The following is a 55,147-nucleotide window of genomic DNA, read 5'->3' on the forward strand; positions in this document are numbered from 1 at the left end:
GCGAATTCAAGGCTATCGTTTGCATCACCCGCGGCGGTCTGGTGCCAGCTGCGATCGTTTCTCGCGAACTGAATATCCGACTGATCGAGACCGTCTGCATCGCCTCCTACCATGATTATGCCAACCAGGGCGAAATGAGCCTGCTCAAGGGAATCAATCCGGAGCTTGCCGCCAATGGCGGCGAAGGAATATTGGTGCTGGACGACCTCACCGACACTGGCAAGACGGCGCTCGAAGTTCGCGCCATGCTGCCGAAGGCGCATTTCGCTTGCGTCTATGCCAAGCCGAAAGGCGTGCCGACGATCGACACGTTCATCACCGAGGTCAGCCAGGATACCTGGATCTATTTTCCCTGGGACATGGGTTTCACCTATCAGGAGCCGATCTCCAAGGGTCATCGCGGCTGATTCTGCTTCTGCATCACTTGTTTTTGAAGGGGCACATCAATCGTGTGCCCCTCTTTTGTTACGGGCACTAGATCTTGGTGGCTCACGCTCTTACGGCGACACATTAACATTTTCTAATAAATCTATGGCCACGCGGTGATTCCAGATGGCGACGTGATCGATGCTATCGCGCAAACATTCGAATCGGATGTCGTCCTATGCGGTCACCGTCTTACCGACAAGTAATACCGGCAGATTTGCCATGCATCTCGCCTTTGCAGCCGGAAGCGAACAGAATATCCAATTAGATCATGGAGCTATACGCAAATTCGAGCGAATCGCTGGAAGCGGTGGCACGTTGGCGGTCTCTATGTCCGCGACCTTTTGGCAACACTAAGAATCTTGTCACCTGCACGCTACCTCCAGGTTGCTCGGCGTGAGTATTCAGCTACCTGATGTGGTAAGTTTTTCGCTCAAAGGCTTGAATCTCAGGGGTTCTCGGTGTTTCCCCCATTTTCCACAGCCGGAGCCACCATATGTTGTGGTTAACAATCCGACAAAAACCAGCCCTTGACGGAATCAGGTGTTTCAAACTTAATAGCAAAACGTTGCGGCGGCGACCGGACCAGTGTTGAACACGAGGCCGGTTCTCACTCGAAATCGAATTTGGAAATCAGAGCGATAGACCGGAAACGGCGGCGCTCCGGGGGGATTTCTGTCGGCTTCGATCGCTTTCCAAAAACGGCATTTGGGGACTGGCGGAAAGAAGCTGTTAATACTATATTTAGTGTTTGCAGCCACCATCACCACAAGATACAGGGACACCATCTTCGGATGACACTTCCTGTCGAAGCGGATTGAACACTGGCTGCGCGCTGATACCGCGACGCTGGACGGGGAAACTTGCGCCTTGGTCACGGGGACGGGGCGCACCAAACAGAGGTAAAGAGACCATGCGGATAGAACGTCGTTTCACCAAGGCCGGCCAAGGCGCTTATGCGGACATAGAATTCCGCAAGGCGACGAGCGAGATCAAGAACCCTGATGGGTCGATCGTCTTCCGCCTCGAGAACATCGATGTTCCCGCGCAGTTCTCCCAGGTTGCTGCCGACATTCTGGCGCAGAAGTATTTCCGCAAGGCCGGCGTACCGACCAAGCTGAGACGAGTCGAGGAAAACGATGTTCCTTCCTTCCTGTGGCGCTCGGTTCCCGATGAAGCCGCGATGAAGGGCATGCCGAAGGAAGAGCAGACCGGTTCCGAAACCGATGCTCGCCAAGTCTTCGACCGCCTCGCCGGCACCTGGACCTACTGGGGCTGGAAGGGTGGCTATTTCTCGTCCGAAGAAGATGCGAGCGCCTTCAAGGACGAGCTTGCCTATATGCTCGCCACCCAGCGCGTTGCCCCGAATTCCCCGCAGTGGTTCAACACCGGCATGCATTGGGCCTACGGCATCGATGGCCCCGGCCAGGGCCACTTCTATGTCGACCCCTTCACCGGCAAGATCACCAAGTCGAAGTCGGCCTACGAGCATCCGCAGCCGCATGCCTGCTTCATCCAGTCGGTCGAGGACGATCTCGTCAATGAAGGCGGCATCATGGACCTCTGGGTCCGCGAAGCCCGCCTCTTCAAATACGGCTCCGGCACCGGCTCCAACTTCTCCATGCTGCGCGGCGAAGGCGAGAAGCTTTCGGGCGGCGGCCGTTCTTCCGGCCTGATGAGCTTTCTGAAGATCGGCGACCGCGCTGCCGGCGCCATCAAGTCGGGCGGCACGACCCGCCGCGCGGCCAAGATGGTCGTCGTCGATATTGACCATCCTGACATCGAGGAATACATCAACTGGAAGGTCAAGGAAGAGCAGAAGGTCGCTGCCCTCGTCACCGGCTCCAAGGTCGTCTCCAAGCACCTGAAGTCGATCATGAAGGCTGCCGTCAATTGCGAGGGTGATGGCGAAGATTGCTTCGACCCGAACAAGAACCCTGCCCTGAAGCGCGAAATCCGCGCCGCCAAGAAGGATCAGGTTCCGGAAAACTACATCCAGCGCGTCATCCAGTTCGCCCGTCAGGGCTACAAGGACATGCAGTTCAAGACCTACGACACGGACTGGGATTCGGAAGCCTATCTCACTGTTTCGGGCCAGAACTCCAACAACTCCGTTTCGATCAAGGACGACTTCCTGCGCGCCGTCGAGAACGACCTCGACTGGCAGCTGACCGCCCGCAAGGACGGCCGCGTCATGAAGACGCTCAAGGCTCGCGACCTCTGGGAGCAGATCTCCTACGCCGCATGGGCATCGGCAGACCCGGGCCTGCACTTCAACACCACGATGAACGACTGGCACACGTCACCGGCCGGCGGCCCGATCCGCGGCTCTAACCCGTGCTCGGAATATATGTTCCTCGACGACACCGCCTGCAATCTCGCTTCGCTGAACCTGCTTCAGTTCAAGGACAAGGCGACGAAGCGCATCAACATTGCCGATTACGAACATGCCGTCCGCCTCTGGACCGTCGTGCTCGAAATCTCGGTGATGATGGCGCAGTTCCCGTCGAAGCGCATCGCCGAACTCTCCTACGAATACCGCACGCTCGGCCTCGGCTACGCCAATATCGGCGGTCTCCTGATGTCGTCGGGCATTCCCTATGACAGCGCCGAAGGCCGCGCCATTGCCGGCTCGCTGACGGCGATCATGACCGGCATATGCTATGCAACGTCGGCGGAAATGGCGTCCGAGCTCGGCCCCTTCCCGAGCTTTGCCCCGAACCGCGAAAGCATGCTGCGCGTCATGCGCAACCATCGCCGCGCCGCCTATGGCGAGACCTCGGGCTATGAAGCCCTGTCGGTCAACCCGGTCGCACTGATCCATTCGGAAAACCCGGACCAGGATCTGGCCGCCCATGCCAAGAGCGCCTGGGACAAGGCAATCGAGCTCGGCGAAAAGCATGGCTACCGCAACGCGCAGGTCTCGGTCATCGCACCGACTGGCACGATCGGCCTCGTCATGGATTGCGACACGACCGGCATCGAGCCCGACTTCGCGCTTGTCAAATTCAAGAAGCTCGCCGGCGGCGGCTACTTCAAGATCATCAACCGCGCCGTTCCGGAAGCGCTGCGCACGCTCGGCTATTCGGAAAGCCAGATCGCCGAGATCGAAGCCTATGCAGTCGGCCACGGCAACCTGAACCAGGCACCGGCCGTCAACCCCGGCTCGCTGCGCGCAAAGGGCTTTACCGACGAGAAGGTCGAAGCCGTCAACGGCGCGCTGAAGCAGGCCTTCGATATCAAGTTCGTCTTCAACCAGTGGACGCTCGGCGCCGATTTCCTGAAGGGCACGCTTGGTGTCACCGACGAACAGCTCGGCGACATGAGCTTTAACCTGCTCGACCACATGGGCTTCTCCAAGAAGGAGATCGAGGCTGCAAACATCCATGTCTGCGGTGCGATGACGCTGGAAGGCGCCCCCTTCCTGAAGAACGAGCACCTCGCCGTCTTCGATTGCGCCAACCCCTGCGGCAAGATCGGCAAGCGTTATCTCTCGGTCGAAAGCCACATCCGCATGATGGCGGCTGCTCAGCCCTTCATCTCGGGTGCGATCTCCAAGACGATCAACATGCCGAGCGAAGCCACGGTCGAGGATTGCAAGAGCGCCTACATGCTCTCCTGGAAGCTCGGCCTGAAGGCAAACGCGCTCTATCGTGATGGCTCCAAGCTGTCGCAGCCGCTGAATTCCTCGTTGATCGAAGACGAGGACGACGAGGATGCGCTGGAAGAACTGCTGGCACAGCCGGCAGCGGCCCAGGCCGTTACCGTCACGGAGAAGATCATCGAGCGGGTGATCGAGAAGGTCGTGCGTAGCCAGGAAAAGCTGCCCGGTCGCCGCAAGGGTTACACCCAGAAGGCCAAGATCGGCGGACACACCATCTTCCTGCGCACCGGCGAATATGACGACGGCCGCCTCGGCGAAATCTTCCTCGACATGAACAAGGAAGGTTCCGCACTTCGCGCCTTCATCAACAACTTCGCGATCTCCGTCTCGCTCGGCCTGCAGTATGGCGTGCCGCTCGAGGAATATGTCGACGCCTTCACCTTCACCAAGTTCGAGCCGGCAGGCATCGTGACAGGGAACGACGCGATCAAGAACGCGACGTCGATCCTCGACTACGTCTTCCGCGAACTGGCGATTTCCTACCTCGGCCGTCACGATCTCGCCCATGTCGATACGTCTGATTTCAACAACACGGCCCTTGGCCGTGGCGTATCGGAAGGCAAGGCTGATGTCGTCTCCAAGGGCCTGACCCGCGGATACAAGCCGACGCTGGTGTCCGGCACTGGCGGCGAGCGCCAGGCCTCCGAGGTCAAGGGTTCGGCCTCGGCCACCCCTGCCCGCGCTGCGTCAGGCGCAACGGTCACCGCAATCTTGGGCAACACCGTGCGCAAGCTGGAAACCGTGGCCGTTGCCTCCACATCGGAAGTCGTCGCCTTCAAGCGCGACTACGAGGAGCGCGCCAAGGAACTGGCCGAAGAGATCGCGGAAGAAGTCGTCAGCGAAGGCCTCTTCTCGGACGCTGCCGCGGAAGAGGCTGCAACGGCCAAGTCGGACGCCAAGAAGCTGGAATCCGAACGCCGCGCGCGCTCGATCATGCAGGGCTATACCGGCAACATGTGCACCGAATGCCAGAACTTCACGATGGTCCGCAATGGAACCTGCGAGAAGTGCGACACTTGCGGCGCGACGAGCGGCTGCAGCTAAGTAGATCCATTGAAAATCGAAATGAAAGGGCACCTTTATGGTGCCCTTTTTCTTTTTTGACTTAATAAAAATCCCAAATACAACCGAATACAACTATTAAGTTGCATCATAATATTATTGCAATTGTGGCGATCTTATTCTATCCTGAACACGTTTTGCGGGGTGATTTAATGTTCCTAAGTTGCAAAGATGCCAATGGCGATAAATGGGAAATATATCTAGAAAGAGATGGATGGCGATGGTCCAGAAAAGCCTCCAACGGACGGCTGGTGGGAGCGTCACCCCAAGCCTATGCTGATCGATACAGCTGTATCGAGAATGCACGGCGAAACGGAATGCAGGCAGTTCCAACATAGTATTATTATGTTCTTAGCTGATAACTAATAGCATATTTGGTAATCACGGTGAAATACTAGATCGTGACTTCCCGCCCCAACACAAACGCTACCACCTTCTCGGATGACGTCCCGCATGACTCCAGCGCGTTCCGTCCGTCGTCCAGCCCATAGGGGTTGAAGCTGACGATATCGCTGCCCGAGAGACCCTGGGCGGAGAGCCAGATGCGCTTGCGGTCCGGCGACCGCTTGACGGTCGCGCCCCAGCGGTGACCGTTGAAATTGCCTTCGGAATACTCTGGCAACATGTCCACAGAATGCCAGAACTTCACGATGGTCCAAAATGGAACCTGCGGGAAGTGCGACACTTGCGGTGCGACGAGTGGGTGCAGCTGAGTAGATCCATCGAAAAATCATCTGAACGAAAGGGCGCCTCAACGGTGCCCTTTCTTTTTGGGCGGAGGCAGTGCGTTCAAAAATCGATTGCGCCCGAAAAGCTATCAAGTTACCTTCACAACCGATTGCATAACGCAATCAGTCTAGCGATGCTTTGGGAGGCAGCTGATATGGCGAAATTCGTTTTCGAACTGAATCAATCACTCGATGGCTATGTCGATCATCAGCTCCTGCCGGGCGATCCCGCGCTCTTTTTGCACTTCACGGAGCGGATGCGTGGCATGGCCGGCCTCGTTTATGGTCGCCGCATGTATGAGGACATGCGTTATTGGGATGAGGATCGGCCTGAATGGGGCGCGAAGGAACAAGCCTATGCGACCGCGTGGCGCGCCCAGCCGAAATGGGTCGTCTCGCGTTCCCTGACATCGGTCGGCCCGAACGCCACCCTTGTCAAAGAAGAGATCGAGGCAACGATGCGTGCGCTCAAGGCCCGGGTCGACGGAGAAATTGGGATCGCCGGGCCGGAGTTGGCGGCGAGCCTGACCGAGCTTGGTCTCATTGACGAATATCAGCCCTACATCCATCCCGCAGTGCTCGGTCGCGGCAAACCATATTTCGCTGCTGCCCGGCCGCTGCTGCGCTTGATCGCCAGTGAGAGGATTGGCGAGAACGTCATAAGGCTGACCTACGTTCCGGCGTGATCGCTGGATGGCCGACAAACCCTACGTCGCGATTTGCCATCCCAACACAAACGCCACCACCTTCTCAGATGACATCTCGCATGGCTTCAGCGCGTGCCGCCCGTCTTCCAGCCCATAGAGGTTGAAGCTGACGATATCGCTGCCCGAGAAATCCTCGGCGAAGAGCCAGATGCGCTTTAGATCAGGTGATCGCTTGATGGTCGCACCCCAGCGGCGGCCGTTGAAATCGCCTTCGGAATAGCCCGTGGGGATGGCAGCGAGCGCCTTCAGGAAGGCTTCCTCGTCATGGGCGATCAAAGCGGTCGTATCCTCGGACTTTGTCATGCGAGGCTGCCCCATCGGCCGGTTGGTTGTCATAGTGGAGGGAGATACCGGTAGTACCCTCGCCGGGAGCCGGGTGGCTGGGTACCGCCAGTCTCATTCGTTGGAGCCACGACAATGTCGAAACAACTTCGGCTAGTTGACCGTTTCCAAACGCGCTGTCCGCGTCCTGTAGGCGTGCATCAGCATGATCCCCTGCTCGAGCAGAAGCTCGGCTGCCCTGAGATCGCGCTGTGAAAGATCGTTGGCGCAGCCGCGGATGGTACATGCGATCGCCATTGAATTGGCCGCGAACCGCGCATCTCCGCCTTCCTCGGCCTCTCCGGCGACCGTTTCCAGGGACTCGGCGACGACCATCATCATGTTGGCCCGTTCGTTCAGGCTCATTTCCGTCAGGGTCTTGGACATTCCGTGCATAGCATCTCCTTCGCGCGCAAATCTGTCAGCAGCGAAAAGGCTGCACAAGCGCGGTCATAATGGGTGGAAGAGGTTGGAATATGTCAGAGCACTAATGTGGAAGCATATAACCAGTCTCGCAACCGGCTTTGCATGCAATTGCAGCAGGTCTGCACCGATCGTCTTGCAAGGCTTCGACGGCGATTGCCAGGACCACCTCCGTTCCCTGAAGTCAGCGAATATCCGCACCCCCTGCCTTTCCGGCAGCACAAGGCGCCCCAAATTAACAACAGGGACGCGCCGCCGCGATGACGGTATTCGCGATGCGAAGTTCGCGCTCTCAACCAGGAGGGGACACGTTTATGACCGCGCCGCATCCATCGAAAACCCATCTCGGCACTCACGCCCTTCATCCCGAGACGCAGATGCTGAACTACGGATATGATCCCGAACTCTCCGAGGGTGCGGTCAAGCCGCCGGTCTTTCTGACGTCGACCTTCGTCTTCAAGTCGGCCGAGGACGGCCGCGACTTCTTCGACTATGTCTCCGGCCGCAAAGAGCCGCCCCAGGGCAAGGGCGCAGGCCTCGTCTATTCGCGCTTCAACCATCCAAACAGCGAGATCGTCGAGGACCGCCTGGCGGTCTACGAGCGTACGGAAAGCTGCGTCCTGTTCTCGTCAGGCATGTCGGCGATCGCGACGACGCTTCTGGCCTTTGTCAGGCCGGGGGATGCGGTGCTGCATTCGCAGCCGCTCTATGGCGGCACTGAAACGCTGCTGGCAAAGACCTTTCTTAATCTCGGCGTCTCTGCGGTTGGTTTTGCGGATGGCGTCAGCGAGACATCGGTGAAGGCGGCCGCGGAGGAAGCCATGGGCAAGGGCCGTGTCTCGGTCATCCTGGTCGAAACGCCGGCGAACCCGACCAACAGCCTCGTCGATGTCGCGATGATCCGCCGGATTGCGGACCTGATCGCAGAACGGCAGGGCCATATGCCCATCATCGCATGTGACAACACGCTGCTTGGGCCGGTGTTCCAACGGCCGATCGAGCATGGCGCCGATATCTCGCTCTACTCCTTGACGAAGTATGTCGGCGGCCACTCGGATCTGATCGCCGGGGCAGCCCTTGGCCGCAAGGCCGTCATGAAGCAGGTCAAGGCGCTCAGAGGCGCGATCGGCACGCAGCTCGATCCGCATTCCTGCTGGATGCTTGGACGATCGCTGGAAACGCTGCAGATACGCATGGAACGCGCAAACAGCAATGCCAAGGCCGTGGCGGATTTCCTGCGCGCGCATCCCAAGGTCGAAAAGATCCATTACCTTTCTTACAGCGACCCGGAATCTCCGACGGGACGCACCTTTGCGGCCCAGTGCAGCGGCGCTGGCTCGACGTTCTCCTTCGACATCAGGGGTGGCCAGGCCGCCTCATTCAAGTTCCTCAATGCGCTCAAAATCTTCAAGCTCGCCGTCAGCCTGGGAGGAACGGAATCGCTCGCCTCCCATCCGGCGACAACGACGCATTCGGGCGTGCCGGTCGAGGTGAGAGAACGCATCGGAGTACTCGAATCGACGATCCGCCTATCGATCGGCATCGAGCATCCCGACGACCTGATTGCCGATCTGAAACTGTCATTGGACGAAGCATAGAAACCGGTTGCACTGGCCGCTGAACGGCGGAACGGTGACCACTTGTATTACATTTTGCTAAGAACCACATGATGCTCCTGCTCACCTCCTAGGGCGAGCTCATCAGGAGCAAAGCTATGGGATACATTGATAAGGAAATTCCGCGTCCCTCCGACGCGGTCTTGATAGACACCTATTCTCAGACGATCGCGGACGTGGTCGATCTGGTGGGACCGAGCGTCAGCCGCATCGAGCGGATCGACGGTCGTCCGGGGCACGGATCAGGATTTGCGATCTCTCCGGACGGACTGATAATAACCAACAACCACGTCGTGGAAGACTCCAAGGCAGTTCGCATCCGCACCGCCAACGGCAGCGTCGGAGATGGCGTCGTCCTTGGCCGGGATCCGGACACCGACATCGCGCTCATCCGCGCGAACATGGATGTCCAAGCCTGGGCGCGTCTCGGGGATTCGAAGGGTCTGCGCCGCGGCCACATCGCTGTCGCCATCGGCAACCCGCTCGGCTTCGACTGGTCCGTCACGACGGGCGTCGTCTCTGCGTTGGGCCGATCCATGCGCGCATCGAACGGCCGGCTGATCGATGACGTGATCCAGACGGATGCCGCGCTTAACCCTGGCAATTCCGGTGGCCCCCTCGTCTCGTCGCGAGGCGAGGTCGTCGGTGTCAATACGGCCGTTATCATGGGTGCCCAGGGCATCGCATTTGCCGTGGCGTCGAACACGGCCAACTTCGTGGTGTCCGAAATCCTGCGGTTCGGCCAGGTCAGGCGTGCGTTCATCGGAATTGCCGGCGATACCGTCGCCCTGCCCCGTCGCGTCGCGCTGCTGGCCGGGGTCGTTCAGTCGGCGACAGTCCGGATCCGGCGCGTCGATCCCGGAAGCCCGGCGGCGAACGGCGGCTTGAAGGAAGGCGACTTTGTCATCGCCGTGGACAAGCTTCCGGTCGCAGGCGTGGACGACCTGATCCGGCATCTCGACGCGTCACGCATCGGCCGGATGGTCGCCCTTACCGTCTATGACGTCGAAGGCAATCTGGTCACCCGATACATCGAGCCGGTCTCAAGACCGGCCTGATTAGGGTCTGCGCGTGCGCTCTCCCACCCAAATCTGACCGGGTTAGATGTCGATCACTATGTCGACCTGAGGCTGGGAACAGCAAATCAGCAGGTTCCCGGCCGCGGGGGGATCTAGTGGATCGGGCGCGTAGTTCACCGTGCCCGAGATCAGCCCGCTCTCGCAATTGTGGCAAACGCCGCTGCGGCAGGACCAGCGCACCGGCACATCACAAGCTTCCGCCAATTCCAGAATGCTTTGATACACCGAGCCATTCCAGTGCGCGGCGATCCCGCTGCGCGCGAAGGAGATGAGTGGGCCGGTATTGGCGTCGTTATCGGGAAGATGGGGCAGTCGCGTCGCGGCTGCAGCGATGCCCGGCGTCATTGCTTCGTTTCCGTCAAAGATTTCAAGATGAATGCCGGCGGGCGGGACGCCGAGATCTGTTAGCGCCGCCTTCATCTCTGACATGAAACGTGTCGGTCCACACAGGTAGAAATCCCCGTTTCGAGGCACGTCGAGCTCTTTCAGGACCGAGAGCGACAGGTGACCCACGGCATCGAAATCCTCGCCGGCTTTCTCGTCCGCTCCGGGCTTGCTGTAATAGATGACGCTGCGGCTATGTGGCAGGTCTTGGATGAGCCGGCGGACCTCCCCGGCAAAGGGATGATGCTGTCGATCACGAGCTCCATGGACCCACACAACCCGCCTTGTTGATTTCGCGCTCGCCAGCTCATGCAGCATTGCAAGAACGGGCGTTGCTCCGATACCCGCGCTGACCAGGACTACCGGCCCCTCGCCGGGCTGCAAAAAGAAGCTGCCGCGCGGCATGCTGACGTCGAGACCATCGCCTACCCCGACATGATCCTTCACATAGGTTCCGGCTGCTCCATCAGGCTCGATCTTCACGCTGATGCGATACTGCTTTGCGGAAGGGGAGGCAGAGAGAGAATAACTGCGATAGAGCAACGATCCGCCGCCCACCCCCTGAAGACGCAGGACGACATACTGGCCCGGCAGCGCCATCTGCAAAGGTTCGTCATTCGCGCTCGTCATCGTCAGCGAAAGCACATCTGCAGATTCCTGATTGACTGCCGTCACCGTCAGTCGCCGAAATCCGGATTTGACGGGACGTGCCGCAACCGCCGGCACAAGGCCGGCATTGCCCCCTTCCGAAGGAGAGGATTCGCTCTGCAACAATGCCTCGAACGAGCCACGCCAGCCCGGCGAAAGCGCCTCAAGCGCCATTGCCCGCTCCAGCTGGTCGCGCGGGTGATTGGGCGAATAGAGCAGCGCGTTTATCTGCTCCACGGTCATTCCGTCTTTCGCCTGTCCCACCTTTACGATTTCGTCGCCGGCGCCGACCGTTCCTTCCTGCAGCACTCGAAAGTAAAAGCCGGGTCGTCCGCTGCCTGTCAGCAACGCCGGCATTCTGGGTTCGTCCGTGCGTATGCCGACACGATAACAGGTGACGCGAGGCTGGGTGACTTCGAAGAGCGCGCTTCCGATCTGATAGCGATCTCCAATGCAGACTTCGCTATCGGGCAATCCTTCGATGGTGAAGTTCTCGCCAAACTGCCCATGCACGAAGTCGGTTCGCTTCAGCTGCTCCTGCCAATGCCGATAGGATTCGATCTGGTAGACGAAAACGGCGCGATAGATGCCTCCATGACCGCCGAGGTCGCCCTGCCCGTCTCCATCAAGGTTCAGCTTGGCCACCCGGCAGCGGCCGGTGACGGGCGTTTTCCATATTCCCGTGTGGACCGTGCGGCCCTTCCACTGGATGTCACGCGGGAGTCCAACGTTCACCGATAGTAGTCGAGCCATGGTACCTTGCCCTTTTGCTGGCAATATCACCGCCGCCGAAAAAGACGTTCGACGTATAGCAATCTTTTCAGCAGCGGTTCTGGAAGAAGAAAACGGCCAATTGCTCCAGGAGATAGCGGACCCTGTTGCCAGGACAGTCCCACTGCTCGAACTCCGCCATGATCAACCAGTCGAAATCATGCGCTGTCGTTCAACAGGCCATCGCCCGACTATGGCATCCAGGTGGATGCTACTACGGGCGAGACCCTTGTCAATGCGCCCTTGGGATGACCAGCAGACCGAAGTGCCATTGAGTAGCCTCGGTTTGGTCTTGCGCACGTCGTGGCATCCATTCCATGGTGGAATGACACTTCCGAAGGGAGATCGCGACTTGGATAGAATGGCGGCAATGGAGACTTTTGTCCGGGTCGTTGAAACCGGCTCCTTTTCTGAAGCGGCGCGGCAATTGCGTGTCGGCCAGCCGGCAATATCGAAAACCATTGCTCAGCTGGAGGAACGGCTCGGTATAAAGCTGCTACTCCGCTCGACGCGTGGTCTCACACCGACCGAGGCAGGAGAGAGCTTTTACGAGCGCGCCAAGCGCTCGATCGAAGAGGCCGACGAAGCCGATTATGCTGCCCGAGGCGCAGGTGCCAGCCTTTCGGGACGCCTTCGCGTCAGCGCAGCTCCGACATTCGCGAGCCTGCACGTCATTCCGCATCTCCCAAAGTTTCAGGCACAACATCCAAACCTCGATATGGAAATCGTCCTGGATGACGGTCATATCGACCTGATCGAGGAAGGCATCGACATCAGCCTGCGGATGGGAGCCTTGTCTGATTCCAATCTTACAGCTCGAGAGATCGGTGAATCGCCGCGTCTGGTCGTCACAGCTCCCTCCTATCTCGAAAGAGCGGGCGAGCCACGCATTCCCGGTGAGCTGATTTCTCATGAAAGCATCATCTATGCAAAGGGCAGCGGCCGCGATGTGTGGATGTTTCGCAAAGACTCATCGGAAGTTTCCGTAACACTCAGAGGGCGGGTCCGGATCTCAGCCGCGGAAGGTGTTCGCGCAGCCGTGCTTGCCGGCATGGGGCTTGCGGTTGCCTCAGAATGGATGTTTGCGCCGGAGCTCGCCTCAGGCCACGTGAAGGCTGTGCTTGACGACTGGGCGCTCGCTCCAATCGACTTGTGGGCTGTCTTTCCGGCCGGTCGCAGCGTCAGCGCCAAGGCGCGTGCCTTTGCTGCCTTTGTCGAAGAGCAATTGGCCAATCTCGACCTCTCCAAACCGTCCTGAACCTCAAACTTCTTCCACGAAATGCCATTAACATTGCCATTCCTGTCAGGAATAGGTCTTAGTCGCCGCCGCTTTCTACCGCGGCTTCCCTCCAATCCGTACCTTCAGTCGCATGGTCCAGCGGATCACGAAGCACAACACAGCGTCGAGCGAACAGCCGACGCACATCAGAAGGAATGGAACGATGGCAAGGAAGCTCGAAGGCAAGATCGCGGTTATCACCGGCGGGAGCGCCGGCATCGGCCTTGGTGCGGCAAAGCACTTTGTCGAGGAGGGGGCGCAGGTATTCATCACCGGCCGGCGTCAATCGGAACTCGACAAGGCGGTCGCAGAGATTGGCAGAAACGTCACGGCGATCCAGGCCGATGCAGCAAAAATCGATGACATCGATCGGATCTATGAAGTCGTGAAGGCAAAGGCCGGCCGCATCGACATTCTCTTCGCCAATGCCGGCTTTTACGAGTTCGGCACATTCGGCGAAATCACGGAAGAACATTTCGACAAGACGTTCAACACCAACGTGCGCGGTCTTCTCTTTACCGTGCAGAAGGCGCTGCCCCTGCTCTCCAGGGGCTCGTCGGTGATCCTTACCGGGTCTATCGCATCGATAAAGGGATATCCGTCCTTCTCGGTCTATGACGCAACCAAGGCCGCGATCCGTTCGTTCGCCAGAGGCTGGATCGTCGACCTCAAAGGCCGCGACATCCGCATCAACGTGCTGAGCCCAGGCCATACCGAAACGCCCGGCCTTTCGGTTCTCGCCGATGAAAGTGTACGGAATGCGATGAAGGCGAACGTGCCGCTCGGCCGCATGGGCACACCGGAAGATCTTGCCAAGGCTGCCGTCTTCCTCGCCTCCGACGACAGCAGCTATATCACCGGCATCGAACTCTTCGTCGATGGTGGTGTCGCCCAGTTCTAAGCGGAGGGCCATCAGGCCCCTGTTCTGGCTATCGGATGATCCGTGAGGTGTCGGCCGCGATAAAACTCGCCGGCCGACATATGTTTGGAGGCAAGAGAATTCCACGAGGACCTTTGGAGCAAGCCATTCCGCAGTTCGGCGTTGCACCGCAAGACTTTGTAAGTTAGGGATGAGCATCCACAAGGACCCGGTGAAACCCCGGGTGGCTCTTCTGGCCGCCGATCCGCCAGACAACACAGCAACGCAACCTTTCCAAGGACCGAGCCTCTCGGCCCGTTGCATTCAACTGTGAAAAATCTCCAATGCGATCTCTTTCAAACTACCGTCAGGAGTGGTTCTCCAACATCCGTGGCGATCTTCTCTCCGGCATCGTCGTCGCGCTCGCTCTGATCCCGGAAGCCGTCGGTTTCTCGGTCATTGCCGGCGTCGATCCCAAGGTCGGGCTCTTCGCCTCGGTGGCAATCGCCTGCGTCACGGCGATTACAGGCGGCAGGCCCGCCATGGTGTCTGCGGCCACCGCCTCCACTGCAGTCCTCATGGGCCCGCTGGTCCGCGACCACGGCCTGCAATATCTCTTCGCTGCCACGATCCTGATGGGCCTGCTGCAGATCGTTGCCGGTTTCCTGAAGCTCGGGCGGCTGATGCGTTTCGTCTCCCGCTCGGTCATGACCGGTTTCGTCAATTCGCTGGCGATCCTGATCTTCATCGCGCAGCTGCCGCAGCTCATCCATGTGCCTGAGGTGACCTATCTGCTGATCGCCATTGCGCTGGCCGTCATCTATCTGTTCCCCTATATCACCAAGGCGCTCCCCTCGCCGCTGGTGGCGATTGTCGTGGTCACCGTCATCGCGCTTGGCCTCGGTATTCAGGTAAAGACGGTCGCCGATCTCGGCGAGATGCCGACGGCGCTGCCGCCTTTTGTCCTTCCGCAGATACCCTGGACCTGGGAGACGCTGCGGATCATCTTTCCCTATTCGATCGCACTTGCCGCAGTCGGCCTGCTGGAATCGCTGTTGACAGCGCAGATCGTCGATGACCTGACGGATACGCCGAGCAACAAAAGCCGCGAATGCATGGGGCAAGGCGCCGGCAATATCGTCTCGGCGCTATTCGGCGGCATGGGCGGCTGCGCCATGATCGGCCAATCTGTCATCAACGTTACGTCAGGCGGCCGCGGCCGGCTCTCGACCTTCGTCGCCGGGGCCTTCCTGCTGGTGCTGCTTCTGGTGCTCGACGATATCCTGCGCATCGTGCCGGTCGCGGCCCTTGTCGCCGTGATGATCATGGTCTCGATCGGGACTTTCTCCTGGAAGTCGATCGTCGACCTCAAGCGCCATCCCGGCACCTCATCGATCGTCATGCTTGCGACTGTCGCGACCGTGCTTGCCACGCAGGATCTTTCCAAGGGCGTCGTGGTGGGCGTGCTGCTGTCGGGCATCTTCTTCGCCAGCAAGGTCGCAAGACTGTTCACCGTCACACGGAGCGACGATGCAGATTCGGACACGGTGACCTATCGCGTGGAAGGTCAGATCTTCTTCGCCTCCGCCGAGAGCTTCATCGGTGCCTTCGATTTCTCGACTGCGGAAAAGAAGATCATCATAGATGTGAGCCAAGCCCATCTCTGGGATATTACGGCCGTCGGCGCGCTCGACAAGGTCGTTATCAAGTTCCGGCGTGCGGGTGTGGATATCGAGGTGCTCGGCTTCAACAGGGCCAGCGCCGACATGGTCGACAAGTTCGCGCTCCATGACAAGGATGAGCGGCAGGCGGCAAGCGCCTCGTTGCACTAGCAATTTGATAGGGGCGTGCCGCGGCCTCCCGGCGCACCCCACTCCAGTCACAACTGGCACATATATGAACGGACGCTTCACGTTACGTTCACCTATCGCCAGATAGTGTCCGGGGGCAATGTTATGAAGGAAACATTCATGAAGAAGTTTTTGATAATTGCTCTTGCTGCAACTGTAATGGCCGCTCCGATGGCCAGCGCTCAGGATTGGCACAGGAACGACCGGCATCACTCGGAGAAATATCCGAAGGGCTGGGGACCGCACCGTGGACCTGATCGCAAGGGATACTATCACGGTTATCAGGGCTATAGGGACCATCGGCCCGGCTATCGCCGTGGCCACGATGGTCTCTGGTACCCGGCAGCAGCATTCGCTCTCGGCGCAATCATTGGCGGCGCTTTGGCCAACTGATCATTCAAGCCGCCGCCGGTCTCCGGCGGCGGTTTTGCTTTAGGCGATCTCTTCATCACCCGCCGGCGTCCTGTTCAGCTCCTTTCTCTCGATCGATGCGGAACTAAATGACCCCAAAGTCATTTATGGCTTTGCAGCGGGAGGATTTGCCGTGGAAGACGTTCTGGTGGTGGGCGCGGGGCCAACAGGTCTGGTATTGGCGCTATGGCTGGCCCAGCAAGGCATAAAGGTTCGTATCATCGACAAGAGTGTCGGCCCTGGAGAGACTTCACGGGCAATGGCTGTTCAGGCACGCACTTTGGAGCTGTATCGGCAACTCGACATTGCGGAGACAGTTGTCGCGGCGGGGTATCGCAATCCCAGCGTCAATCTCTGGGTCCATGGCAAGCGCAAGGCACAGGTCACGTTGGCTGATGCCGGAAAAGACCTCACGCCCTATCCCTTCGTATTGATCTTCCCGCAGGACCAGCACGAGCGTCTGCTGATCGAGCGGCTTGAGGCCATGGGTGTCCATGTCCAGCGACAGACAGAGTTGCTCGACTTCGAAGATATGGGCGACCACGTCAAAGCACGGCTGCAGGCCGGCGGAGGCGAGCAGATCTGCGAGGCGCGTTACATTGCCGGCTGCGACGGCGCTCACTCGACGGTGCGCCACGAGATCGGCGCGGATTTCGAGGGAGGGACTTACAGACAGACCTTCTATGTTGCCGATGTGGAAGCACGCGGCATGAATCCTCCCAACCAGATACATGCCAGTTTCGAAGGCACCGATTTTGTCGCTCTTTTCGGCTACGGCCATGATGACATGTATCGCCTGATCGGCACCATCGACGAAAGCCGGATGGATGGCGACGCCCTCACTTTTGACGATGTCGGCCATCTGGCGGTCGACGCCCTTGGCGTGCGGATCGACAAGGTGAACTGGTTTTCGACCTACCGCGTCCATCACCGCGTCACCGATCGGTTCAGGCATGAACGCGCTTTCCTGGTCGGGGATGCGGCCCATGTGCATAGCCCGGCCGGTGGCCAGGGCATGAATACCGGCATCGGCGATGCAATCAATCTGGCCTGGAAGCTGGCGACAGTGGTCAAGGGCAAGGCACCGGACAGCCTGCTCGATACCTATCAAGGAGAGCGCATGGCATTTGCTCACAGGCTCGTGGACACGACCGACCGCGTGTTCAGTTTCGTCGCGGCAGAAGGGAGTTTCGCCAATTTCGTGCGCCTGAGGATTGCGCCGCTCTTTATCGGCGTTGCGACCAGTTTCTCGGATGTGCGGGAATATATGTTCCGGCTGATCTCCCAAACGATGCTGAACTATCACGGTAGTCCCTTAAGCGTAGGATTTGCCCACAAGGTTCTGGGCGGCGATCGCCTGCCATGGGTGCGTCTGGCCAACGCGGACAATTATGCGCCCCTCGCTGCCATTACCTGGCAGGTCCATGTCTATGGGACGGCAAAGTCCGATCTGGAAAGCTGGTGCAACCAGCAGGGCATTCCGCTGCATGTCTTCGAATGGCGGCCGGAGCATGAGAAAGCCGGGCTGGCGCGGGATGCCGCTTATCTGCTGCGGCCTGATACCTATGTCGCTGTCGCCGATCCGCAGGCGTCGGCCGAAACGCTTGCGCATTACGCAAAAGCGCACGGCTTCACTCTCGGATGAAGCACAGGTCGCGGGAATTGTCTGAGATCCAACCAAAGTGGAACCGCCGCAAGGAAGCGCGGCCGGCCGAGATCATCGAGGCGGCGATGGACGTGTTCGTCGAAAAGGGCTTCGCGGCCGCCAGGCTTGATGATGTCGCCAAGCGGGCGGGCATCGTCAAAGGCACGCTCTATCGCTACTTCGACACGAAGGAAGACGTGTTCCGCGCCGTCGCCCGGCATGCCATCGCCACCAATCTGGACGCGATCGGGCAGGCGGCGAGTGCATTCGGAGGCTCGCTCGCCGAACTCGTGCCTGCGCTGCTGATCCGGATGGCCGATCACTTGAGCGACAGCCGCGTGCCCGCCATTGTCCGAATGGTGGTTGCCGATAGCCGGACATTTCCCGACCTCGCCCGTATCTGGCACGACGAAGTCGTTACAAAGGTGCTGGCGTTCCTGACCGGCCTTATTGCCCAGGCACAGGCCCGCAACGAGGTTCGGCCGGGCGATCCGAAACTCTATGCGTTTTCGATCATCGGCCCGATGGTCACTGCGCTGCTGTTTCATGAGGTATTCGGAGAATTCAGCGCCTCTCCGCCGAAGCTGAGCGATCTGGCTGCCCAGCATGCACAGGCGGTACTTCGGGGTATGCTTGTCACACCTCTGTAGGGGACGCCCTCCTCCTGAACTATCCTAAGTATTATCGACGCGTAGGGATGCCGCGCTATCTCCAGCATTCAATCCTTGTCCCTGTCCAGAAACCGGGAGATCGTCCTTGCCATCCGAAATCGAACTGAAACTCGAGCTTTCCCTGGAAGCCGTGAAACAGCTTCTCAGTTCCGATATTCTGGGCGAGCCGAATAGCGTTCTGATGCAGACTTCGACCTATTTCGACACCGCGGACCGGACACTGTTCGAACACGGCTTTACGTTGCGTATTCGCCGCACCGGCGAGGCGCGAATGCAGACAGTCAAGGCGACAGGGGAAAGCGCCTCGCTGTTTGCGCGATCGGAATGGGAGACGCCGGTCCAGGAAGATACGCCTGTTCTCGACCACACCAGTCCTCTTCAAAGCGAATTCGGCACCGATCTCGAGGTCGCGCCTCTCTTTGTCGTCGAGATCGCGCGTCGGGTCTGGAATATCGATGAATCCGGCTCGACAATCGAGGTGGCGCTCGACCAGGGCAAGGTCGTCTCCGGCGAGCGTGCGACCTCCATTTGCGAAGCCGAGATCGAGCTGAAGGATGGCGACCGGGATAGCCTCTTCATCTTCGCGCGAAAACTGGAGGCAGTTGCGCCGTTCCGCTTCGGCGCCCGCTCAAAGGCTGAGCGTGGTTTCTCGCTCATCGAAGCGCAACAGAACGCATACAAGGCCGAGCCTCTGCATCTCGACCGCAACATGCGCACGATCTCCGCTTTCCAGACGATCGTCGCCTCCTGCTTCCGGCACTTCCGCCTGAATGAAGATATCCTTCTGCTGCGGAGAAACGCGGAAGCGCTGCATCAGGCCCGCGTCGCCATCCGACGCCTTCGGTCGGCATTCTCGCTGTTCAAACCGCTGCTGCGAGGCAACGAGCCGCAGCGGCTCAAGGATGAATTCCGCTGGCTCGCAGGCGTCCTCGGGGAAGCCCGAAATCTGGATGTCCTGATGACAAAGGCGACGGATCGCGATTTGCGGGCCAAGCTGAAGGATGCACGCGAGGCCGTCTATGACGATGCCGTCATGGCGCTGGGATCATCGAGAGCCAGGGCGTTGATGCTGGATTTCAACGAATGGCTTGAGTGCGGCGACTATCATGCACGCGTCGTGCCCGGAAATGCACCTGCCCACGACTTCGCCGCCAAGGCGCTCGGCAAGATGCGCAGGAAGCTGAAGAAGCATGGCCGAGACCTTGCCGAAGTCGATGACGAAGAACGTCACCAGGCCCGCAAGGATGCGAAGAAACTCAGATATGCCGCCGAGTTCTTCGGATCGCTGTTCGACAACAAGCGCGGCGTCCGTCGGCACAAGCGGTTCATCGCATCCATGGAAGAACTGCAGGATCATCTCGGCGACCTGAACGATCTGGCGACCGGTCCGAGGGTGCTTAGTCAGCACGGCCTCTCCAATCACCCTGCCCGCGACACCGTCATATCGCGTGCCAACAAGGGAGCGCTGATCGACAAGGCGCAGGCGTCGCTGGACGACGTGTTGGATGCCAAGCGGTTCTGGCGGTAAGCGCCTCAGCCCTCACTCCTGCGGCTGATCGGCAAAATGCTTCATCGCAAACTCGGCGATCCTCTGGTTCGAGCGGCGGGCGTCGTCGAGCCAGAAGGGGAAGAGCTGCCATTGATGGATCATGCCGGGCCAGACCTCCGAGGTGACATCGACACCGGCTTCGCGTGCCTTGGCGGCGAAGCGAAGCGTATCATCGAGAAGCGTCTCTCGCGAGCCGACCTGAAGCAGCAGCGGCGGGAAGCCTTTGAGATCGGCATAGAGCGGCGAAGCATCGGGATCGGTCGGCGACATCTTTCCGAGATAGGCCTTGCGGACTGCCTCCAACTGCGGCTTGCCGACCACCGGATCGCTGTTGGCATTCTCCTTCATCGAGTTTCCGGTTTCCGCGAGGTCCGTCAGGGGGCTCATCGCGACCACACCGGCCGGCAAAGGGCGCATGGCCCGCATCTGCCGCAGAGTAGCCTCCAGGGCGATATTTCCCCCGGCAGCGTCGCCGACGATTACGATATTCTCGCTGCGATATCCCGATTGCAGCAGCCATCGAAAAACCGTCAGCGCGTCATCGATCTGCGTCGGATAGACGTAATCAGGCATCAGCCGGTAATCGATGAGAAACACATCGGCCGAGGCTGCCTTGGCGAGCGAGCCGGCGATTGCCCGATGCGTCTCGGGCGATCCGCTGTAGAAGCCGCCGCCGTGAATATAGAGGATAGCCCTAGTGCCGATGGGATAATGAAGGCGAGCGGGCCATAACATCTCCCCCTCCACGCCATCTGCATCGATATGCCTGATTTGGACGCGGCTAGGTTCCGGGGCAGCATCCATCAGCTTGCGGAAGGCGGTACGGCGCTCCGTCAGGCTATGAGCTCCGTCGAAATGCTGATGGAAGAGCCCAACCAGCTTCTCCACCTGTTCCTTGGATTTCGGCGTCTGCTGTGCGTCCTCCGCGGTCGCCGATGACATCGCCAGAACGACATACAGCGCCGAGATGACGCTCGCTCCAACCAGTGATCGCGCCGCGGCGCGTAAGAAACTTGCCGATTTCAACTGTCTCATCCACCTATCCCGCGATGACGTAACAGGCGTCATCGGATGTCCCCGTTGCTCATGCGAACATAGCCGAGATCTCGCGAAATCGTGAGCGGATTTGCGCTGGATCGGCGGTGGAATTATCTCTCATGCGTTTGAAACGCCGATGACCTCCTCCATATAGCCGGATGGGCTGGAGAAGGAGCTGCGAATGAAGTTCTTTACCTATACGCTCTCGACAATCGCACTATCGCTGCTGATGGCGGTGCTCGCCAATCCCGAAGCCGCCATGGCATGCAGCAAGATCATCGGCACGAGCTGACGATGCAAAAACAGCCTGCCGCATCCGGCAGGGTGCGGCAGATGCCTCATGTCCAAGTCCATCGGACGCTTTGCTCCGCCCCTGCTACAATGCATGGCAGCTATACCGAATAAGGCCTGCTGCTCGCAGGTGAAGTCCGTACAAAAGACGGACCATTTCCAGATTCGGTAATATGATCGCCACCCAGTCACACATCCGTGGCGTCCTGCTCGCGTTCCTGGCCTATGCGGTCTACGCCTTCAGCGATGCTTCCGTCAAAATTCTCCACGGTGCAGTTCCCGCCTATCAGGCCGCCTTCATCGGCGCGGTCCTAGGCATCGTTGCCCTGCCTTTCATCAAGGGCCGCGGCGACCGCTGGAGCGACATGGTGGCGACCTCGAACCGTTGGCTGTGGCTGTTGCGCTTCGTCTGTGCGGCCATCGGCTCCATCGCCTCGATCATAGCTTTCACCAAGCTTCCGATGGCGGAAGCCTTCTCCTGCTTTTCCTGCTGCCCTGCTTCGTCACCATTCTGTCGGTGATCTTCCTCAAGGAAGACGTGCGCTGGCAGCGCTGGGCTGCCGTCATCATCGGCTTTCTCGGCGTGCTTGTGGTGCTGCGGCCCGGTTTTCGCGAGCTTTCGATCGGACATCTGGCTGCGGCAACCGGCGGCCTGGTCGCGGCAATCTCCATCGTTGCGGTGCGTGCGCTTGGTCCCGCCGAGAAGCTGTTGTCGCTCTACGGCTCGGCACTCCTCGGTATCCTTTTCATATCGGGCGTGCTGATGGTCTCCGATCTGACGGTTCCGACCGCGCAAGAATGGCTGTTTCTGGCCGGGTATGGCCTCTTCGGTGCGCTTGGAAACGTCTTTGCGATGACTTCCGCGCGAATGGCGCCGGCCAGTCTGGTCGCGCCGCCGCAATATAGCCAGATGATCTGGGCGATAGGCTTTGGCTATTTCATTTTCAACGATAGTGTCGATATGCCGATGGCTTTCGGCATAGCATTGATCATCTGCTCCGGACTGCTGACGCTTGTCCGGGAGCGCAAGCGCGGCACTCCGCTTCCGACGCCTGTACTCTCCACCGACAGCCAGGCTGCCCTTGCGACTACCAAGGCGGCGACATCCGGGAATGAGACCGAAGCCGCCTCGACGTAAGTTGCGACCTCACCTAGGCGCATGGCTCCTTACTGGGGACCACCTGGCTTTATCGTGGTCGTGGCGGAAACAGGGTCACTTGCCGGAAATGTATCTTCCAAGCCTCTGTCGAGTTGCTTGTCAGGGCTTGCCTTGTCCTTCTGCAGCGATTGAACGGCAGGAGAAGGCGCTTCCCTCTTTGATGGGATTGGGCCCTTGGCCAACCGCTCCTGCCGTTCCTTTTCGATATTCTGCATTTCGATATCCTCCGAGATCTACGCGACCTCAACACCGTGGCAGCCGGGTTTGTTCCACCCGACAAAACCGGACGGGCTTGCCTAAAATCCTCCCTAAAATTGCTCGTTGCTCCGTCCATATGTGCTACGTGTTATCTCGATAACCAGGATGGAGACCGACGTATGGCGACGTTGAAAAACATATGCATCTTCGGCGCGGGCGCACTTGGCGGCGCGGTCGCGGGAAAGATCGCGACAGCCCTCAAGAATGAGGCGACCGTCTCCGTCGTAGCGCGCGGCGCGCATCTCGCCGGCATCCGCAAGAATGGTCTGCGCGTGTGGGAAGCCGGGGCGGATGAGCCGCTTGTCACGCATCCGGCAGCGACAGATGATGCTTCGCAACTGCCGAAGCAGGACCTCGTCATCACCGGCCTCAAGGGGCATCAGCTGGGCGGCGCAGCAGCTGATATCGCAAAGCTGATGCACGACGGCACCCGCGTCGTGATGATCCTGAACGGCATTCCCTGGTGGTATTTCCATCGGGATCGCGACAGCCGCTTTGCCGAAAGGCAGATCGAAGAACTCGACCCGAACGGCGACCTCTGGCGCCTGATCGGGCCGGAGCGCGTGATCGGTTGCGTCGCCTATCAAGGTGCCGAGGTGGTCAATCCGGGCGAAATCAGGCTCTCCAACAAGGGCCGCTTCCTGCTCGGCGAACCCTCGGGCGAAGCGACCGCGGATCTCCAGGCGATTTCCTCGCTTTTGACGAATGCGGGGCTTACCGTCACCACATCGCCGCGGATTCGCGACGATATCTGGAGCAAGCTGATGGGCAATGCGGCCTTCAACCCGATCAGCGCGCTCACCAGAGCGCTGATGACCGACATCATGGCCGACCCTGCCCTCTCCGAGACGGTCGCCAAAGTGATGAACGAGGTCAAGTCCGTCGGCGAAGCGCTTGGCGCCCGCTTCAGCGTCTCCATCGAAAGCCGGCTGGAGCAGTCGCGTCATGTCGGTGCTGTGCGCACGTCGATGCTCCAGGATCTCTTGGGCGGCAAGGCTCTGGAAATCACGCCGCTGGTCGGGATGGTCGTGTCGCTGGGCAAGCTTTCGGATGTCCCCACCCCGACCTCGGAAACAATCCTCGCCCTGGTGAGCCAGCTAGATCGGGAGAACCTGAAGGCCGGCTGAGCCTTGATGGCGTGACCGAATGTCGGCCGGAGGAAATGTAACCTCCGGCACTTCAAGCCCTTTTGGCGCGGAGCCAACAGGGCAGCGCTTCCGTAGAAGCGGAGTGAAGTGCCTTTATATTTTTCCTATTTCTTCGCCTTTTCTCACGAATGGATTTCCTATGCGGCGCGGCGTTAACGTGATGGTGGAACGCAAAGGTGAATGCCATGCTCGACTCTCTTTCCCCCGATATGCCTGAAACGATCCGCTATCTCGCCAAGGATCACACCCAAGATCACCGCCTCTCAGGATCCTCTTCCGCCTCGCCCTCCACGCACGGGCGGCGACGCCGAAACCGCCAGATGCGCGAGAAGCGCACGGCCTACATCATGATGGGTTTCGGCCTGCTGCTCGGCGCACTCGAGCTCTACATCGTGCTTTCCTATTTCTGAGCATCGACAGATGAGAACAGTCTATATGGAAACAAACAGGCCGCCGCCGCGCATCAGCGGGGCGATCACGGCGCTCGTCACCCCCTTCGAGAACGGCGCGCTGGATCGCGTCAGTCTGATGGCGCTGGTCGAATGGCAAATCCGAAGCGGCGTCGATGGGCTGGTTGCTTGCGGCCTGACCGGCGAAGGGCCGGTCCTGACAGAGGCGGAACGCGCCGAGATCATTGGAACCTGCGTTGAAATCGCCGAGGGCAAGGTCCCTGTAATCGCCGCAACGGGCACGAATGATACCGCGACGACCATCGAGGAGACGCGGCACGCAAAGGCGCTTGGCGCCACGGCTGCCCTAGTCACCCTGCCCTACTATTCCAAGCCAGGACAGAAGGGTGTCATCCATCATTTCGAAACGCTTTCGGCCGCCGTCGATATCCCGATCATCGTTCACAATCTGCCGTCTCATACGGCGATCGACCTTGCCCCGGCGACCGTTGCCCAGTTGGGCGCGATAACCGGAATTATCGGGATCGCCGATGGGACAGGCAATATCGAAAGAGTCACCGATTGGCGACGTCTATTGCCGTCGGGGTCGGCCCTGTTCTCAACACATGACGCGACCTCTTTGGGCTTCACCCTCGCCGGTGGGCAAGGCGTCATATCGTCAGCCTCCAATGTCGCCCCGCGATTGGTAGCGGCCATGCAGCATGCCGCTGGTGCAGGGAATCTTCCCGCAGCATCGGTCCTGCTGGACCGGCTGCATCCGCTCTTCCGCGCTCTGAGCCGCGAAAGCGAGCCGGCGACGATCAAACATGCGCTGGCAGTCCTTGAAAAAGCGAAGGCCGAGGTTCGTCTGCCGCTGGTTTGCGTGGAGAGCGATACGGCGGGCGTCATCAGCGATGCTCTGGAGACGCTCCAGGCAGGCTGCAAGGCTTCCTGTGACCTGAACGCCATGCCCCGGCATGTTGTCGGACATTACCTATCGCTATGAGATTTTTATATTTTTCGGAATCTCCTCAAATGGAAATCCTATCCCTCCATCAATAGATTCATCAGCGTGGCACCCATACCGATCTAATTGGCAGGGTGCCGGCGACATCAAGAAAGGATTTATGTGATGTCACGCTATGCAGATCATGCCGGCCCGGTGGACCCGCTCCAACGCCGGCGGGCGGTTGCAAAGGCTCACGCCACGCACACCGCTTCTCCTCATTCCTGGCAGTCCGGCATGATTGCCATCGCCCCTCGTCTGGCGCTGGTCTTTCTCGTCGCAAGCGCCATCCAGATGCTGATGCACTGGTCCGGCCGCTGATCGTACGCAAGGTATAACGAGGACTTTGACGCAAATGGCAAATGCACAATTGATGCCCCGCAGCTCGGCAAGCAAGCTCGCTGCCACCCAGCCACGCTTCACGATCGGTCGGGACCGCCGCGGAACCTGGATAGTCCAAGACAGGCAGGGCCTGGTCGGCGGCCTGTTCGCCAACGAAGCAGCAGCGCTGCATTTCGCAGTCGAGGAAAGCAATTACAATCCGGCCGACATATGCCGCGCACCTGATGGCTCGGTGCTCGACTTCGGCGGTAATATTACACTCGTCAACCTGCACTGAAATGTGACACCGGAGCGCCCTTACTGGGCGCTCTTCTCGTATATAGCTGAACGCTTCTTTAACCGGGCAATTGCTAAGCTCCTGATGCCGCGTGACACCAGATTCCGAAAGAGCAATGCCAAATCCAGCCTTCCGCTATACTCACTATGACCTCAAGGAACAGCGCGCCGGCGTGATGATCGAAATCACGCTATCGGCAGTCGCCAATGTGCGGCTCATGAACGCCCAGAACTTCCAGCGTTTCACAGAAACGCTGAATCACAAATTCCTTGGCGGCGTTGCCAAGAAATCTCCCATCCGCCTGACGATCCCGGAAGCCGGTCGCTGGCATCTCATCGTCGACATGGAAGGCCACAATGGCCTGGCGGAATCCAGCGTGAAGATGATCGACCAGGCATCCGCTCCGCGCATTCAAAGGGCGCCGGAACCAAACACCGCCAGCCAATGACACCTATTGCCGGGGACACCTGGCGGGCGGCGGTCCTATCGTCCGCCGCGCTCCTTGCGCAGCTTGGCCCACCATTCCAGCCTCTTTCTGATATCGCGTTCGAAGCCGCGCTCCGGCGGATCGTAGAAGGTCTGGCGGCCCATTTTCTCCGGGAAGTAATCCTGTCCTGAAAATGCATCCGGTTCGTCGTGGTCGTAGCGATACCCATCGCCGTAGCCCTCACCCTTCATCAGTTTGGTCGGGGCATTCAGGATATGCTTCGGCGGCAGCAATGAACCATGTTGCTTGGCTGCAGCGGTTGCAGCCTTGAAGGCAGTATAGACGGCGTTGGATTTCGGCGCGGTCGCGAGATAGACGCAGGCCTGCGCCAGCGCCAATTCACCTTCCGGTGACCCGAGATAATCATAGGCGTCCTTGGCTGCATTGCAGATCACAAGCGCCTGCGGATCGGCAAGGCCGATATCCTCGACCGCCATCCGCACCAGGCGTCGGCCGAGATAGAGTGGATCCTCGCCGGCATCGAACATGCGCGCCAGGTAGTAAAGCGCCGCATCCGGATCCGAGCCGCGGACGGACTTATGCAAGGCCGAAATCAGATTGTAATGGCCATCCTGCGCCTTGTCATAGACCGGCGCCCGGCGCTGGACGATGCGGACAAGCGCGTCTGGATCGAAGCTCTCGTCCTTGCGCGCCGCGCGCCAGACTTCCTCGGCCAGCGTCAGTACGGCGCGGCCATCGCCATCAGCCATGCGGATCAGGCTGGCGCGGGCGTCGGTCGTCAACGGCAGAGGTTTGTGCTCTATGGCTTCCGCACGGACGAGGAGTTCTTCGAGACTTTCTTCGTCATGCGACCTGAAAGTCAGTACGCGTGCGCGGGACAAAAGAGCGGCGTTGAGCTCGAAGGACGGGTTCTCCGTCGTAGCGCCGACCAGGATCACCGTACCGTCTTCCATGACCGGTAGGAAACTGTCCTGCTGGGCGCGGTTGAAGCGATGAATCTCGTCGACGAAAAGCAATGTCTGGCGACCGTCCATGCGGCGCAGGCGGGCCCCTTCGAAGACCTTCTTCAGGTCCGCAACGCCGGAGAAGATCGCCGAGATCTGCTCGAATGCCAATCCCGCCTCGCCCGAGAGCAAGCGCGCCACAGTCGTCTTGCCGGTGCCGGGCGGTCCCCAGAAGATCATCGAACCGAGCGAGCCGCTCTCGATCATGCGGCGGAGAACACCGTCATCACCGGTCAGATGTGGCTGACCGGTGACATCGCCTAGGGTTTGCGGCCGCAGGCGATCGGCGAGAGGCCGCCTGTTGGCGACCTCTTCCGGAACCCGCGGTGCAAATAGATCATCGCTCATCGAAAGAACTGCCTGATCCGCTGGCCATCCCGCTCGATCTCCACACGCCAGATGCCCGGATCTTCTTTGGCGGCGGCTTCAAGGTTCTGAGTCGAGGTGATCGCCGTGCCATTGACGGAAACGATAATATCCTTTGGCGCGAAGCCCAATCGCTCGGCTGCAGAATCGCTCTTCAGACTTTCGACAACGACGCCTGTCGTATCGGTCGGAAGGTGCATTTCGTCGGCGACGCGTGGGGAAAGGTTGGCGACCGTCGCGCCGGCAAAGGGATTATGGCCGTCGATAAGCCGTTCATCCCGCGGCCGCGTCTCCGGCGCACCCGCCAACGTCAGCGAGTCCTGATGCTCTTTGCCGTTGTCGAGAACGGTCAGGGAGACGCTGGCGCCAAGCCCTGCGGTGGTCAGGCGGTAGCCGAGCGCATCGGGATGCTCAACCGGGATGCCGTTCAATGCCGTGACCACCTCGCCGGGCTTCAGGCCGGCCTTGGCGGCAGGTCCACCCTCAACGACCTTCGTGACCAGGGCGCCACGCACCTTGTCAAGCCCCAGGGCTTCGGCGACCTCTGACGTGACAGGTTCGAAGGAGGCGCCGATATAGGGGCGCTCGAATGTCTTGTCGCCGCGATCAGCCGCGGCCAGGAAGACTTTCACGAGATTGGCCGGCGTGGCAAAGCCAATGCCGTTGGAGCCGCCGCTCTGGGAGAAGATCGCAGTGTTCAGGCCGACAAGCTCACCCTTCATGTCGATCAGCGCGCCACCGGAATTGCCGGGATTGATTGCTGCATCGGTCTGGATGAAGAAGCCGACCGAATTCTTCACCTGATTGCGGGCGAGCGCCGAGACGATACCGCTCGTCACGGTCTGGCCGACGCCAAAGGGATTGCCGATGGCAAGCACGAGATCGCCGACTTCGAGCGCATCCGAATTGCCGATCGGCAGGGTCGGAAAGGTTTCTTTCGTCTGCAGCTTCAGAACGGCAAGATCGACATTCTCGTCACGCAACACGACCTTGCAGGGGAATTCACGGCCGTCCGAAAGCGCAATCTTGATGTCGTCTGCGCCATCGACGACGTGGTTGTTGGTAATGACGGTGCCGTTGGCCTCGACGATAACGCCTGATCCGAGCGAGGATTGCTTTTCGGTGCGGTTCGGCATCTGCTGGCCGAAGAACTGCTGGAAGAAGGGATCGCCGGCAAAGGGCGACTGGCTGCGTACGGTTTTCTCGGCATAGACGTTCACGACGGCGGCCGCCGTCTGCTTCACCAGCGGCGCAAAGGAAAGCTGCATTTCCATCTGGCTCTGCGGCACTGCCTTTGCCGTCTGCGCCTCGGCAACGACGGGAAAAGCGGCAATGAGAGCGATCATCGGAACGGCGGCATGTTTCAGCAAACGCTGCATAGAGAAACCCTTTTAAAATGCTCTTGAAACCAAGGTTGTAGCGCTAGACGCTAGAAAGAAAAGGGGGCGGAACCAAGGAAGATCAAGAGGCCGTTACTCCGCTGCCTTACCCTTTAAATGAACAAAACTGCGTGATCGTACATTTAGGTTCACGGGGCTTTTCCAGGAAGGCTTCGGAAGGATTTGAGCGCCGGCAAACCGGGACTTCACCACTCGGTGATATAGTCCTTGCCGGCAGAATTGCGTTGAAGATGAGGGGAATGAACGCATGACTTTATTCAATAGACGCATCGGTTTTACCCATGGTGGTTTCCTGACCATGGTGGCGGTCTCTGTCATGGCAGGGAGTTCACTGCTATCCCTTCCCCATCAGGCTCATGCAGCCAGTTTCGACTGCGACGCAAAGGTGCTTCAACCAGACGAAAAAGTGATCTGCGACAACAGGGCGCTGAACGATGCCGATGTGAAAATGGCCACGACCTTCGACCTGCTCTCCGGCCTGCTGGCGATGGGCTCGCGTGGGACGCTGCAGGATGAGCAGACAGCCTGGCTGAAGAAACGGCAGGCTTGTGCTGCGGATGCGGCTTGCATCAAGACGGCCTATGAAGAGCGGCTGAAGCAGTTCGACGAGACGTATAAGAAGATCAACCGGCAGCTGTAAGGTGGCTTTCTGCAATCTGGATGTTAAGTTGCAATTGAGTAATGCGTTGATCGATACCCAAGCACTTTTCATCGAGATTTTCCAATGAGCGAACCCTATCGCCTCCCTGACGAATTTGAGACGAAACGCTATCTCGTCCGGCGTATTCGCCCTTCCGACGCCGATGCAATCTTTGCCGGTTGGTCTTCCGATCCGGAGGTCACGAAATATCTGATCTGGCCTCCGCATACGGACATCTCCCAGACACGCGACTTTGCCGAACGAGGTGATCGCGATTGGCGGGACGGCGTCAGCTTTCCGGCGGTCATCAGCCCTCTCGACGCCCCACAGATGCTGATCGGCATGGTGCATCCCCGCCCGCTTGCAAGGAGAGTTTCGTATGGTTGGCTCATTCGAAGGGACCATTGGGGACAAGGTGTCGCCAGTGAGGTCGTCGCCTACACGGTAGATCATGCGCTGTCGCATCCCGCGATCTTTCGCGCCGAGGCAACATGCGATGTCGACAATATAGCCTCTGCACGAGTCATGGAAAAAGCAGGCATGGTGCGGGAGGGATTGCTGCGGCGCCACGGCCTGCATCCCAATGTTTCAGACGAGCCTCGGGACAGCTTTCTCTATGCCAAAGTGCGTTGAAGGCGCTGCAAGATCCTGCAACTGAGGTTTCCCACAGGAGATCAGGCGGGACACCCCTCCATCATCATCCGTTAAAAAGAAATGGCGCCCAACTAGATCGGACGCCATCTCAAAACCTCAAGCCGTTTGAAGCGCTTTCCGCTTATTCGGGCAGGATACGCACCGCGCCGCGGTCGGCGCTCGTTGCGAAGGCCGCGTAGGCCTTCAGTGCCGTCGTCACGTTGCGCTTGCGCTTCTCGGCCGGCTGCCAGCCCTTGCCGTCCTGCTCGGCGCGGCGCGCTGCCAACTCTGCATCGCTGACGCGCAGGCTGATCGTGCGGTTCGGGATGTCGATGTCGATCATGTCGCCTTCGCGCACGAGGCCGATCGTGCCGCCGTTAGCCGCTTCCGGCGAGACGTGGCCGATGGAAAGGCCGGAAGTGCCGCCGGAGAAGCGGCCGTCGGTGACCAGCGCGCAGGCCTTGCCGAGACCCTTCGACTTCAGATAGCTCGTCGGATAGAGCATTTCCTGCATGCCGGGGCCGCCCTTCGGGCCTTCATAGCGGATGACGACGACATCGCCGGCCTTGATCTCGTTCGCAAGGATCGCCTTCACAGACGCATCCTGGCTTTCGAAGACGCGGGCCGGGCCTGAGAACTTCAGGATCGATTCATCGACGCCTGCTGTCTTCACGATGCAGCCGTCGAGCGCCAGATTGCCCTTGAGGACAGCAAGACCGCCATCCTTGGAGAATGGGTGCTCGACGGAGCGAATGACGCCGTGTTCGCGGTCCATGTCCAGCTCGTCCCAGCGCGCTTCCTGGCTGAAGGCGACCTGGGTCGGGACGCCGCCAGGTGCTGCGCGGAAGAAATTGCGGACGGTGTCGCTGTTGGTGCGGGTGATATCCCAGCGGTCGATGGCATCGCCCAGCGTTTCGGCGTGAACGGTCGGGCAATCGCGATTGATCAGGCCACCCTTTTCCAGCTCGCCGAGGATCGACATGATACCGCCGGCGCGGTGGACGTCTTCCATGTGAACATCGCTCTTGGCGGGCGCCACCTTCGACAAGCAGGGAACGCGACGCGACAGAGCGTCGATGTCAGCCATGGTGAAATCGATCTCGCCTTCGTGTGCTGCTGCCAGAATATGCAGCACCGTATTCGTCGATCCGCCCATGGCGATATCGAGCGACATGGCATTCTCGAAGGCCTTCTTGGATGCGACCTTGCGCGGCAGAACCGTTTCGTCTTCCTGCTCGTAGTAACGGCGAGCAATATCGACGATCAGATGGCCGGCCTCGACGAAGAGGCGCTTGCGGTCGGCATGCGTCGCCAGCGTCGAGCCGTTGCCGGGCAGCGACAGGCCGAGCGCTTCCGTCAGGCAGTTCATCGAATTGGCCGTGAACATGCCAGAGCAAGAACCGCAGGTCGGACAGGCCGAGCGTTCGATGACCTTGACGTCCTCATCGCTGATCTTGTCGTCGGCCGCGGCGACCATCGCGTCGACCAGATCGAGCGCGTGCGTCTTGCCATGCAGGACGACCTTGCCGGCTTCCATCGGGCCGCCGGAAACGAAGACCGTCGGAATATTGAGGCGCAGGGACGCCATCAGCATGCCGGGCGTAATCTTGTCGCAATTCGAGATGCAGACCATGGCGTCGGCGCAATGCGCGTTGACCATGTATTCGACGCTGTCGGCGATCAGTTCGCGCGAGGGCAGCGAATAGAGCATGCCGTCATGGCCCATCGCGATGCCGTCGTCGACAGCGATCGTGTTGAACTCCTTGGCAACACCGCCGGCGGCCTCGATCTCGCGGGCAACGAGCTGGCCAAGATCCTTGAGGTGGACGTGACCGGGCACGAACTGGGTGAACGAGTTCACCACGGCAATGATCGGCTTGCCGAAATCGCTGTCCTTCATGCCCGTCGCGCGCCAAAGTCCGCGCGCGCCTGCCATATTACGGCCGTGGGTCGTTGTTCTTGAACGATAAGCTGGCATGGTGTCTTCCTCGACGTCGCAAATTATCGGGCTAGGCCTGCGGCGAAACAACTTCGCCATTCCAACGGGCAAACCCCTGCTTTTTGGAATTGTCCTAAATCAATCGTACCGGACTGTCACTATCAGGTAGGCTGAATCTGGTACGGTGCAAGCGGCTGCGACTATAACACCGATTGGCACCCTTCAAGAAGCTAGTGAGATGCAGGAACCGAGGCATTCCTGTCCCTGGTGCCAAAAATCATGTCGAGCGCGAACGCGGTGGCAATGCCGACGATATAGGCCGCGATATTCCATAACGAGAATATTCGCCCCAAGAGCAGGGCGCCGGTTAGCGTCAGCCGGAATTCATCCAGCCAAGGGGTATGGAAGAGTCGGAGAAACTCCACGCCGACTGCCACGACAATTGCAACAGCCGCGATATGAACAGGCCGTCGGTCAGAGAACACCAGAGCTAGCAGCACATAGACCATCGCCGCCCACAGCGCAGATCCACCGTATTTCACCACCACGAACGGCAGGTGCAAGGAATAGCCAAAGATTCTAAGCGAAAGGCCGCAGGCGATCACTGCGACGAGGGCAAGGCCGAGTGCCATAGGCCTCTTCATGTGTCGCATTTCGCTCCCCTCCCTCCTCATCCGATTGGCATCGTGACATCGACGCGACATCGCTATTCGATAACGTCCAACCGGCATAGCAAAAAGGCCGGACGATCGCTCGTCCGGCCTTTTCAATAATTTCGCTTCAGCGCTGATTAAGCTGCTGCGGCTTCTTCTTCAGCAGCAACGCGAGCCTTGTCGGCTGCGCCCTTGGCGTCGGTGTCGCGGTCAACGAATTCGACGACGGCGAGAGCGGCGTTGTCGCCCTGGCGGAAGCCGGCCTTCATGATGCGCAGGTAGCCGCCGTTGCGGGTGGCGTAGCGGGTAGCGATCGCGTCGAACAGCTTGGTGACGACAGCAACGTCACGGATCTGCGAGATCGCCTGACGGCGAGCGTGCAGGTCGCCGCGCTTGCCGAGCGTTACCAACTTCTCGACGATCGGACGGATTTCCTTTGCCTTCGGCAGGGTCGTCACGATCTGCTCATGCGTGATGAGCGAAGCCGCCATGTTGGCGAACATCGCCTTGCGGTGGCTTGCAGTTCTATTCAGCTTGCGGCCGGCTTTACCGTGGCGCATGGCTATTCTCCTTTAATGCAGTGCCCCTGATCTACCGGGCCTGCCGTTTCCTGGCACATGCAGGCGACTTGCCTGCTGTTTGACTGGGAAAGGCAGCCGAAGAGCCTGCCTTTTTTGTTTGTTAGTACTGGTCTTCGTAACGCTTGGCGAGATCTTCGATGTTCTCGGGCGGCCATGCCGGCACTTCCATGCCGAGGTGCAGGCCCATGGAAGCGAGAACTTCCTTGATTTCGTTCAGCGACTTGCGACCAAAGTTCGGGGTGCGGAGCATTTCTGCTTCGGTCTTCTGAATGAGGTCGCCGATGTAGACGATGTTGTCGTTCTTCAGGCAGTTTGCCGAGCGAACAGACAGTTCCAGTTCGTCCACTTTCTTGAGGAGCGCCGGGTTGAAGGCAAGTTCGGTGACTGCCTCTTCCTCGGTTTCCTTCTGCGGCTCGTCGAAGTTGACGAACACGCCAAGCTGATCCTGGAGGATGCGAGCCGCGAAAGCGACTGCGTCTTCACCGGAGATCGAGCCATCGGTTTCGATGGTCATGTTCAGCTTGTCGTAGTCGAGAACCTGTCCTTCGCGGGTGTTTTCCACCTTGTAGGACACCTTCTTGACCGGCGAATACAGGCTGTCGACCGGGATAAGACCGATCGGAGCGTCTTCCGCACGATTGCGCTCGGCCGGAACATAGCCCTTGCCGTTGTTGACGGTGAATTCCATACGGATTTCGGCGCCCTCGTCGAGCGTGCAAATGACATGCTCGGGGTTGAGGATTTCGATATCGCCGACCGTCTGAATATCGCCAGCCGTGACAACGCCCGGGCCCTGCTTACGCACGACCATGCGCTTTGCGTCGTCGCCATCCATCTTGATGGCGATTTCCTTGATGTTGAGCACGATGTCGGTCACGTCCTCGCGAACGCCCGGAATCGAGGAGAACTCATGCAGCACGCCGTCGATCTGCACAGCCGTCACGGCTGCGCCGCGCAGCGACGACAAGAGAACGCGGCGAAGCGCGTTGCCGAGCGTCAGGCCGAAGCCACGCTCCAGCGGTTCAGCAACGAGGGTAACCTTCGTGCGGCCGCTCGACGTGAAGTCGACCTTGTTCGGCTTGATCAGTTCCTGCCAGTTTTTCTGGATCATGTTCTTGCCTTCCGTTCGTTGCCACCATCCAATCGTGGCAACCGAGCTAGAGAAGGCACCGTGAAAACCCAAAGGCTTTCGACGATGCCGTTAATTGGCGATGATCAGACGCGGCGCTTCTTGCGCGGGCGGCAACCGTTGTGCGGGATCGGGGTCACGTCGCGGATGGACGTGATCATGAAACCGGCAGCCTGGAGCGCGCGCAGAGCGGATTCACGACCCGAACCCGGACCGCAAACTTCGACTTCCAGCGACTTCATGCCATGTTCCTGGGCCTTCTTGGCGCAATCCTCAGCGGCGATCTGCGCAGCAAACGGCGTGGACTTGCGCGAGCCCTTGAAGCCCTTGGCACCAGCGGACGACCAGGCGATAGCATTGCCCTGGGCGTCGGTGATGGTGATCATCGTGTTGTTGAAGGTCGAGTTGACGTGAGCGACACCCGACGAGATATTCTTACGTTCGCGACGACGAACGCGTACGGCTTCCTTGGCCATGGTATTCCTTTCTTGGATCTCTGCACCGCCGTAATGCCAGCGGCTCCACCGGAACGGCGCCCTTGCGACGCTACTCCAAACTCAAAAGAGGCCGGTGGAACCACCAGCCTCCCTCACCCGGTTTCCCGGAGATTACTTCTTCTTGCCTGCGATAGCCTTTGCCGGGCCCTTACGGGTACGAGCATTGGTATGCGTGCGCTGGCCGCGAACCGGCAGGCCGCGGCGATGACGCAAGCCACGGTAGCAGCCGAGGTCCATCAGGCGCTTGATGTTCATCGCGGTTTCGCGACGAAGATCACCTTCGACCTGATAATCACGGTCGATGGTTTCGCGGATCTGCAGAACTTCAGCGTCGGTCAGCTGATGAACGCGACGCTCAGCCGGAATGCCGACCTTTTCGACGATTTCCTGTGCAAACTTAGGTCCGATCCCGTGAATGTAGGTCAGCGCAATAACAACGCGCTTTGCCGTCGGGATGTTGACGCCAGCGATACGTGCCACGTCTATTCTCCTTGCGTTCCAGTTGCCATCCGGCAAGTGGGCTTCGTTATGCGGCCACTAGAACCGCCCGTTCAAATTTAGGTCCGTACATGTCAATACGACCGAACCCGGAATTCCCTTGGGAAATCCGCGCCGATCGCATCGGAATGTCGCGAGTTGGCGCGGTGTTTAGCGGAATCGGTGCAAAAAAGCAACCGGCCCCGCCAAGTTTATTTTCAAAGCCTTAAAGCTTCGAAAGAATAGCATCGATCTCGGCGGTGACGTGATCGATGTCGGCCATGCCGTCGACCACTTTCAGCTTACCCTTTGCGTGGTAGTAGCCGATCAGTGGCGAGGTTTCCCTGTAGTAGGCCGCCAGGCGGGTCACCACAGTCTCGCGGTTATCATCTGGACGACGCTTGAAGTGAGTCGAACCGCAACGATCGCAGACGCCTTCCACATGCGGCTTCACATTAGTGTCGTGATAGCCAGCGCCGCAATTGGCGCAGGTGTACCGGCCGGAAACGCGATCCGCGAGGATCTTGTCGTCGACTTCGATCTCGATGACGGCTGAAAGCTCTATGCCCTTCGCCTTCAGCATCACCTCGGTCGCATCGGCCTGAACCAGCGTGCGCGGGTAGCCGTCGAGAATGAAGCCATTGGCACAATCCGGCGCGTCGAGACGCTCGGATACGATCGCATTGACAATCTCATCGGAAACAAGGTTGCCGGCGTCCATGACGGCCTTGGCGCGCTTGCCCACTTCGGTACCGGCAGCAACTGCAGCTCGCAGCATATCGCCTGTGGAGAGCTGCGGAATTCCGTGCTTTTCCACGATACGCTGGGCCTGGGTCCCCTTACCTGCTCCCGGCGGCCCCAAAAGTATTAATCTCATCGCCCCCTCTTACCTCCCCGCAACTTCGATTTCTTGATCAGGCCTTCGTACTGCTGTGCGATCAGGTGCCCCTGAATCTGCGCCACCGTATCCAGCGTTACGCTAACCACGATCAAAAGCGAAGTACCGCCAAGGGACAGCGGGATGCCCGTTTGCGACACCAGGATTTCCGGCAGAATGCAAACGATGACGAGATAGATCGCTCCGATGACCGTGATTCGGGTCAGCACGTAGTCGATATATTCCGCGGTGCGTTCGCCCGGACGAATGCCAGGAATGAAGCCGCCATGCTTCTTCAGATTGTCTGCGGTGTCCTTCGGATTGAAGACGATAGCCGTGTAGAAGAAAGCGAAGAACGCGATCATGGCGGCGTAGAGGACCATGTAGAGCGGCTGGCCATGGCCAAGCGCTGCAACGATCGAGGTGACCCAGGACGGCAGACCGGTCGTGTTGGCAAAGCCAGCTACGGTCGCCGGCAGAAGCAGCAGCGATGATGCGAAGATGGCCGGGATAACGCCCGAGGTGTTCAGCTTCAGCGGCAGATGCGAGGTATCGCCCTGGAACATGCGGTTGCCGACCTGACGCTTCGGATACTGGATGAGCAGGCGACGCTGGGCGCGCTCAACAAAGACGATCAGTCCAATAACAAGGATGGCAACGACGAGCACGGTCAGGATAAGGCCGGTGGAAAGCGCGCCAGTACGGCCGAGTTCAAGAGTGCCGGCAAGTGCGGTCGGGAGACCGGCTGCAATACCTGCAAAAATGATCAGCGAGATGCCGTTGCCGATACCACGCGACGTGATCTGCTCGCCGAGCCACATCAGGAACATCGTGCCACCGAGCAGCGAAACGACCGTCGTCGCGATGAAGAAGATGCCGGGATTGACCACGAGCCCGTTGCCGCTCTCAAGCCCTATCGCAATGCCATAGGCCTGCAATGTGCCGAGCAACACGGTGCCGTAGCGGGTGTACTGGTTGATGATCTTGCGGCCTTGTTCGCCTTCCTTCTTCAGGTTCTCGAGCGCCGGCACGACTGACGTCATGAGCTGCACGATGATCGAAGCGGAAATATACGGCATGATGCCGAGGGCAAAGATCGCCATGCGCTGGACGGCGCCGCCCGAAAACATGTTGAAAAGGCCGAGAATGCCGCCGGCCTGGCCCTGGAAGGCCTGAGCATAGGCTGCAGGATTAAGGCCTGGAAGCGGAATATGCGTTCCCAAGCGGTAGACCAGCAAGGCGCCCAGCGTGAACCACAGGCGTTTCTTCAAATCCTCTGCCTTGGCAAAGGTTGAAAAATTGAGATTGGATGCCAATTGTTCCGCTGCAGATGCCATGCATATCTCCGCACTACCAATTCCGGCTAAATCGGCCGGGTCCGGAATCAGTATGTAAATTGTTCAAAAGCCGGGTTTTGGACAGATCGCGGTGCAATCTTATGCCTCACCCTCGGTTCCCGTAATCATCCGAATTGACGCAGGTACGACTATTCGGATTCGTGAGGCTCACATATGGGAGCAAAATCGCCCGGTGTGAAGCACCCCGGGCGACATAAGCAAGATTATTCTGCAGCAGGAGCTGCAGCAAGAAGCTTGACGGAACCGCCAGCCTTCTCGATCTTTTCGACAGCCGGCTTGGAAGCGCCAGCGACTTCGAGGGTCAGCTTTGCCTTCAGCTCGCCGTCGGACAGAACGCGAACGCCGTCCTTGACGCGGCGGATAACGCCGGCAGCCTTCAGAGCAGCCGCATCAACGGTTGCCTTGGCATCGAGCTTGCCCGCGTCAACGGCGGCCTGGATGCGCTCCAGCGACACGACGACGTAGTCAGCAGCGAAGATGTTGTTGAAGCCGCGCTTCGGCAGGCGACGATAGATCGGCATCTGACCGCCTTCGAAGCCGTTGATGGCAACGCCGGAACGGGCCTTCTGACCCTTCACACCGCGGCCGGCGGTCTTGCCGGAGCCGGAGCCGATACCACGACCCAGACGCTTGCGGCTGTGGGTCGAGCCTTCGTTGTCCTTGATCTCATTCAATTTCATAGCGAATACCTCCGGCTTACTTCTCGTCGACGACGCGAACGAGATGCTGGACAGCACGGATCATGCCACGAACGGAAGGGGTATCTTCCAGCGTGCGGCGACGGTGCATCTTGTTGAGCCCGAGGCCGATCAGCGTCTGACGCTGTACGTTCGGACGGCGAATGGGGCTACCGATCTGCTCGACCGTAACGGTCTTGGCTTCGGTCTTGTTGGTCGTCTTGGCCATAGGTCAATACTCCCCTTATTCTTCCGAGGCGTTGCCGGAGGCGGCACGACGAGCCTGGAGCGTAGCATACTTGATGCCGCGCTGAGCTGCGATGTCCTTCGGGTGAACCTGGTGCTTCAGAGCGTCGAAGGTTGCGCGAACCATGTTGTAGGGGTTCGACGAACCGGTCGACTTGGCGACAACGTCATGAACGCCGAGCGTTTCGAAAACGGCGCGCATCGGACCGCCGGCGATGATACCGGTACCGACCTTGGCCGAGCGCAGCAGAACCTTGCCGGCGCCATGACGGCCATGGACGTCGTGATGCAGCGTACGGCCGTCACGCAGCGGTACGAAGATCAAGTCGCGCTTTGCGCTTTCGGTAGCCTTGCGGATAGCTTCCGGCACTTCGCGTGCCTTGCCATGACCGAAGCCAACGCGGCCCTTCTGGTCGCCGACGACGACGAGTGCTGCGAAGCCGAAACGACGGCCGCCCTTGACGACCTTGGCGACGCGATTGATTGCTACGAGCTTATCGACAAATTCGCTGTCGCGCTCTTCACGGCTCTGGCGGTCTTCCCGCGGAGCTCTCTTTTCCTGTGCCATTGTCCTTTTCCTTTTTCTTTTCCGGGTGCGAACGGCAAACAAATTTGGACCGCATCGACGCCGCTAGTGCCCGATGAGATCCGGTGATGGGCTCAAAGCCCGAAAACCGGCCGGGTATCGAAATACCCGGCCGGAAATCAATCAGAAGGTCAGGCCACCTTCACGAGCTGCATCGGCGAGAGCCTTGATGCGGCCGTGATAGATGAAGGCGCCGCGGTCGAATACGACGTCCGTAACGCCAGCCTTTGAGGCGCGCTCTGCAACGAGCTTGCCAACCGCAGCAGCGGCGGAGACGTCAGCACCGGTCTTCAGAGAACCGCGCAGATCCTTGTCGAGGGTGGAGGCAGACGCAAGGGTCTTGCCGGCCACATCGTCGATGACCTGGGCGTAGATGTTCTTCGACGAGCGATGAACCGACAGGCGCGGACGGCCATTGGCCACCGACTTGAGGTGACGACGCACGCGGTTGGCGCGCTTCGCAAGTGCTTCTTTCCTGCTAGCCATTTCGCGTGATCCTTACTTCTTCTTGCCTTCTTTGCGAACGATCCGCTCGCCGGCATACTTCACACCCTTGCCCTTGTAGGGCTCGGGGCCGCGATATTCGCGGATTTCAGCGGCAACCTGGCCAACCTGCTGCTTGTTGATGCCGGTGACGACGATTTCCGTCGGCTTCGGTACAGCAATGGTAATGCCAACTGGCGGCTCATAAACAACGTCGTGGCTGAAGCCGAGCGCCAGCTGCAGGTTCTTGCCCTGCATGGCAGCGCGGTAACCAACGCCGTTGATTTCGAGCTTCCGTTCGTAACCGTCCTTCACACCCTTCAGGATGTTCTCGACCATCGTGCGGGACATGCCCCACTTCGAACGAGCGTCCTTGGAGTTGTTGAGCGGCGTTACAACGATTGCGTTGTTTTCAAGCTTGAGGCCGATTTCGTCGTTAGCGACGAAAACGAGCTCGCCCTTCGGGCCCTTAGCGGTAACCTTCTGGCCATCGACCGTAGCCGTGATCCCAGCAGGTACCTGAACGGGCTTCTTACCGATACGAGACATTTTATTATCCTGTCTGTTCGCTATGGAGATCCCTGTCCGATCTTAGAAGACCGAGCAGAGAACCTCGCCACCAACGTTCTGTTCGCGAGCCTGGTGATCGGCCATCACGCCCTTCGGGGTCGAAAGGATGGTGATGCCGAGACCGTTCGCGACCTGCGGAATGGACTTGACCGAGACATAAACTCGGCGGCCCGGCTTGGACACACGGCCGATCTCACGGATCACCGATGCGCCTTCATAGTACTTGAGTTCGATGTTCAGCTCGGACTTGCCATTGCCGAAATCGACAAGCGAATAACCACGGATGTAGCCTTCAGCCTGCAGGACATCGAGAACTCGTGCACGGAGCTTGGACGCAGGCGTCGAAACCGACGACTTGCGGCGGGAAGCGCCGTTACGGATACGGGTGAGCATATCGCCCAACGGATCAGTCATTGTCATGTAACCGTCTCCTTACCAGCTCGACTTGACGATGCCCGGCACCTTGCCGAGATTGCCCAGTTCGCGCAGCGCGATACGCGACATGCGCAGCTTGCGGTAATAGGCGCGCGGACGACCGGAGACTTCGCAACGGTTGCGAATGCGGGTCTTGGATCCATCGCGCGGCAGCGATGCGAGCTTCAGGGTAGCCTTGAAGCGCTCTTCGATCGACAGCGACTGGTTCATGATGATCGCCTTCAGGGCAGCACGCTTGCCAGCCTGGTTTGCGACCGTATTACGGCGGCGCTTGTTCTTTTCAACTGCGCTTGTCTTCGCCATGTCAGGTTCCTTTTCTACGCTCGTCGTTACGGTTACTGACGGAACGGGAAGTTGAACTCTGTCAGCAGAGCCCGTGCTTCGTCGTCCTTCGTTGCCGTCGTGCAAACGATGATGTCCATGCCCCACATCTGATCAACCTTGTCGTAGTTGATTTCAGGGAACACAATGTGCTCCTTGATGCCCATGGCGAAGTTGCCACGGCCGTCAAAGCTCTTCGGGTTCAGGCCGCGGAAGTCGCGAACGCGCGGAAGCGCGATGTTGACCAGGCGATCCAGGAACTCGTACATGCGGGCGCCGCGCAGGGTGACCTTCGCGCCGATCGGCATCTGTTCGCGGACCTTGAAGCCAGCGATAGAGTTGCGTGCACGGGTGATTACCGGCTTCTGGCCAGCGATGGCGGCCAGGTCGGCGGCAGCAACAGTCGGCTTCTTCGAATCAGCCGTCGCTTCACCAACACCCATGTTGATAACGATCTTGTCGAGCTTCGGGATCATCATCTCGTTGGCGTAGGAGAACTTCTCCTGCATCGCCGCACGGATGCGCTCGACATATTCCTTCTTGAGCCGCGGCTCGTACTTTGCCTCAGCCATCAGATCACCTCACCGGAACGCTTGGCCACACGGACCTTCTTGCCGTCAACAACCTTGAAACCGACACGGGTCGGCTTGCCGTCCTTGTCGATGATCGAAACGTTGGACAGGTGAACCGAGGCTTCCTTGTTGATGATGCCGGCTTCCTGGGTCTGCGTCTGGCGCTGGTGGCGCTTGACGACGTTGATGCCGCGAACGACCGCACGGTCTTCCTTCGGCAGAACCTGGAGAACCTCGCCGGTACGGCCCTTGTCCTTGCCGGCAAGCATGACGACCTTGTCGCCCTTACGAATCTTCTGCATCTCTCTCGCTCCTTACAGTACTTCTGGAGCCAGCGAGATGATCTTCATGTGGTTCTTGGCGCGAAGTTCGCGCGGAACCGGTCCGAAGATACGGGTGCCGATCGGCTCTTTCTTGTTGTCGATGAGGACTGCAGCATTGGTGTCGAAGCGGATGATGCTGCCGTCAACGCGGCGGATTTCCTTGGCGGTGCGAACGACAACCGCCTTCATCACGTCACCCTTCTTCACGCGGCCGCGCGGGATCGCTTCCTTGATCGAAACGACGATAACGTCGCCGATCGAGGCATACTTGCGCTTCGAGCCGCCCAGCACCTTGATGCACATGACACGACGTGCGCCGGAATTATCCGCCACGTCGAGGTTTGTTTGCATCTGAATCATATCAGGTCGCCTTCTTGGTTTACCGGAATGGTTGGGCTGAAAGCCCCCTTCCCCGGCTTATGAAAATTGTCTGCCCACCGTGCCGCCCGAAGGCAGGTACAGATACGGCAATAGCTTGAATAGCGCGGGATCGATCGTGCCAGGGTGGTTTCCCAAACGGGACCTTCCGTGCGCTCAAAGCAAAAGAACGCCCGGCATTCGAGCGTTCTGACGCTGCTTCATACAGAAATTTCCGCGAGACGCAAGGCCTCGCGTAAAATTCTTCTTACTTGGCCTGGGCGGAAACGACCGTCCAGCGCTTGTCCTTGGAGATCGGTGCGCATTCCTCGATGGAAACGACATCGCCGATCTTGTACTGGTTGTTCTCGTCGTGAGCCTTGTACTTCTTCGAACGACGAACGGTCTTCTGAAGCAGCGGGTGAGCGAAACGACGCTCAACGCGGACTACGACGGTCTTTTCATTCTTGTCGCCAACAACGACGCCCTGCAAAATGCGCTTCGGCATGTTCTTCTTCCTTTACGCCTTTGCTTCGGCCGCCTTCTGGCGGGCAATGGTCTTGATGCGGGCGATGTCCTTGCGGACTTCGTTGATGCGCGAGGACTTTTCCAGCTGACCGGTTGCCTTCTGAAAGCGCAGGTTGAACTGCTCCTTCTTCAGGTCGGCGAGCTTGTCCTTGAGCTGGTCGGCCGTGAGGCCGCGAACTTCTTCGGCTTTCATCGTGCCTTCTCCTTACTCTGCAATGCGCTGAACGAAGCGCGTCTTGACCGAGAGCTTGGCAGAGCCGAGGCGAAGCGCTTCACGCGCAATTTCCTCGGAAACACCATCGATCTCGAACATCATGCGGCCGGGCTTGACCTTGCATGCCCAGTATTCAACACCGCCCTTACCTTTACCCATGCGGACTTCGGTAGGCTTCTTGGTGACCGGAACATCAGGGAACACGCGGATCCAAACACGGCCGGCGCGCTTCATGTAACGCGTGATCGCGCGGCGGGCCGCTTCGATCTCGCGTGCGTTTACGCGGTTCGGTTCCTGAGCCTTGAGGCCGAATTCACCGAATGCGAGGTCAGAACCACCCTTGGCAACGCCCTTGATGCGGCCCTTGAATTGCTTGCGGTACTTAGTACGCTTTGGCTGCAACATTTTCTTACTTCTCCGAGCTTATCTTTCGCCAGCGCTAATTACGCGTTGTCGCGTTCGCGGCGACGATCGCCACGGTCGCGGTCACGGCTTGCCGGACCCTGCGCATCGCCTTCCAGCGCGCGACGTTCGGAAGCCATCGGATCGTGCTCAAGGATTTCGCCCTTGAAGATCCAAACCTTGATGCCGCAGATACCGAATGCGGTTTCGGCTTCAGCCGTACCGTAGTCGATGTCAGCACGAAGGGTGTGCAGCGGAACGCGACCTTCGCGGTACCATTCCGTACGAGCGATTTCAGCACCGCCGAGACGGCCCGCGCAGGTGATCTTGATGCCTTCGGCGCCAAGACGCATAGCGGATTGAACGGCGCGCTTCATGGCGCGGCGGAAAGCCACGCGGCGCTCGAGCTGCTGGGCGATCGACTGAGCGACCAGGGTCGCGTCGATTTCCGGCTTGCGCACTTCAACGATGTTGAGGTGCGTTTCGGAGTTCGTCATGTCCGACAGCTTCTTGCGGAGCTTGTCGATGTCTGCACCCTTCTTGCCGATGATCAGACCCGGGCGAGCCGAGTGGATCGTGACGCGGCACTTCTTGTGCGGACGCTCGATGACGACCTTGGAGATGCCGGCCTGCTTCAGTTCGCTCATGACGAACTTACGCATCTTGAGGTCTTCGTGAAGAAGCTGACCATACTCGGCATTGTCCGCAAACCAGCGGCTATCCCAAGTGCGGTTGATGCCAAGACGAAAACCGATCGGATTGATTTTCTGACCCATTATGCGGCCTCCTCTTGTGCCTGCACTTCACGAACGACGATCGTCAGGTGCGCGAAAGGCTTTTCGACACGCGATGCACGGCCGCGACCACGAGCGTGGAAGCGCTTCATGACGATCGACTTGCCGACATAGGCCTCAGCGACGACCAGCGAGTCGACGTCGAGATCGTGGTTGTTCTCGGCGTTAGCGATCGCAGATTCGAGCGTCTTCTTGACGGCGCCTGCGATGCGCTTGCGGGAGAATTCCAGCTCAGCGAGTGCCTTTTCAACCTTCTTGCCACGGATGGAGGCGGCAACCAGGTTAAGCTTCTGCGGGCTGACGCGGAGAGTGCGGGCGACTGCCTGCGCTTCGTTGTCCTTGAGCCGGCGTTCTGTTTTTGCCTTGCCCATGATTACTTCCTCTTCGCCTTCTTGTCCGCGCCGTGACCATAATAGGTGCGGGTCGGGGCGAACTCACCGAACTTGTGACCGACCATGTCTTCGTTGACGCTGACCGGAATATGCTTGCTGCCGTTGTAGACACCGAAGGTGAGACCTACGAACTGCGGCAGGATGGTGGAGCGACGGCTCCACATCTTGATTACTTCTGCACGTCCGCCTTCGCGCACCTTCTCAGCCTTCTTGAGAAGATAGCCGTCAACAAACGGACCTTTCCATACTGAACGAGCCATGTGTGACTACCTCTCTTACTTCTTGCGCTGATGGCGCGAACGCATGATGAACTTGTCGGTCGACTTGTTCGAACGCGTGCGCTTGCCCTTGGTCGGCTTGCCCCACGGCGTCACCGGATGGCGACCACCGGACGTGCGGCCTTCACCACCGCCGTGCGGGTGGTCGACCGGGTTCATGACAACACCGCGGTTATGCGGACGCTTGCCGCGCCATACGGTACGGCCGGCCTTACCATCGTTGATGTTGCCGTGATCCGGGTTCGAGACCGCACCGATCGATGCGAGGCAGGAACCGGGAACCAGACGCTGCTCACCGGAGCTGAGGCGAAGGATCGCCATGCCCTGGTCGCGACCAACGAGCTGAACGTACGTGCCAGCGGAACGACCCAGCTGACCGCCCTTGCCCGGCTTCATTTCAACATTGTGGACGATCGAGCCGACCGGGATGTACTGAAGCGGCATTGCGTTGCCGGGCTTCACGTCGACAGCCTTTTCGGAAGCGATGACCTTGTCGCCGGCAGCGAGACGCTGCGGAGCCAGGATGTAGGCCTGATCGCCATCGGCATAGTCGATGAGCGCGATGTAGGCAGTACGGTTCGGGTCGTATTCGAGGCGAGCTACCGTACCTTCGACATCAAACTTGCGACGCTTGAAGTCGATGATGCGGTAAGTGCGCTTGTGACCGCCGCCGATGAAGCGAGCCGTGATGCGACCGAGGTTGTTACGACCGCCGCTCTTGGTCAGACCTTCCGTCAAAGCCTTGACCGGCTTGCCCTTGTGAAGGTGCGAGCGGTCGACGATGACCAGCTGACGCTGGCTCGGGGTCGTCGGATTGAATGTTTTCAATGCCATTTTCTTATTCCTCAGAGACCGGTGGAGACATCGATCGTCTGGCCTTCAGCCAGCGTCACGATAGCCTTCTTCACGTCCTTCTGCTTGCCGGCAAAACCGCGGAAACGGCGGGTCTTGCCCTTGCGAAGCAGAGTGTTGACGGCGGTGACCTTGACGCCGAACAGCGCCTCGACAGCAGCCTTGATTTCCGGCTTCGTCGCGGTCTTGGCAACGTTGAAGACAACCTGGTTGTATTCGGATACCAGCGTCGACTTTTCGGTGATCGCAGGAGAAACGATCACATCGTAATGGCGAAGATCGGTCACTTGAAACGCTCCTCTAGAGCTTCAACGGCAGCCTTGGAAAGCACGAGCTTGCCGCGGCGCACGATGTCGTAAACGTTGATGCCCTGGATCGGCAGAACATCGATGTTCGGGATGTTCTGAGCTGCGAGCTTGAAGTTGTTGTCCAGCTCGGCGCCGCCGATGAAGAGCGCGTTGGTCAGGCCGAGGGCTTCGAAAGCACCGGCGAGAACCTTCGTCTTGGCTTCGGCAGCAACGAGATCGTCAATGACGATAACGTCTTCAGCCTTCAGCTTGGCCGACAGAGCATGACGCAGGCCGAGGGCGCGAACCTTCTTCGGCAGATCATGTTCGTGGCTGCGGGCAACGGGGCCATGAGCCTTACCACCGCCGCGGAACTGCGGAGCACGAGCGGAGTGGTGACGAGCGCGGCCCGTACCCTTCTGCTTGTACATCTTGGCGCCGGTGCGCCAGACGTCCGCACGGCCCTTGGCCTGGTGCGTGCCCTGCTGCTTCTTGGCAAGCTGCCAGCGAATTACGCGAGCGAGGATGTCCTCGCGCGGCTCAAGGCCGAAAATCGCATCAGAAAGGGAAACCTTCCCAGCGTCTTTGCCCTCGAGGGTCTTGACGTTCAATTCCATTGGTTTGGCTCCCTTACTTCGCGGCCGACTTGACGGCGTCGCGCACGATGATCCAGGCACCCTTGGAGCCGGGCACAGCACCCTTGATCAGGATCAGACCGCGATCTTCGTCGGTCGAAACCACTTCAAGGTTCTGCGTCGTCACGCGCGTCTGGCCCATGTGACCAGCCATCTTCTTGTTCTTGAACACCTTGCCGGGATCCTGGCGCGAACCGGTCGAACCATGCGAACGGTGCGAAACCGACACACCGTGCGTAGCGCGCAGACCGCCGAAGCCGTGACGCTTGATAGCGCCGGCAAAGCCCTTACCGATCGTGGTGCCGGTTACGTCGACCAGCTGGCCGGCTGCAAAATGATCAGCCTTCAGCTCGGTGCCGACTTCAAGCAGGTTGTCTTCCGAAACGCGGAATTCAGCCAGCTTGGCCTTCGGCTCGACGTTGGCGACAGCAAAGTTACCGCGCATCGCCTTGGACGTGTTCTTAACTTTCGCCTGGCCAGCGCCAAGCTGAACGGCAGAGTAGCCATTCTTTTCTACAGTGCGCGTGGCAACGACCTGGCAGCCTTCCATGCGCAAAACTGTTACCGGGACATGCTCGCCGGCGTCGTTGTAGACGCGGGTCATTCCCACCTTCTGTGCAATCACACCTGAACGCATCGGTTCAATCCTTCTCACTCAGCTCGAGACGAGGCTCAGAGCTTGATCTCAACATCGACACCGGCGGCGAGATCGAGCTTCATCAGCGCGTCTACCGTCTGCGGGGTCGGGTCTACGATGTCGAGGAGGCGCTTATGCGTGCGCATCTCGAACTGCTCGCGGCTCTTCTTGTCGATGTGCGGGGACCGGTTAACCGTAAACTTCTCGATGCGGGTCGGAAGCGGAACGGGGCCCCGGACGCTTGCGCCGGTGCGCTTCGCCGTCGACACAATCTCGCGCGTGGAAGCATCGAGAATTCGGTGATCGAACGCCTTCAGGCGAATGCGGATATTTTGGCCGTTCATTCGACGTTATCCTTGTGTTTTGTTATCTCTCGCGCCTTTCAACAAGGCACGGATTGTTCTTTCTTCCTAAGGCGGACCACCGGTTTCAAAGATCGAGAGGGACGTCGGTTACGACATCCCTATCCAGTCTTTAGGCCTTTCGGCCCACCTTATAGCTAATTTTATTCGCCGCTCCGTTACCCGAAGCAGCGCGCAAATCGCGCTCGCGCGCCATTTGCAACATTTCCATGTAATAAGCAAGCGGCTAGAGCCGCTCGCTTCATATAAATGTCATCGAATCGGCCGCTCGACTGGAGCGGCCGTCTTCAATTACTCGACGATGCTGGCCACGATGCCGGCGCCGACGGTACGGCCGCCTTCGCGGATAGCGAAGCGAAGCTTTTCTTCCATCGCGATCGGGACGATCAGCTCGACGTCAACCGTGACGTTGTCGCCAGGCATGACCATTTCCGTGCCTTCCGGAAGCGTCACGATGCCGGTCACGTCAGTCGTACGGAAGTAGAACTGCGGACGGTAGTTCGTGAAGAACGGCGTATGACGGCCGCCTTCTTCCTTCGTCAGGATGTAGGCTTCTGCCTTGAACTTCTTGTGCGGCTTGACCGAACCCGGCTTGCAAAGGATCTGGCCACGCTCAACGCCGTCACGGTTCACACCGCGAACCAGTGCGCCGATGTTGTCGCCAGCCTGGCCCTGATCGAGCAGCTTGCGGAACATTTCAACGCCGGTAACCGTCGTCTTCGAGGTCGGACGGATGCCGACGATTTCGACTTCTTCACCAACCTTGACGATACCGCGCTCGACGCGGCCCGTCACAACCGTACCACGGCCAGAGATCGAGAACACGTCTTCGATCGGCATCAGGAACGGCAGGTCGACCGGACGTTCAGGCGTCGGGATGTAGGCGTCGACAGCGGCCATCAGTTCGCGGATCGCGTCTTCGCCGATCTTCTTGTCCGAGTCTTCGAGAGCGGCCAGAGCCGAACCCTTGACAACCGGGATATCATCGCCCGGGACGTCGTAGGACGACAGAAGTTCGCGAACTTCGAGCTCGACGAGTTCGAGAAGTTCTGCGTCGTCGACCTGGTCGACCTTGTTCAGGAACACGACGATTGCCGGAACGCCAACCTGACGGGCGAGCAGGATGTGCTCGCGGGTCTGCGGCATCGGGCCGTCGGCTGCCGAGCAAACCAGGATCGCGCCGTCCATCTGGGCGGCACCGGTGATCATGTTCTTCACGTAGTCGGCGTGGCCGGGGCAGTCGACGTGCGCGTAGTGGCGGTTCGGCGTCTCATACTCGACGTGTGCCGTCGAGATGGTGATGCCGCGCGCCTTTTCTTCCGGAGCCGCGTCGATCTGGTCGTACGCCTTGAACTCGCCGAAATACTTCGTGATCGCTGCCGTCAGAGACGTCTTGCCGTGGTCAACGTGGCCAATCGTGCCGATGTTAACGTGCGGCTTGTTGCGCTCAAACTTACTCTTTGCCATGTCGGCTCTCCATTCTTCTAGTTCCCCGAGGGGAGCTAATTCTTGTTATCGGTCAATTGGTATTCCGGTCACTTCTGACCGGAATACTTTGCCTGGATTTCGGTTGCGACGTTCGACGGAACCGGCGCGTAGTGATCGAAGGTCATCGTGTACTGTGCGCGGCCCTGCGACATGGAGCGCAGGTTGTCGACGTACTTGAACATGTTTGCCAGCGGAACGTTGGCGCTGATGACAACAGCGATACCGCGGGTTTCCTGACCCTGGATCTGACCACGACGGGAGTTCAGATCGCCGATGACGTCGCCGACGTAATCTTCCGGCGTTACGACTTCGACCTTCATCATCGGCTCGAGGAGCTGAGCGCCGGCCTTCTTGGCTGCTTCACGGAAGCAGGCGCGAGAAGCGATTTCGAACGCCAGGACCGACGAGTCAACGTCGTGGAAGGCGCCGTCAATGAGCGTCGCCTTGACGCCGAGCATCGGGAAGCCAGCCAACGGACCGGAAGATAGAACGCTTTCGATACCCTTCTGAACGCCCGGGATGTATTCCTTCGGAACAGCACCGCCGACGATCTTGGATTCGAACTTGAAGTCTTCGCCATCGGGGTTCGGTTCGAAGACGATCTTGACGCGCGCGAACTGGCCGGTACCACCGGACTGCTTCTTGTGCGTGTAGTCTTCTTCGTGCTGGCGCGTGATCGTTTCGCGGTAAGCAACCTGCGGCGCGCCGACGTTTGCTTCAACCTTGAATTCGCGACGCATGCGGTCGACGATGATGTCGAGGTGCAGTTCGCCCATGCCGGCGATGATCGTCTGGCCCGATTCCTGGTCCGTCTTCACACGGAAGGACGGATCTTCGGCAGCCAGGCGGTTGAGCGCGAGGCCCATCTTTTCCTGGTCGCCCTTGGACTTCGGCTCGATCGCGATCTGGATGACCGGCTCGGGGAATTCCATGCGCTCGAGGATAACCGGCTTCAGCGGATCGCAGAGCGTATCACCCGTGGTCGATTCCTTCAGGCCGGCGAGAGCAACGATGTCGCCTGCAAAGGCCTCTTCGATGTCTTCACGGCTGTTGGAGTGCATCTGCAGCATACGGCCGACGCGCTCGCGCTTGTCCTTGACCGTGTTCATGACGGACGAACCCTTTTCGAGCTTGCCCGAGTAGATGCGGCAGAAGGTGAGCGAACCAACGAAGGGGTCGTTCATGATCTTGAAGGCCAGCATGGACAACGGCTCGCTGTCATCAGCATGACGCTCGATTTCAGCTTCGGTCTTGAAGTCGATGCCCTTGATCGCCGGAATGTCGAGCGGCGACGGCAGGTAGTCGACAACGGCGTCGAGCAGCGGCTGCACACCCTTGTTCTTGAAGGCGGTGCCGCAGAACATCGGGTGGAACTTGACGTCGATCGTGCCGCGACGAACGAGCGCGCGGATCTGGTCGTTGTCAGGCATGTTGCCTTCGAGATAGGCTTCCATCGCGGCTTCGTCGATCTCGACAACGGTCTCGATCAGCTTTTCGCGATATTCTTCAGCCTTGGCCTTCAGGTCTTCCGGGATTTCGACGACGTCCCACTGAGCGCCGAGCGATTCATCGCGCCAGACGAGAGCATTCATCTCGATCAGGTCGACAACGCCCTTGAACTCGGTTTCAGCGCCGATCGGCAGCTGCATGACAACAGCCGTTGCACCGAGACGGGTCTTGATCATTTCGACCGAGCGGTAGAAGTCAGCGCCGGTCTTGTCCATCTTGTTGCAGAAGATCATGCGCGGAACGTTGTACTTCTCAGCCTGACGCCAGACGGTTTCCGTCTGCGGCTCTACGCCTGCATTGGCGTCGAGAAGAGCAATCGCACCGTCGAGAACGCGCAGCGAACGCTCGACTTCGATGGTGAAGTCGACGTGGCCGGGGGTGTCGATGATGTTGAAGCGGCGCATCTTGCCGTCACGGCCCTTCCAGAAGGTCGTGGTCGCAGCGGACGTGATCGTGATGCCACGCTCCTGCTCCTGCTCCATCCAGTCCATGGTGGCTGCGCCGTCGTGGACTTCGCCGATCTTGTGCGACTTGCCGGTGTAATAAAGAATACGCTCGGTGGTCGTGGTCTTACCGGCGTCGATGTGCGCCATGATACCGAAATTGCGGTAGTCTTCGATTTTATATTCGCGAGCCATTTGGACTGCCTTTTGATACCGTTCGATTACCAGCGATAGTGCGAGAATGCACGGTTGGCGTCAGCCATCTTGTGCGTGTCTTCGCGCTTCTTGACCGCGCTGCCGCGGTTGTTGGATGCATCGAGAAGTTCGCCCGACAGGCGGTCGACCATGGTCGTCTCGTTGCGCTTGCGCGCAGCGGCGATCAGCCAGCGAATAGCAAGAGCCTGACGGCGCTCGGGACGAACGTCGACCGGAACCTGGTAGGTCGCACCACCGACGCGGCGCGAGCGGACTTCAACGTGCGGAGCAATGTTGTCCAGTGCAGCATGGAAAACCGTGAGCGGCTCCTGCTTGGACTTGCCCTGTACGGAGTCGAATGCACCGTAGACGATGTTTTCTGCGACGGACTTCTTGCCGTCCAGCATGATGGCATTCATGAACTTCGTGACAACCAAATCGCCGAACTTCGGATCCGGATTGATCTCACGCTTTTCTGCTTTATGACGTCGGGACATACTTCTCGTCTCTTTATCTGTTTTGACGCTTTACCACGCGGAGAACCTCGCGCAGCGCCTGATTTCTATCCGGATCTCCAAAAGGAAACCGGGGACCAAATTACTTCGGACGCTTCGCACCGTACTTCGAGCGGCGCTGCTTGCGGTTCTTGACACCCTGGGTATCGAGAACGCCGCGGATGATGTGGTAACGGACACCCGGAAGGTCCTTGACGCGGCCGCCACGGATCATGACGACAGAGTGTTCCTGAAGGTTGTGACCTTCGCCGGGAATGTAACCAATGACTTCGAAGCCGTTGGTCAGGCGGATCTTTGCGACCTTACGCAGAGCCGAGTTCGGCTTCTTCGGCGTCGTGGTGTAGACGCGTGTGCAAACGCCGCGCTTCTGCGGGTTTTCCTGCAGGGCAGGAACCTTGTTGCGCTTAACCGACGCCTGGCGCGGCTTGCGGATCAACTGGTTTACGGTAGGCATTCAACCATCCCTTACAAAATCTTCTCTCAACGCCCTCGCGGACATCACACTTCACCGTCTCCGGCAACGTCACACACGATCATTCCCAATGCGCAAAACGTGGCCCAATCCGCTTCCGCAGATGGACCACCGAAAAACAGAGGACGCAAGATTGCGTCATGCGTGCAGCATTTGTGTCTTCAACGTGCGTATAGAACCTTGTTTGAGGTGTATTCCAGGGCGCGTCGCCCCGAACAGCCAAGCCTCACATCGGATCTGATGGCGGGGGTACTACTGGTTAAAGGCCGAAAGGTCAAGTGGTTTAGCCAAATATTCTTGGCCCGGAACCGGCTGCAACGCCTGGAAACCCGCCCAAAACGGGGGAATTGCCGGGCTACCCTCTCCTCCCCGTGTACAGCGCATGCCCGCCAGAATCAATACACGACGTACCGGAGAAGAGACTCACTCTCGCTGCCACGGGAATCAGTTCCGGGATGCCTATCGCGAAGAGAGCGACGCATTACGGCTTGTAGCCGACCCCCCTGACTTGGCTGATGCCTGTCATCACCCTTCCGTACCCGATACATATGAGGTTCATCAGCCGCTTGCCGACGATCGGGCCGATGATCCACCAGTAGCGCGGCCAGCGATGATGGATCGGCGAGGCGCTGATTCCGGTGAAGCCGGCGCGCTTCAGGAGATTGCCGATATTGCTGGGCGACCAGGTGAACAGGTGGAAGTTCGGATCGTCCTCGCGGTAGCGTATCTTAAAGGATTCGTCCGGCGTGACGATCACGACCTTGCCGCCCCTGCGAAGCTTGGAGAACATCAGCCGCACCATGCCGAGAGGATCGTCGACGTGCTCAAGCGCGTGATGGGAGATGATGGCGTCGGCCCAGCCGTCCTCGATCTCCTCAAGGCTGCCGAACACCCTGATGCCGTTCTTGCGGGCCGCAGCCGCAGCCGCCTCGTTGACCTCGACACCGACCCTCTCCTTGACGTCAAGGCCGGAGAGGATATAACCGCCACCGCAACCGAAATCGATCACGCGATCTGACGGACCGACGAACTTATCGAACTTCAAGCGATCGAAGTATGCGGCATAGCGCTGATGCTCAAACGTCTTCTTGAAGTAGCTCTTGTCGTAGTAATCGTTCTTTTCGCCAACGGCTGCGGCTGTATCAGAAACGGTCATCTTCCCCTCCGTAAGGCAAGGCCGGACACGCTGACCGCCCATGGCGAGTAACATGCCGGAGCACCTCCGCCCTGTTAACCCGACAATATGACGTAGAACGTCACCTAAACGGATAGGAAATCCTCGTCGTGTCGGAAACGGTTTGTGACATTTCCGAGCGTTTACTATTCGGCGCGGCACAGCCGGAATATAGTGAGCAACCGCATTTTTTGATGGTATAGACATCCCATGTCCCAGGAAGGAAGACCCATGATCGCCACCCCCGATAACGACAACAACTATGATGGCCCGATGGTCTTCATCATCATCGGCAAGGGATATGAGACTGACGGCGGCGAAGGCATCGACCTGCATGTAATGCTGAAAGCGCCTGACGATGACACCGCTGTGCGCGAAGCCCTGAATGCACTGGCCGAGGAAGGCTTCATAGAGGCGGATCTCGACCAGATCGGCATGCTGACTGAGGTGCCCGAGGAAGAGCCCCACGCTTCAGCCTATCAGGGCGTGCTTGAGGGCGAAGTGGCGATCATCCGCTTTCGCTAACCTTTTCCGGTGTAGCGGCGCCCTCCCCTGCGAGCGCCGCGTCGGCGGTCGAACTGTCATCTGACCAAAACATTCTTTTGCTAGGCCCCGAGGCGTAACGCACTTTTAAATGGGGTCCAAAAAATGCAAAATCTAGCTCGTCTTTTCGCCATCGGTCTCGCCTTTACCGTCAGCATCGCAGCGCCGGTCCTGGCCGAGGATGCCAAGGCAAAGCCCTTTACCGACGCGAAGGAAGTCAACCTTCTCAACCTTCTGCCGCCGCCGCCCGCCAATGATTCCGCCAAGACCAAGGAAGAGGTCGGCGAGATCCTGACGATCCAGGTCACACGCACGCCTGCCATGGTCGATCGCGCTGTTGCCGACGCCGAAGAGAACATCTGGCGTTATTCCGACGTGATCAACAATCCGAAGTTCACCAAGGAAAATCTGCCGAAGTTCTCGGCCTTCTTCGATCGCATCGTCGAAACCGAAGCGGCCGTCGTCGATCCGGCCAAGGATGTCTGGAAGCGGACGCGTCCGCACCTCCTCTACCCCGATCTCGTCAAGCCGGTCGTGCCGCTCTCCAAGTCGGGCTCCTATCCGTCGGGCCACACGACGGTCGGCACGCTGATGGGCGTCGTTCTCTCGAACATGGTTCCGGAAAAGAAGGACGTGATCATGGCACGCGCCTGGGAGTTCGGCTGGAACCGCGTCATCGGCGGCATCCACTACCGCAGCGACATCGAAGCCGGCCGCATCTCGGGCATCGCGATCGCCCAGACGATCATGCAGCACGACGACTACAAGGCTGAATTCGAAGCCGCCAAGGCTGAACTTCGTACCGAGCTCGGCCTGCAATAGGCTCGTCTCCGACTGGTGATATTCAAGCCGCC

At 59.2% G+C, this 55,147-nt stretch carries 63 protein-coding genes, 2 pseudogenes and 1 other annotated feature (1 of these 66 running past the window's edge); of the genes and pseudogenes, 23 read left to right on the forward strand and 42 right to left on the reverse strand.

Annotated elements, in window-relative coordinates:
* Together gpt and EV561_RS00585 are read left to right on the forward strand one after the other, a co-directional pair.
* Positions 1-407 carry the 3' portion of a xanthine phosphoribosyltransferase gene (gene gpt, locus EV561_RS00580; RefSeq protein WP_132516589.1) on the forward strand. Its footprint begins 91 nt before the window's first position, so only the last 407 of its 498 coding nucleotides appear in the window; the start codon falls outside the window, past its left edge; it ends in the stop codon at positions 405-407.
* A gap of 932 nt (positions 408-1,339) precedes the next feature.
* Positions 1,340-5,134: a vitamin B12-dependent ribonucleotide reductase gene (locus EV561_RS00585; RefSeq protein WP_132516591.1), complete on the forward strand. Its 3,795-nt coding sequence runs from the start codon at positions 1,340-1,342 to the stop codon at positions 5,132-5,134.
* A gap of 412 nt (positions 5,135-5,546) precedes the next feature.
* Here EV561_RS00585 and EV561_RS00595 read toward each other — a convergent pair whose 3' ends face one another.
* Positions 5,547-5,777: a hypothetical protein gene (locus EV561_RS00595; RefSeq protein WP_245512555.1), complete on the reverse strand. Its 231-nt coding sequence runs from the start codon at positions 5,775-5,777 to the stop codon at positions 5,547-5,549.
* Between the two features lie 258 nt (positions 5,778-6,035).
* Between EV561_RS00595 and EV561_RS00600 the strand changes: the two genes are divergently transcribed.
* Positions 6,036-6,566, forward strand: a complete 531-nt coding sequence (locus EV561_RS00600; RefSeq protein ID WP_132516595.1) for a dihydrofolate reductase family protein — start codon at positions 6,036-6,038, stop codon at positions 6,564-6,566.
* A 21-nt stretch (positions 6,567-6,587) separates the two neighbouring features.
* On the opposite strand, the gene EV561_RS00605 is transcribed toward EV561_RS00600, so the two are convergent.
* On the reverse strand, positions 6,588-6,890 hold the full coding sequence (locus tag EV561_RS00605; RefSeq protein ID WP_132516597.1) for a hypothetical protein: 303 nt from the start codon (positions 6,888-6,890) through the stop codon (positions 6,588-6,590).
* A gap of 132 nt (positions 6,891-7,022) precedes the next feature.
* Positions 7,023-7,304: a hypothetical protein gene (locus EV561_RS00610; RefSeq protein ID WP_132516599.1), complete on the reverse strand. Its 282-nt coding sequence runs from the start codon at positions 7,302-7,304 to the stop codon at positions 7,023-7,025.
* A 341-nt stretch (positions 7,305-7,645) separates the two neighbouring features.
* Here EV561_RS00610 and EV561_RS00615 point away from each other — a divergent pair, with 341 nt between their 5' ends.
* Positions 7,646-8,929, forward strand: a complete 1,284-nt coding sequence (locus EV561_RS00615) for a cystathionine gamma-synthase family protein (protein ID WP_132516601.1) — start codon at positions 7,646-7,648, stop codon at positions 8,927-8,929.
* A 116-nt stretch (positions 8,930-9,045) separates the two neighbouring features.
* Complete coding sequence (locus EV561_RS00620; protein ID WP_132516603.1) at positions 9,046-10,005, forward strand: trypsin-like peptidase domain-containing protein; 960 nt, start codon at positions 9,046-9,048, stop codon at positions 10,003-10,005.
* A 42-nt stretch (positions 10,006-10,047) separates the two neighbouring features.
* Here EV561_RS00620 and EV561_RS00625 read toward each other — a convergent pair whose 3' ends face one another.
* Positions 10,048-11,811 carry an MOSC and FAD-binding oxidoreductase domain-containing protein gene (locus EV561_RS00625; protein ID WP_132516605.1) on the reverse strand — a complete coding sequence of 588 codons (1,764 nt, stop codon included), beginning with the start codon at positions 11,809-11,811 and terminating at the stop codon, positions 10,048-10,050.
* A 388-nt stretch (positions 11,812-12,199) separates the two neighbouring features.
* Between EV561_RS00625 and EV561_RS00630 the strand changes: the two genes are divergently transcribed.
* From EV561_RS00630 to EV561_RS00660, 7 genes and pseudogenes are all read left to right on the forward strand, one after another.
* Positions 12,200-13,087, forward strand: a complete 888-nt coding sequence (locus EV561_RS00630) for a LysR family transcriptional regulator (RefSeq protein WP_207910485.1) — start codon at positions 12,200-12,202, stop codon at positions 13,085-13,087.
* A gap of 184 nt (positions 13,088-13,271) precedes the next feature.
* Complete coding sequence (locus EV561_RS00635; protein WP_132516609.1) at positions 13,272-14,009, forward strand: SDR family oxidoreductase; 738 nt, start codon at positions 13,272-13,274, stop codon at positions 14,007-14,009.
* Between the two features lie 180 nt (positions 14,010-14,189).
* Positions 14,190-14,245: a sequence feature (sul1 is cis-regulatory element that is thought to sense ions involved in sulfur or methionine metabolism; They are found in Alphaproteobacteria), on the forward strand.
* Between the two features lie 66 nt (positions 14,246-14,311).
* Positions 14,312-15,799 (forward strand): SulP family inorganic anion transporter, encoded by a 1,488-nt coding sequence (locus EV561_RS00640; protein WP_132516611.1) that lies wholly within the window; start codon positions 14,312-14,314, stop codon positions 15,797-15,799.
* A gap of 276 nt (positions 15,800-16,075) precedes the next feature.
* A pseudogene (locus EV561_RS00645) lies at positions 16,076-16,204 on the forward strand (BA14K family protein); the annotation flags it as partial.
* A 157-nt stretch (positions 16,205-16,361) separates the two neighbouring features.
* Entirely contained in the window at positions 16,362-17,873 is a 1,512-nt protein-coding gene (locus tag EV561_RS00650) for an FAD-dependent oxidoreductase (RefSeq protein ID WP_132516613.1), read from the forward strand.
* A gap of 17 nt (positions 17,874-17,890) precedes the next feature.
* Positions 17,891-18,523, forward strand: a complete 633-nt coding sequence (locus EV561_RS00655; protein WP_245512556.1) for a TetR/AcrR family transcriptional regulator — start codon at positions 17,891-17,893, stop codon at positions 18,521-18,523.
* Between the two features lie 106 nt (positions 18,524-18,629).
* Positions 18,630-20,072 carry a CHAD domain-containing protein gene (locus tag EV561_RS00660; RefSeq protein WP_132516617.1) on the forward strand — a complete coding sequence of 481 codons (1,443 nt, stop codon included), beginning with the start codon at positions 18,630-18,632 and terminating at the stop codon, positions 20,070-20,072.
* A 12-nt stretch (positions 20,073-20,084) separates the two neighbouring features.
* Here EV561_RS00660 and EV561_RS00665 read toward each other — a convergent pair whose 3' ends face one another.
* On the reverse strand, positions 20,085-21,062 hold the full coding sequence (locus tag EV561_RS00665) for an alpha/beta hydrolase (protein ID WP_245512583.1): 978 nt from the start codon (positions 21,060-21,062) through the stop codon (positions 20,085-20,087).
* A gap of 533 nt (positions 21,063-21,595) precedes the next feature.
* On the opposite strand from EV561_RS00665, the pseudogene EV561_RS00670 reads away from it, so the two are divergent.
* Positions 21,596-22,560: pseudogene (locus tag EV561_RS00670) on the forward strand (DMT family transporter).
* A gap of 29 nt (positions 22,561-22,589) precedes the next feature.
* Here the strand turns inward: EV561_RS00670 and EV561_RS37540 are convergent.
* Positions 22,590-22,796, reverse strand: a complete 207-nt coding sequence (locus EV561_RS37540; protein ID WP_132516621.1) for a hypothetical protein — start codon at positions 22,794-22,796, stop codon at positions 22,590-22,592.
* A gap of 162 nt (positions 22,797-22,958) precedes the next feature.
* Between EV561_RS37540 and EV561_RS00680 the strand changes: the two genes are divergently transcribed.
* The 6 genes from EV561_RS00680 to EV561_RS00705 all read left to right on the forward strand — a co-directional run bounded on the left by EV561_RS00680 (position 22,959) and on the right by EV561_RS00705 (position 26,449).
* On the forward strand, positions 22,959-23,966 hold the full coding sequence (locus EV561_RS00680; protein WP_132516623.1) for a 2-dehydropantoate 2-reductase: 1,008 nt from the start codon (positions 22,959-22,961) through the stop codon (positions 23,964-23,966).
* A gap of 206 nt (positions 23,967-24,172) precedes the next feature.
* Positions 24,173-24,397, forward strand: coding sequence for a hypothetical protein (locus EV561_RS00685; RefSeq protein ID WP_132516625.1), 225 nt, complete (start codon positions 24,173-24,175; stop codon positions 24,395-24,397).
* A 10-nt stretch (positions 24,398-24,407) separates the two neighbouring features.
* The gene (gene dapA, locus EV561_RS00690) at positions 24,408-25,382 is read left to right on the forward strand and encodes a 4-hydroxy-tetrahydrodipicolinate synthase (RefSeq protein WP_245512557.1); all 975 of its coding nucleotides are present in this window, start codon (positions 24,408-24,410) and stop codon (positions 25,380-25,382) included.
* Positions 25,383-25,508: 126 nt separating this feature from the next.
* The gene (locus EV561_RS00695; RefSeq protein WP_132516627.1) at positions 25,509-25,703 is read left to right on the forward strand and encodes a hypothetical protein; all 195 of its coding nucleotides are present in this window, start codon (positions 25,509-25,511) and stop codon (positions 25,701-25,703) included.
* A gap of 34 nt (positions 25,704-25,737) precedes the next feature.
* A complete protein-coding gene (locus EV561_RS00700) occupies positions 25,738-26,001 on the forward strand; it encodes a hypothetical protein (protein WP_132516629.1) in 264 nt (87 codons plus the stop codon).
* 115 nt (positions 26,002-26,116) lie between these two features.
* A complete protein-coding gene (locus EV561_RS00705) occupies positions 26,117-26,449 on the forward strand; it encodes a DUF1883 domain-containing protein (RefSeq protein WP_132516631.1) in 333 nt (110 codons plus the stop codon).
* Between the two features lie 35 nt (positions 26,450-26,484).
* On the opposite strand, the gene EV561_RS00710 is transcribed toward EV561_RS00705, so the two are convergent.
* Both EV561_RS00710 and EV561_RS00715 read right to left on the reverse strand, forming a co-directional pair.
* Positions 26,485-27,801 carry a replication-associated recombination protein A gene (locus tag EV561_RS00710; RefSeq protein ID WP_132516633.1) on the reverse strand — a complete coding sequence of 439 codons (1,317 nt, stop codon included), beginning with the start codon at positions 27,799-27,801 and terminating at the stop codon, positions 26,485-26,487.
* Positions 27,798-29,198, reverse strand: a complete 1,401-nt coding sequence (locus EV561_RS00715; protein ID WP_132516635.1) for a DegQ family serine endoprotease — start codon at positions 29,196-29,198, stop codon at positions 27,798-27,800. Before EV561_RS00715 ends, EV561_RS00710 begins: the two co-directional genes overlap by 4 nt.
* Positions 29,199-29,517: 319 nt before the next feature.
* Here EV561_RS00715 and EV561_RS00720 point away from each other — a divergent pair, with 319 nt between their 5' ends.
* Positions 29,518-29,859, forward strand: coding sequence for a lysozyme inhibitor LprI family protein (locus EV561_RS00720; RefSeq protein WP_132518016.1), 342 nt, complete (start codon positions 29,518-29,520; stop codon positions 29,857-29,859).
* Positions 29,860-29,943: 84 nt separating this feature from the next.
* The gene (locus EV561_RS00725; RefSeq protein ID WP_132516637.1) at positions 29,944-30,492 is read left to right on the forward strand and encodes a GNAT family N-acetyltransferase; all 549 of its coding nucleotides are present in this window, start codon (positions 29,944-29,946) and stop codon (positions 30,490-30,492) included.
* 142 nt (positions 30,493-30,634) lie between these two features.
* On the opposite strand, the gene ilvD is transcribed toward EV561_RS00725, so the two are convergent.
* The 34 genes from ilvD to EV561_RS00895 form a co-directional block, all read right to left on the reverse strand.
* Positions 30,635-32,470 (reverse strand): dihydroxy-acid dehydratase, encoded by a 1,836-nt coding sequence (gene ilvD / locus EV561_RS00730; RefSeq protein ID WP_132516639.1) that lies wholly within the window; start codon positions 32,468-32,470, stop codon positions 30,635-30,637.
* Positions 32,471-32,661: 191 nt separating this feature from the next.
* Entirely contained in the window at positions 32,662-33,063 is a 402-nt protein-coding gene (locus tag EV561_RS00735; RefSeq protein ID WP_245512558.1) for a DUF2809 domain-containing protein, read from the reverse strand.
* Positions 33,064-33,221: 158 nt separating this feature from the next.
* Positions 33,222-33,644, reverse strand: coding sequence for a 50S ribosomal protein L17 (gene rplQ / locus EV561_RS00740; RefSeq protein WP_132516643.1), 423 nt, complete (start codon positions 33,642-33,644; stop codon positions 33,222-33,224).
* Positions 33,645-33,765: 121 nt separating this feature from the next.
* Positions 33,766-34,776, reverse strand: coding sequence for a DNA-directed RNA polymerase subunit alpha (locus EV561_RS00745; protein WP_132516645.1), 1,011 nt, complete (start codon positions 34,774-34,776; stop codon positions 33,766-33,768).
* A gap of 104 nt (positions 34,777-34,880) precedes the next feature.
* Complete coding sequence (gene rpsK / locus EV561_RS00750; RefSeq protein WP_003547577.1) at positions 34,881-35,270, reverse strand: 30S ribosomal protein S11; 390 nt, start codon at positions 35,268-35,270, stop codon at positions 34,881-34,883.
* Between the two features lie 132 nt (positions 35,271-35,402).
* Entirely contained in the window at positions 35,403-35,771 is a 369-nt protein-coding gene (gene rpsM, locus EV561_RS00755) for a 30S ribosomal protein S13 (RefSeq protein ID WP_011424992.1), read from the reverse strand.
* A gap of 223 nt (positions 35,772-35,994) precedes the next feature.
* The gene (locus EV561_RS00760; RefSeq protein ID WP_132516647.1) at positions 35,995-36,645 is read right to left on the reverse strand and encodes an adenylate kinase; all 651 of its coding nucleotides are present in this window, start codon (positions 36,643-36,645) and stop codon (positions 35,995-35,997) included.
* On the reverse strand, positions 36,642-37,982 hold the full coding sequence (secY, locus tag EV561_RS00765) for a preprotein translocase subunit SecY (protein ID WP_132516649.1): 1,341 nt from the start codon (positions 37,980-37,982) through the stop codon (positions 36,642-36,644). The genes EV561_RS00760 and secY overlap by 4 nt, the downstream gene beginning before the upstream one ends.
* 224 nt (positions 37,983-38,206) lie before the next feature.
* The gene (gene rplO / locus EV561_RS00770) at positions 38,207-38,683 is read right to left on the reverse strand and encodes a 50S ribosomal protein L15 (protein WP_132516651.1); all 477 of its coding nucleotides are present in this window, start codon (positions 38,681-38,683) and stop codon (positions 38,207-38,209) included.
* Positions 38,684-38,699: 16 nt separating this feature from the next.
* The gene (rpmD, locus tag EV561_RS00775; protein WP_132516653.1) at positions 38,700-38,909 is read right to left on the reverse strand and encodes a 50S ribosomal protein L30; all 210 of its coding nucleotides are present in this window, start codon (positions 38,907-38,909) and stop codon (positions 38,700-38,702) included.
* 15 nt (positions 38,910-38,924) lie between these two features.
* Positions 38,925-39,494, reverse strand: coding sequence for a 30S ribosomal protein S5 (gene rpsE, locus EV561_RS00780; protein ID WP_092715848.1), 570 nt, complete (start codon positions 39,492-39,494; stop codon positions 38,925-38,927).
* Between the two features lie 141 nt (positions 39,495-39,635).
* Positions 39,636-39,998, reverse strand: a complete 363-nt coding sequence (gene rplR, locus EV561_RS00785) for a 50S ribosomal protein L18 (RefSeq protein ID WP_132516655.1) — start codon at positions 39,996-39,998, stop codon at positions 39,636-39,638.
* Positions 39,999-40,010: 12 nt separating this feature from the next.
* Positions 40,011-40,544 carry a 50S ribosomal protein L6 gene (gene rplF / locus EV561_RS00790; RefSeq protein WP_132516657.1) on the reverse strand — a complete coding sequence of 178 codons (534 nt, stop codon included), beginning with the start codon at positions 40,542-40,544 and terminating at the stop codon, positions 40,011-40,013.
* A gap of 42 nt (positions 40,545-40,586) precedes the next feature.
* On the reverse strand, positions 40,587-40,985 hold the full coding sequence (gene rpsH / locus EV561_RS00795) for a 30S ribosomal protein S8 (RefSeq protein ID WP_132516659.1): 399 nt from the start codon (positions 40,983-40,985) through the stop codon (positions 40,587-40,589).
* A 12-nt stretch (positions 40,986-40,997) separates the two neighbouring features.
* On the reverse strand, positions 40,998-41,303 hold the full coding sequence (rpsN, locus tag EV561_RS00800) for a 30S ribosomal protein S14 (RefSeq protein ID WP_132516661.1): 306 nt from the start codon (positions 41,301-41,303) through the stop codon (positions 40,998-41,000).
* A gap of 32 nt (positions 41,304-41,335) precedes the next feature.
* Positions 41,336-41,893 (reverse strand): 50S ribosomal protein L5, encoded by a 558-nt coding sequence (gene rplE / locus EV561_RS00805; protein WP_007787736.1) that lies wholly within the window; start codon positions 41,891-41,893, stop codon positions 41,336-41,338.
* Positions 41,893-42,195 (reverse strand): 50S ribosomal protein L24, encoded by a 303-nt coding sequence (rplX, locus tag EV561_RS00810; RefSeq protein ID WP_132516663.1) that lies wholly within the window; start codon positions 42,193-42,195, stop codon positions 41,893-41,895. The genes rplE and rplX overlap by 1 nt, the downstream gene beginning before the upstream one ends.
* A 12-nt stretch (positions 42,196-42,207) precedes the next feature.
* Positions 42,208-42,576, reverse strand: a complete 369-nt coding sequence (rplN, locus tag EV561_RS00815) for a 50S ribosomal protein L14 (protein ID WP_018900268.1) — start codon at positions 42,574-42,576, stop codon at positions 42,208-42,210.
* Positions 42,577-42,841: 265 nt separating this feature from the next.
* A complete protein-coding gene (rpsQ, locus tag EV561_RS00820) occupies positions 42,842-43,081 on the reverse strand; it encodes a 30S ribosomal protein S17 (RefSeq protein WP_007531674.1) in 240 nt (79 codons plus the stop codon).
* Between the two features lie 12 nt (positions 43,082-43,093).
* Positions 43,094-43,294, reverse strand: coding sequence for a 50S ribosomal protein L29 (rpmC, locus tag EV561_RS00825; protein ID WP_132516665.1), 201 nt, complete (start codon positions 43,292-43,294; stop codon positions 43,094-43,096).
* Between the two features lie 12 nt (positions 43,295-43,306).
* Positions 43,307-43,720 carry a 50S ribosomal protein L16 gene (gene rplP, locus EV561_RS00830; protein ID WP_132516667.1) on the reverse strand — a complete coding sequence of 138 codons (414 nt, stop codon included), beginning with the start codon at positions 43,718-43,720 and terminating at the stop codon, positions 43,307-43,309.
* 38 nt (positions 43,721-43,758) lie between these two features.
* On the reverse strand, positions 43,759-44,493 hold the full coding sequence (rpsC, locus tag EV561_RS00835; protein WP_132516669.1) for a 30S ribosomal protein S3: 735 nt from the start codon (positions 44,491-44,493) through the stop codon (positions 43,759-43,761).
* On the reverse strand, positions 44,493-44,882 hold the full coding sequence (gene rplV / locus EV561_RS00840; protein ID WP_132516671.1) for a 50S ribosomal protein L22: 390 nt from the start codon (positions 44,880-44,882) through the stop codon (positions 44,493-44,495). The genes rpsC and rplV overlap by 1 nt, the downstream gene beginning before the upstream one ends.
* A gap of 2 nt (positions 44,883-44,884) precedes the next feature.
* Positions 44,885-45,163 carry a 30S ribosomal protein S19 gene (gene rpsS / locus EV561_RS00845; protein WP_085423139.1) on the reverse strand — a complete coding sequence of 93 codons (279 nt, stop codon included), beginning with the start codon at positions 45,161-45,163 and terminating at the stop codon, positions 44,885-44,887.
* 15 nt (positions 45,164-45,178) lie between these two features.
* On the reverse strand, positions 45,179-46,015 hold the full coding sequence (gene rplB / locus EV561_RS00850; RefSeq protein ID WP_132516673.1) for a 50S ribosomal protein L2: 837 nt from the start codon (positions 46,013-46,015) through the stop codon (positions 45,179-45,181).
* Positions 46,016-46,026: 11 nt separating this feature from the next.
* A complete protein-coding gene (locus tag EV561_RS00855; RefSeq protein ID WP_132516675.1) occupies positions 46,027-46,320 on the reverse strand; it encodes a 50S ribosomal protein L23 in 294 nt (97 codons plus the stop codon).
* Positions 46,317-46,937, reverse strand: a complete 621-nt coding sequence (rplD, locus tag EV561_RS00860; RefSeq protein WP_132516677.1) for a 50S ribosomal protein L4 — start codon at positions 46,935-46,937, stop codon at positions 46,317-46,319. Before rplD ends, EV561_RS00855 begins: the two co-directional genes overlap by 4 nt.
* 13 nt (positions 46,938-46,950) lie before the next feature.
* On the reverse strand, positions 46,951-47,592 hold the full coding sequence (rplC, locus tag EV561_RS00865) for a 50S ribosomal protein L3 (RefSeq protein ID WP_132516679.1): 642 nt from the start codon (positions 47,590-47,592) through the stop codon (positions 46,951-46,953).
* Between the two features lie 35 nt (positions 47,593-47,627).
* On the reverse strand, positions 47,628-47,936 hold the full coding sequence (gene rpsJ / locus EV561_RS00870) for a 30S ribosomal protein S10 (RefSeq protein ID WP_003547547.1): 309 nt from the start codon (positions 47,934-47,936) through the stop codon (positions 47,628-47,630).
* 309 nt (positions 47,937-48,245) lie between these two features.
* Complete coding sequence (tuf, locus tag EV561_RS00875; protein WP_132516681.1) at positions 48,246-49,421, reverse strand: elongation factor Tu; 1,176 nt, start codon at positions 49,419-49,421, stop codon at positions 48,246-48,248.
* 68 nt (positions 49,422-49,489) lie between these two features.
* Positions 49,490-51,589 carry an elongation factor G gene (gene fusA / locus EV561_RS00880; RefSeq protein WP_132516683.1) on the reverse strand — a complete coding sequence of 700 codons (2,100 nt, stop codon included), beginning with the start codon at positions 51,587-51,589 and terminating at the stop codon, positions 49,490-49,492.
* A 26-nt stretch (positions 51,590-51,615) separates the two neighbouring features.
* Entirely contained in the window at positions 51,616-52,086 is a 471-nt protein-coding gene (gene rpsG / locus EV561_RS00885) for a 30S ribosomal protein S7 (RefSeq protein WP_132516685.1), read from the reverse strand.
* A gap of 100 nt (positions 52,087-52,186) precedes the next feature.
* Entirely contained in the window at positions 52,187-52,558 is a 372-nt protein-coding gene (gene rpsL, locus EV561_RS00890; RefSeq protein WP_022719193.1) for a 30S ribosomal protein S12, read from the reverse strand.
* 499 nt (positions 52,559-53,057) lie between these two features.
* A complete protein-coding gene (locus EV561_RS00895; RefSeq protein ID WP_165927729.1) occupies positions 53,058-53,732 on the reverse strand; it encodes a class I SAM-dependent methyltransferase in 675 nt (224 codons plus the stop codon).
* A 249-nt stretch (positions 53,733-53,981) separates the two neighbouring features.
* Here EV561_RS00895 and EV561_RS00900 point away from each other — a divergent pair, with 249 nt between their 5' ends.
* Both EV561_RS00900 and EV561_RS00905 read left to right on the forward strand, forming a co-directional pair.
* Positions 53,982-54,275, forward strand: coding sequence for a transcriptional regulator (locus EV561_RS00900; RefSeq protein ID WP_132516689.1), 294 nt, complete (start codon positions 53,982-53,984; stop codon positions 54,273-54,275).
* Between the two features lie 123 nt (positions 54,276-54,398).
* The gene (locus EV561_RS00905) at positions 54,399-55,115 is read left to right on the forward strand and encodes a phosphatase PAP2 family protein (RefSeq protein ID WP_132516691.1); all 717 of its coding nucleotides are present in this window, start codon (positions 54,399-54,401) and stop codon (positions 55,113-55,115) included.
* Positions 55,116-55,147 lie beyond the last annotated feature (32 nt).

Source organism: Rhizobium sp. BK376 (assembly GCF_004341625.1).
Lineage (GTDB): Bacteria > Pseudomonadota > Alphaproteobacteria > Rhizobiales > Rhizobiaceae > Rhizobium.

Bases quoted from the DNA above. Each gene is read 5' to 3' on its own strand.
- EV561_RS00585 (WP_132516591.1), top strand. From the start codon at position 1,340: ATGCGGATAGAACGTCGTTTCACCAAGGCCGGCCAAGGCGCTTATGCG.
- EV561_RS00595 (WP_245512555.1), bottom strand. From the start codon at position 5,777: ATGTTGCCAGAGTATTCCGAAGGCAATTTCAACGGTCACCGCTGGGGC.
- EV561_RS00600 (WP_132516595.1), top strand. From the start codon at position 6,036: ATGGCGAAATTCGTTTTCGAACTGAATCAATCACTCGATGGCTATGTC.
- EV561_RS00605 (WP_132516597.1), bottom strand. From the start codon at position 6,890: ATGACAAAGTCCGAGGATACGACCGCTTTGATCGCCCATGACGAGGAA.
- EV561_RS00610 (WP_132516599.1), bottom strand. From the start codon at position 7,304: ATGCACGGAATGTCCAAGACCCTGACGGAAATGAGCCTGAACGAACGG.
- EV561_RS00615 (WP_132516601.1), top strand. From the start codon at position 7,646: ATGACCGCGCCGCATCCATCGAAAACCCATCTCGGCACTCACGCCCTT.
- EV561_RS00620 (WP_132516603.1), top strand. From the start codon at position 9,046: ATGGGATACATTGATAAGGAAATTCCGCGTCCCTCCGACGCGGTCTTG.
- EV561_RS00625 (WP_132516605.1), bottom strand. From the start codon at position 11,811: ATGGCTCGACTACTATCGGTGAACGTTGGACTCCCGCGTGACATCCAG.
- EV561_RS00630 (WP_207910485.1), top strand. From the start codon at position 12,200: ATGGAGACTTTTGTCCGGGTCGTTGAAACCGGCTCCTTTTCTGAAGCG.
- EV561_RS00635 (WP_132516609.1), top strand. From the start codon at position 13,272: ATGGCAAGGAAGCTCGAAGGCAAGATCGCGGTTATCACCGGCGGGAGC.
- EV561_RS00640 (WP_132516611.1), top strand. From the start codon at position 14,312: ATGCGATCTCTTTCAAACTACCGTCAGGAGTGGTTCTCCAACATCCGT.
- EV561_RS37540 (WP_132516621.1), bottom strand. From the start codon at position 22,796: ATGCAGAATATCGAAAAGGAACGGCAGGAGCGGTTGGCCAAGGGCCCA.
- EV561_RS00680 (WP_132516623.1), top strand. From the start codon at position 22,959: ATGGCGACGTTGAAAAACATATGCATCTTCGGCGCGGGCGCACTTGGC.
- EV561_RS00685 (WP_132516625.1), top strand. From the start codon at position 24,173: ATGCTCGACTCTCTTTCCCCCGATATGCCTGAAACGATCCGCTATCTC.
- dapA (WP_245512557.1), top strand. From the start codon at position 24,408: ATGAGAACAGTCTATATGGAAACAAACAGGCCGCCGCCGCGCATCAGC.
- EV561_RS00695 (WP_132516627.1), top strand. From the start codon at position 25,509: ATGTCACGCTATGCAGATCATGCCGGCCCGGTGGACCCGCTCCAACGC.
- EV561_RS00700 (WP_132516629.1), top strand. From the start codon at position 25,738: ATGGCAAATGCACAATTGATGCCCCGCAGCTCGGCAAGCAAGCTCGCT.
- EV561_RS00705 (WP_132516631.1), top strand. From the start codon at position 26,117: ATGCCAAATCCAGCCTTCCGCTATACTCACTATGACCTCAAGGAACAG.
- EV561_RS00710 (WP_132516633.1), bottom strand. From the start codon at position 27,801: ATGAGCGATGATCTATTTGCACCGCGGGTTCCGGAAGAGGTCGCCAAC.
- EV561_RS00715 (WP_132516635.1), bottom strand. From the start codon at position 29,198: ATGCAGCGTTTGCTGAAACATGCCGCCGTTCCGATGATCGCTCTCATT.
- EV561_RS00720 (WP_132518016.1), top strand. From the start codon at position 29,518: ATGGTGGCGGTCTCTGTCATGGCAGGGAGTTCACTGCTATCCCTTCCC.
- EV561_RS00725 (WP_132516637.1), top strand. From the start codon at position 29,944: ATGAGCGAACCCTATCGCCTCCCTGACGAATTTGAGACGAAACGCTAT.
- ilvD (WP_132516639.1), bottom strand. From the start codon at position 32,470: ATGCCAGCTTATCGTTCAAGAACAACGACCCACGGCCGTAATATGGCA.
- EV561_RS00735 (WP_245512558.1), bottom strand. From the start codon at position 33,063: ATGGCACTCGGCCTTGCCCTCGTCGCAGTGATCGCCTGCGGCCTTTCG.
- rplQ (WP_132516643.1), bottom strand. From the start codon at position 33,644: ATGCGCCACGGTAAAGCCGGCCGCAAGCTGAATAGAACTGCAAGCCAC.
- EV561_RS00745 (WP_132516645.1), bottom strand. From the start codon at position 34,776: ATGATCCAGAAAAACTGGCAGGAACTGATCAAGCCGAACAAGGTCGAC.
- rpsK (WP_003547577.1), bottom strand. From the start codon at position 35,270: ATGGCCAAGGAAGCCGTACGCGTTCGTCGTCGCGAACGTAAGAATATC.
- EV561_RS00760 (WP_132516647.1), bottom strand. From the start codon at position 36,645: ATGAGATTAATACTTTTGGGGCCGCCGGGAGCAGGTAAGGGGACCCAG.
- secY (WP_132516649.1), bottom strand. From the start codon at position 37,982: ATGGCATCTGCAGCGGAACAATTGGCATCCAATCTCAATTTTTCAACC.
- rplO (WP_132516651.1), bottom strand. From the start codon at position 38,683: ATGAAATTGAATGAGATCAAGGACAACGAAGGCTCGACCCACAGCCGC.
- rpmD (WP_132516653.1), bottom strand. From the start codon at position 38,909: ATGGCCAAGACGACCAACAAGACCGAAGCCAAGACCGTTACGGTCGAG.
- rpsE (WP_092715848.1), bottom strand. From the start codon at position 39,494: ATGGCACAGGAAAAGAGAGCTCCGCGGGAAGACCGCCAGAGCCGTGAA.
- rplR (WP_132516655.1), bottom strand. From the start codon at position 39,998: ATGGCTAGCAGGAAAGAAGCACTTGCGAAGCGCGCCAACCGCGTGCGT.
- rplF (WP_132516657.1), bottom strand. From the start codon at position 40,544: ATGTCTCGTATCGGTAAGAAGCCCGTTCAGGTACCTGCTGGGATCACG.
- rpsH (WP_132516659.1), bottom strand. From the start codon at position 40,985: ATGACAATGACTGATCCGTTGGGCGATATGCTCACCCGTATCCGTAAC.
- rpsN (WP_132516661.1), bottom strand. From the start codon at position 41,303: ATGGCGAAGACAAGCGCAGTTGAAAAGAACAAGCGCCGCCGTAATACG.
- rplE (WP_007787736.1), bottom strand. From the start codon at position 41,893: ATGGCTGAGGCAAAGTACGAGCCGCGGCTCAAGAAGGAATATGTCGAG.
- rplX (WP_132516663.1), bottom strand. From the start codon at position 42,195: ATGCAGAAGATTCGTAAGGGCGACAAGGTCGTCATGCTTGCCGGCAAG.
- rplN (WP_018900268.1), bottom strand. From the start codon at position 42,576: ATGATTCAGATGCAAACAAACCTCGACGTGGCGGATAATTCCGGCGCA.
- rpsQ (WP_007531674.1), bottom strand. From the start codon at position 43,081: ATGCCGAAGCGCATTTTGCAGGGCGTCGTTGTTGGCGACAAGAATGAA.
- rpmC (WP_132516665.1), bottom strand. From the start codon at position 43,294: ATGAAAGCCGAAGAAGTTCGCGGCCTCACGGCCGACCAGCTCAAGGAC.
- rplP (WP_132516667.1), bottom strand. From the start codon at position 43,720: ATGTTGCAGCCAAAGCGTACTAAGTACCGCAAGCAATTCAAGGGCCGC.
- rpsC (WP_132516669.1), bottom strand. From the start codon at position 44,493: ATGGGTCAGAAAATCAATCCGATCGGTTTTCGTCTTGGCATCAACCGC.
- rplV (WP_132516671.1), bottom strand. From the start codon at position 44,882: ATGGGCAAGGCAAAAACAGAACGCCGGCTCAAGGACAACGAAGCGCAG.
- rpsS (WP_085423139.1), bottom strand. From the start codon at position 45,163: ATGGCTCGTTCAGTATGGAAAGGTCCGTTTGTTGACGGCTATCTTCTC.
- rplB (WP_132516673.1), bottom strand. From the start codon at position 46,015: ATGGCATTGAAAACATTCAATCCGACGACCCCGAGCCAGCGTCAGCTG.
- rplD (WP_132516677.1), bottom strand. From the start codon at position 46,937: ATGGAATTGAACGTCAAGACCCTCGAGGGCAAAGACGCTGGGAAGGTT.
- rplC (WP_132516679.1), bottom strand. From the start codon at position 47,592: ATGCGTTCAGGTGTGATTGCACAGAAGGTGGGAATGACCCGCGTCTAC.
- rpsJ (WP_003547547.1), bottom strand. From the start codon at position 47,936: ATGAACGGCCAAAATATCCGCATTCGCCTGAAGGCGTTCGATCACCGA.
- tuf (WP_132516681.1), bottom strand. From the start codon at position 49,421: ATGGCAAAGAGTAAGTTTGAGCGCAACAAGCCGCACGTTAACATCGGC.
- fusA (WP_132516683.1), bottom strand. From the start codon at position 51,589: ATGGCTCGCGAATATAAAATCGAAGACTACCGCAATTTCGGTATCATG.
- rpsG (WP_132516685.1), bottom strand. From the start codon at position 52,086: ATGTCCCGACGTCATAAAGCAGAAAAGCGTGAGATCAATCCGGATCCG.
- rpsL (WP_022719193.1), bottom strand. From the start codon at position 52,558: ATGCCTACCGTAAACCAGTTGATCCGCAAGCCGCGCCAGGCGTCGGTT.
- EV561_RS00895 (WP_165927729.1), bottom strand. From the start codon at position 53,732: ATGACCGTTTCTGATACAGCCGCAGCCGTTGGCGAAAAGAACGATTAC.
- EV561_RS00900 (WP_132516689.1), top strand. From the start codon at position 53,982: ATGATCGCCACCCCCGATAACGACAACAACTATGATGGCCCGATGGTC.
- EV561_RS00905 (WP_132516691.1), top strand. From the start codon at position 54,399: ATGCAAAATCTAGCTCGTCTTTTCGCCATCGGTCTCGCCTTTACCGTC.